The sequence below is a fragment of the Fodinicola feengrottensis genome (assembly GCF_010993775.1).
GTDB classification, from domain to species: domain Bacteria; phylum Actinomycetota; class Actinomycetes; order Mycobacteriales; family HKI-0501; genus Fodinicola; species Fodinicola feengrottensis.
Genome location: NZ_WOTO01000067.1, coordinates 1 through 51,672, shown reverse-complemented (window position 1 = coordinate 51,672; position 51,672 = coordinate 1). Strand labels below are relative to the sequence as shown.

Here is a 51,672-nt window from a genome sequence, read left to right as displayed (position 1 = left end):
TTCGCCTGGGCGGACCCGGAGTGCACCGAATTCTTGGTGTCGATCAACGGCATCGCGTACCCGGTGCCGGCCGACGCACCGGCCTGCCCGGTGGCCGATCCCGCTCAGTACGCGTCGGCGATGAGCCAAGCGTTGCGTGGCGTGACACGGCGCCACCAGGTGGATCGGCGGCACTGGATGGCCGAGCACGACGCCTTTGCCGTTCGCCTTGGAAATGAGCTACAGAAAGAAGTACAAAAGGCCACCAACCAGCACCTTGACGAAGTAGAGGAGCTGCAGGCGCTGCACGACCGACAGCTCGCCGACCTCCGCGACAAATATGAATCACGGCTGGACAAGGAAAACTGTCCACATCGGAGGCTCTCGAGCACGCTATTGGCCACCGTCGAGCTGCTTTCCGATGACCTACCGGCCAACGGGCAGGAGCTCCTGGACGCTCTGGTCCCGCTGCTGCAGGAGGACGGTCCGCTCACGCTCGACCTGGTGAGAGGACTGGATCGTTTCATTACTCTGGTCTGTCCTCCCGCAGACGCGTAGTTCCAATCCAAGTAGTCAGTCATGACAGTGCAAGGCGTCTAGGCGCAAGGAAATCATCGACTCGAAAGGCCCGTACCGCAACCCGCGGTACGGGCCTTTCTGTCGCTCAGTACCCGACCGATTCCGCGCAGATCGTACGGATCCACCAGTCCCCGAATCTCCCACTCTCGCCGCGTAGTGCCGCGAATGGCCCCAATCCCCAAGTGAAAGGAAGACAACCATGCCGAAGACCATCTTCGAGCCGTCCGTGCAGATCGAGTCTCTCCTCGCCGCAGTCGCCTCGAAACCGGCCGCCTCAGCCGGAATACGAGCGGTCATGGAGCGGGCCTCGGAGTTTCGAAACCCGGCAGAGGCGCAACTTACCGGCATCGCACTGGATCCAGCCGGTCGCGAGTACGCAGACCAGCTTATGGATGACTACTGGGCGGACGACGTGCGCCAGAACAACGTGCTGGCACGCTGGACCGGAGTCGAGCGCGAAGTGATCATCGGCAGCGGCTTCCACGCCGCCGCCTACGCCGCGACCCGAGAGTCCTCAGTGGACATCAAAAGCCATTGGTGCTGGAACGCAACGAACGGGCCGGCGGTTGTTTCGCGATGTCCAAGACACCGACTTTCTTCCTTAACTCCGCAACCGCTCGGGGGATGCAGGACTGGCCGGCGACGGGGGAGCGAGTCTGAACTACCTGCCGGGCGCACCGATTCAAGCGGCGAATGTCTCCATGGCCGAATACCAGACGAACACCGACATGGCTTTCGTCATCCGACTGGCGTTGGCTCAGTTCGCGGAAGTCCTCACCGACGCACAAGTACTGTCCGTCGCCCGTGATGGCGAAGGCATCGAAGTTGACGTCGAAGGCCGAGACCCCTTGTACGCCCAGAACGTCATCGACGCGCGAGGACTGGGCGACCCGTACGCCCAAGCGGTGGCCAACGGCGCGACGATCCTCACCTTCCCCCAGTTTATGCAGCGCATGGCGACGCCGTGGCCGCTAAGAGCGTTGCGTCGTGTGTCGGGATTGTCGGCGGTGGCGATTCCGGCAAATGCGTGGCCGAGTCCTTACTCGGCATCGCGCCACAACCGTCTATGGCTGCCGCTGCCCTAGACAGCGTCGACCGTATCGACTGGTATTCCAACGACCTCCCGCGAAACTGCGCCATCTGGAAGGATGAGATCCGCGGCAGATATCAGGCCATCGGCAGCTACCTGCGGCCGGATCGCTTCGGAGCCCAGAGGCTCAATGTTATCAACCGACGCGCAACTCCCGTCGCCCTACCTGGGGCCGGGCTCATCGATGGTCGTACCTACGATCTCATCGTTGTTTGCACAGGTAATACCGAATCGGATGTTCAGGGTCTGCGAAGCACGGATTTCTATGAATACACAACCTCTGACGGGCAAGCCGTCGCCCAGAGGCATTTCGAGATACCGGTGTTCCGTGTCGGCCCGCATGCGAAACTGCCTTTCACTCGACAGGAACGAGAGGATGGAATATCGAACATTGCCGCAAACGCGGCGTCGATGTTCCGTACAGCAACCAAGACGGCAACCTTAGCGGCAATACTTCCCGCAGTGCCGACAGTCGACTAAAACCCAGACTTAGTGCTCAAACCAGACTTACGCCAGCTGACCCGCTGCGGCCTTTTCGTGCCACAAACACAACAAGATCGGTCCCGCTTCCGATGCGCCCATCGCGCGGGAAATTCCACCACGGCTAAACGAGGTAAAGTATGCTTAGTCTACCGCGATTCCACTGCTTGAACACGACAATCGAAGCCTCGCGCGACACTACCCGACGCGGTCTCAGATGACCCAGTTCGCACGTTTGATCTCCGCCGCCCTTTCGGGTCGGCGGCCTCGCGCCCAGGCGGCGGTGGCTCCATGAGCTACCTGACCGAAAGCCAGATCGAATCAACTCCACCGTTCCCGCCGTTGCGGGTCCATCGCATTCAGCCTATTCCAACGAACCACGCGTTCACGGTGACGCGGCAATTCGGGGCCGTCCGCTTGGAATTCCTACCAGGCACTGACCGGTCAGTGATATTCGAAATGGATAACGGCAAAAACCAGGCCCTCATCGTAACCCTGCTGGTCGCGGATTTTCTGAGCCGCGGCATCGCCATCATCGGTTCGCTGCTGGACATTGCCGCTGCCATCATCAACGACCAGATCGACATCATTCGTGAAGAGGTAGAGCACGAAGTCCGGTGCCATGATGCCGACGACTTTTCTGAACGAGCCGCGATCCTGCAGGACATTGCCGGCGATATCACAGCCGCCCTTAACCGGCTTCAAGCGGTCGCAGAAGACGACCGCGCTCCTCTCGCCGAGTTCCCGATCAACACCAACAACCAAGGGTGCGCAGCTGCAGCGCCCGAACCCAAGAGTGAAGGAATCTGAGATGTCTCATTTTACTGTGCTCGTCGCTGTGACCGCAGACTCACCTGAGGAGGCCGAAACGGCTGTCAGTGAAGCATTGCGGCCATTCGACGCAAGCCTGGAGGTGGAGGAACTGACCGACGAAGACGGTGAGACCTACTGGCGCAATCCGCAGGCTCACTGGGATTGGTGGACCATCGGCGGCAGTTGGCGCGGAACATTCCAGGCGCGGATTGACGCAAAAAAAACACGACATCATGGTGCCGGAGCCTCGGTCAGCGAATGAGGACGCATACCTTCGGCCGTTCGCGGTGGACGGCGGTCGAGCGGGAATGCTTCGCCTCCAAGCGCAACGCGACCGCGCCTCAAACGCGGCACTCGAGGACTGGGACCGCTACGCCAAGGTGATCGACGGCACGCCACAACATGAACCCTGGTCAACCTTTGCCGGTCTCGTCAAGGACGGGGGCGGAACAAACCAGTACACGTGGGATGACGCGCGACGCGACTACCATAACCAGCCGCGAATCAAGGGTCTACGGGAATCCCAGGAATACAGGCGATGGCTGCTGGACGCGCCCGAGGACGAAATCGAAGGGCGTTCGCGAGACGAGTACGCGGCCCGGAAGCGCGAGCAGGCTATTCCCGGATGGGCCCTGCTCACCCTCGAGGGCGAGTGGTGGGAGATGGGAAAAATAGGCTGGTTCGCCACGAGTGACAGGACGGATGATTCCGAAGCTGTCTACCTCTCACGAAGGCCAACGCGTACATCGACGCCCTCGATCCAGATACCTGGCTCGTTCTCGTCGACTGTCACATCTGACGAGCCGAACCCATGGGATACGACTACATGTGGCGCAAGGCGCCCAAGGACACAAGCGAGTATCTCGACGCGCAGAAAGAGTACTTCGCGGCCTGCGACGAGTGCGACGAGTTCCTCGCGAAGGCTGCACTGCGGTACGACGCCCCAGAACTGGCGCCGTACCGAGCAAAAGTCGAGTTGGCATTGGAGGCCATGCGAGCCGAAGAAGTTTGGTGTCACCGGCTGAATGTTTGGGGCGGCGCCTCAATGTCCAGTATTATGGAGGCCCTTGGGATGGGGTTCTGGCAACCTAACGAGCCGGATCTCCCGGACCTGCCGGACGGCATGACGTGGGATGAACCTGACTTCGATGAAGAGGAAAATCCCCTTAGTGACCGAGCGAAGGCTTATATGGCGGCCAGTGACAAGGTGTTGGCCGCCCACTGCGGCGAGATTCCCGGGATCCCCCTGCACAAAATCGCTGGCACAAACGATGGCTGGGTAGTGACCTCGGTCGAGATCCGGGCAGCCCTGACAATTCTCGACTCCACAGCCGAGGCAAGGATCGCCGACGCGTTCGCCGAATACGCGTGGTCCGACGACCCCGTGCGGTCGCGTACATGGTTCGACAGTTGGGTTCGCTTCCTGCGCGACGCCGCCGAACTTGGAAACGGATTCGTCACGTACTAGACGTAGTGCCGATATCCGCGCTGGCGCGCAGCAGAGCTGCCAGGGACCTTCCCGACCGGAGGCTCAGAGAGCGACGCTGGCGGTGCAAATCACCTATTGCGTCGGTGCTGGGTCGTGAACCCCCGCTTCCTAATTTGGCTTGGAGGAAAAATCATGAGCAGCAAACAGAAGACGACAATCGCGGCACAACAGTCTTCATCACACGCGCATCCTGTTGAGGAGATTGTCCGGGCGCTCAACAGGGCGGCAGACGACATTCTCGATGCCGTCAACGCACCCGGCACAGGGTTGCGTGACGGCTTGAACCTTATGGTCAACGCCACCGCGGACTACCTTCGTAACCAATCCAGTGATCTGCGATCGGTGATTAAGGATAACTACGACGCTAGTTACAAGACGGTGCTCGGCTGGATTGCGGGTGACGACTTATGACAATGGACGCGCCTGTCCACAATCGCCGGGTTTATCGATGGTGATACTCGCATCTTGCCCCTGATCTGTACCAGTCGAGGCTCCATGACGTGATGTACGCCTGGAGAAGGAAGAGTTAGCTCCGCAAGGGGCGCGTTCTCGCGAGTGGGAGCGCGCCCCTTTTAGCGTGGGCCGCGGAATGCGGCAGAGACGCATTGAGAGGAATAGACCTTGACTGTAACCACGTGGTGCCGAGTGTCGACGACCTATGACCCGCTTGGCATACGGATGTCATTCCGGATGAATACTCGATCAGCTGGTCCTTGCGCCATGCCCGTAAGGAGACTGCAATGACTTCACTACCGGGCGGCGAGAATGCCGAGGAATACGTGGCATCACTGATCGCCTGCCAAATCTGTAACGTAGCCCTCAACAGGTCCGTCGACGACGCTACCGGCGAGATCATCTATCTGCATCCCATGGAGCTGGCCAACGATCCACCGGAGCATCTTCCGCGCCCTATCGTGGTCGAGCCGACCATCGCGCAGATCGTCTGCGACTTCTGTAGTGACCAGCATGTTGTCTATGGGATTCACACGAGCCCGATCGCTGCGGTGGTCGGGCCATTCCGGCAGAATTTCGGTGATGAATGGCATGCGTGCGCCGAGTGTGGGACTTCCGTATCGGTGGGCGATCTGAAAGGTCTGCGCGCCCGGCGTCGACGCGCAGCGCCGAAGCTGGGTCCAGAAGCGGACGCGTTCGCGACTCTCCTTAATCGGGAGGTTGTGGCCGGCTTTCGGCCACCGCTGGAAGTGTCGCCATTGGGACGGTGGCCGGCAGCGGCTCTAAGGTGTCGACCCTGCCGAAGGTTCGTGATGGTCTTTATACCCTGTTGACAGGACCGTTGGCGCTGCCGCTGGGCTTAGACGAGAGCGATGTTCGCGCGCAGGTGGCGGCCAGCCTCGAATCGGCGTGGCTGCTGTGGGTTGACGAAGAATCCACCGCGAACATTGACCATTTGTCCCAGTCCTTACCGCCGACCTGTATCGAGGAGCCTGACCTCCCGTCGTCCCACGGGCTGGTGTCCTGGGGCCGGCCGGTCGGCGTGCGCGGTGACCTCGTCGCGGCTACGTGGACGACGACTCCTGCCGGCATCCGTGTTGTCGGGTACGGCAGCATCGGAACCGGGGTGCCTCCAGCGGCCTTGCAGGATCTGCGTGGGCAGATCGGTTGGATCGTGCCTCGCAGCCACATCCATCTCGCGCCGGCCCAACGAGTAGACGCGCGAAGTGCGGTGAGCAGCCTGGTCACGACCTGGATCTTCCTGGCCCAACGCATCGCCGAGACAAGGTCGATTCCCGTCGACAAGGGCGTCCGCAAGAGCTATCAGCGTTCCGGCAGACCTCCCGCGGAGGTGCGCCTGATCAGACTCACCACCGCCCACCGCCCCGACCCACGTATGACCACACCGGTGCAACGAGCACCCGATCAAGACAACGCGGCGTTACCGGCAGCCGCAACCACAGATCCGCCCACGGATAAGAAACGCCGGTACGACCACCGGTGGTGGGTCGCCCAGCACACCCGAAAACAGCCGTATGGACCGGGCCGAACCCAGATCCGCGAGATAACCGTGAAAACACACCTTCGCGGCCCCGACGACAAACCAATCAAACTTAGTACCACCGTCCGTATTCTCGGCGGCATCCATCCCGAAGCATCACCGGAGAATTCCGGCACGTTGCCACCAGCGCCAGTCTAAACGGCCAAACTGCCATCTCCAACTCAACCAAGAAGAAGGCGAATAGTGCTATGACAACGAATACCACTGGCACCACCAACTCCTCGCAGGAACCGACCTACCCATTGTCCGAGCTTCCCACAGGAACAGCGTTTAGCTGTCTGGAGGTTCCCGCAGGCATCGCCCTGTCAAGAACCGGTGCGGATGACATCCGTGTCGCCACCAAAGCCGGGCTGCGCTCCATGCCAGCCGACACCAGGGTGCAATTGCTACAGCAGGAACCCAGCTTAAGAATGTCCATACGCGCCATCATCGACGACGCGGCGGACGAGCGGGTCACGCAAAGAGCGACCATCGACGAGACCCTCGATGCGATTCGGCGATACGCCATCGGCCAGTACGAGGACGACGATATCGAAAGGAGCGGTCTCGACAATTTCCTTGACCGGTTCTCGATGGCTGCATACGATCCGAGGCTCGACGTCGAGATCACAATCAAGGCGCGTGTCACCGTCAATGACTTGGACCGCGAGGAAACGAACGACGCACGGTACGACCCACTAACTGTGGCCCAGAACATCGCAGAGGACTTCACCGTCGACTGGGGGCGACCGTGCCGATGAAAGTTCTCGGGAAATCATCGTCGTCACCGCTGAACTCGCCGACGACTAGTCTCACGCAAGATCACACCAGGTGACGGCAAACGGTGCTTTGAAACGTAAACAACCCTTTGCGGCGACGGGGCTTGTTCGCGCGCCCAGCGAGATCGCATCAAACAAACATACGAATGGGAAACCATGAACGCACCAGAGAAGTGGCTACACACCGCAAACCCCCATCACTGTGACCACGTCAGCCGCGACAAGGACGAATATCTCGTCATCCTGACAGACCACCTGCACCCACGAGCATTCCCCGCAGAGATCAAAACCCATCCGACGAACCGCATCTGTCCCTTCATCGCACTGTTTAGACGTGAGGTCGCCGAGCGGATTGTCCACTGGATCAACTATCGCCACGAGGAATACGGTGAGCCCGAACGCGCAGAATGGGCCGACGACGCCATACTGGTGACATCCTCCCTCGACGTCCAATACGAACCTCACCGTGAACCAACGCGATACCTACCCGGCCCGGCGGGCAGATACGCGTTAGGGGACCGACACTGGGACTGGACAATGATCCCGGAAGACTCAACCAGCCTGCAATGCGGATGGTCAATGCCGGAACGGCGATCAACTGAACTGCCCGTAACGGCATTCATACATGCCGATGGCTCAGACCCAGCATTCCCGGCCATCATCGGTGACATCAGTCCAAGCGGCATGTTCTATCCCGGATTCCGCAGGGAAGTCGCCGAGGTCATCGTTGACTGGATCAACGCGGAACATCAGGCGCACCCGCATCAGGTGACCACCTCTTTGCGCTGGGATGGTCCCAGCATCGTCAGCATCGACCGCGCCGCAAACACCGTTGAACTCTTCGGCAGCCCAGAGGCTGACGACCCGCGGTGGATACGGACAGACAGCTGGCTCTGGGAACTGTGGGACCCACGACCCCCCCGATCCCGGCACACGTCGTCTACAAGAGCTGGCGCTTCGTCGTCGGTTCTCATCGATCTTTCGCCTAATTGTCGCCGAGCGACAGATTGGTGAGACCAGTCCGCCTCGTCAACAGACCCAGGATAGGTACGAACAACAAGGCGACGGCCTGCCGGCGCCGGGGCGTACCGATCTCGTTGGCCGGCTACTTCCACGACCCCGGCATCACGTGGCAGCGAACGCAATCGTCAAGCGCTCTAGATGACCTATTCCGAGGTCAGTGGTCGTAGGCGGTGAGGGATCGGTGGACGGGGGCGCCGATCTTGTCGTTGTGCCAGATCGCGGCGGTGAGGGCGAGTACGCGTTGGAGGACGCGCACGATGACGCCGTTGGGTGTGTGGGCTCCGTGTCGTTCCAGGTCGAGTTGGCTTTTGAAGGTCTGGTTGATCGATTCGATGACCTGCCGCAAGGGTTTGAACAGGTGCGCTCCGGGGCGTTCGGTTTCGCCTTTGCGGGCCGGGCGTAACAGCTTGAGGCCTGCGTCGGCCAGTGCGCGTTCGAACTCGGTCGTAGTAGTTCTTGTCGCCGATCAGGGTTTGACCTGGCCGGTGGCGGGTCAGGTGGGGGTCCGTATGGAAGATCTCCAGCAGGGTCTGGCGTTCGTCGGCTTTCGCGCCGGTCAGCGCGAATCCGACGGGCAGCCCGCCCAGGGTGGCGACCAGATGCAGCCGCAGGCCCCAGAAGTAGCGTGAGTGCGAGGCGCAGTACCCGTATTCGGCCCATCCGGCCAGATCCGAGCGCCGAGCCGTCTCGCGTGAGCGACCGCATTCGACCGGGGTGGAGTCCACGACCCACACGTCATCGGTCCACAAAGTGGTGTCGGCGCAGAGCACGCGGATCACCGTTTTGATCAACTCAGCTGCGGCTCGCAGCCGTTTGTTGTAGCCAGATTGTTGAGGAAGATAACCGAAAAGATGCCTCATGTGAGCCCGAGCGTGGCGCAGCCATTGTGACTCCGAAGTGAATCCGAGCAAGGCCTGCATCACCGCCAAGGTGACCAACTCAGCGTCGGTCAGCTTCGGGACGATGCCCACCTCTGGTCGCCACGGCGCCAGCCCGGGTGAGGCTTTGAGCAAGTCGTCAACCCTCACGTACAGTGCAGTAGCGAGGGTGTCCAGGTTGTTCGTCACAAAACGATCATGGACGCCCTCGCCTCGACTCTGACCAAGCCACGCCCTTGGAATAGGTCATCTAGCTGCTCGGCGACGTCGACACTGCCTGGCTATGTGCCTTGCGGGCTATTGATGACGATCCGCTCCACTTACCCGCCTACGTGGTCAGGGCGCTGATCGCGGTAGGTGCCAATGACAATGACCTCCTTGTCTTACACCCACGCCCTGACACTCGCTCAGACCAACACCGAGACTCTCTGACGACGTAGCCGACCCCGCGATGACTCTCTCGTCTCGATGCGCCGCTTCACTCGCGCAGAGAGGAGATATGACTATGACCAACAAGCCTGTACCCAGCGACGTCGACGACTCTATGAATCCGAGCGAGACATCAGCGACTGGTTCGCGGAGCTTTGAATGCCTCGCCTGCTATCTGAAAAGACAGAAGGCCGATAGGACGTGCAACGGCGATCTTGCGCAGGCTAGGAAGTGGGGGACAGCGCATCCTCATATTCCTTGTTGCCGGTGCCTACTGCAAAGTCTGCAACGTGTCGGTGCGCTGTGTGACTGCGAAGCCCTCTATGTGCTCCGAGAAATGGACACAAAAGTGAACATACGCAGCTGTCGGCATCGCTCCACGATCCTGTTCGTCGCTGCACCGCTTTCCGATGCGCGCCACCGTGATAGTGCCCCGGCCATTCGCCAGGAGTTGTTCGTCCGCTGCAGCGCGAATAGCCCTTGCAGTCGCACCGAGTTACCAACTCAATGAAAGGGATGTCGCGATGGATACTGTGGCCATTTGTGAATGTGTAGCAGGTGGAATCTGCCGATCGCGAGGTATCGATGTTTCGCATTCGGTCGCCCTTATCTGGACTGATCCGAACGACACACGTGAACCCCACACCATCGTCAACCCAGCCCAGCTAGATCAACTGATCGCGGCCACCGAGATCGTCGACGCAACCTGCCATACGTGCGGTGGCGAGACCGTCACCGCCTGCCCAGCCTTCGCCCCATACCTCCAAAACGCCAAGTGGGAGCCAACATTCTGCCGGCCACGGAGAACCGCGCTGCGCAGCACCGTGAAAGAAATCTTGCTCACCGCTGAGGACCGAATAACCTGCGCCGCCGAACTGGCGACGGCAATCGCCACGGCGCTCAACACACACGGAAGCCACACCATCAGGACTGACGACGAAGAGCGGCCCGGCTCCATGGTCAACCCGCTCGACTATCTCAACAACCCGATCGACATTCTCTGGGACAGCGGGGACATTGGACTTGAGGCATTGGCCTACTGGCGCCGCGTCCTGGAGCGCTACCAGAAGATAGCCACAACAAAGTAACCCGGGAAGTCCGCGGGCAGCATTGCCGAACTACTGCCTCGGTGCACCGAACCGTTGGCTGACGGACTCAGACCAAGCTCGTCCTCCAAATGCCAGTGATCTATTAAGCGCCGCGCGGCGCCTCGTCACGCAACGTGACTATGCGGCGCGGCGCTTTCTGCATTGCGAAGGGAAGCTCATGTTTGCAGCACCCGCTATAGCAGCTCTAATCGGTACTCTTCTCGGGTTCACCGTAGCTGCGGCCATTCTCGTGCCGAAACTGCGAGTGGCTCGCAGCGCCGCCGAGCACGACCCATTGACTGGTCTACCCAACCGCGTTCTCGCCGCGAAAACTGTCGCCGGTCAGGGCGCCCGATTTTGGATGTGCATGCTTGACCTCGACGACTTCGGCTTACTCAACAAGAAACACGGTCACGACGTCGGCGACTACGTGCTCATCACTGCTGCCAACCGAATGCGCGCCTACTGCGAGGAGAGCGGCGGGTTGGCATGCCGACTCGGAGGAGACGAATTCGCCCTCCTGGTCCCGAAAGATAGCCACGACGACGGCGACATACGCGCCTTCGCCAAGGAAGTACTGCACACGATCGCGGAACCGGTCGACGTCGGCGAACGAACGCTCCTGAGTGTGACCGGCAGCCTGGGGATCGGAACAGCACGTACATGGAGGGAAGGACTAGGCCGCGCTGAGGTGGCTATGTGGCCACACAAACGACGAGAAATCGACGAGCCCGCGATCTACGCCCTCGACGTGCACGGCCTCGTCGCCCGAGCACCCGGACGTACGGCGGTGCGTCGCCGAGACACGAACATGAAGACAACCACAGGACGGGGAAAACCGGCGCCGTTCCAGCAAACCGAGATAGAGCGCTGATTTCAGGCGGCGGCGAGCATTGTTGCCTTCGTCCCGTCGCCACGGAACCGTGCCGATCAAGACCGACACCATCGACACTGCACGTATGGAGATGGCAGGCGGCCGGCACGCTCTTGAGCGCTCGCTCTTGGCAGGCGCCGGGCTTAATTTGTCAAGCGTCTCAGACCGCGGAGCCAATTGGCCCTCGGCCCTTACGCACCTATTATCCGCGCCCTGGAAATTTTCGCGCGGAGTGTGGACGAATAGGAGTCGTCATGACGTTCGCGTTGTTGACGGTACTGCTGAACACCGCCACCGAATACGAAGCCCAAGTCGTACGCGAGGTCGCCATCCGGGCAGGGTTGATGTGGACCTGCTCTGGCTGCGGCCGGCATCATCCCGCCGACACACCGATCTGTCCAGAGTGCGCCACGACAGCTGGCCCCGCATTGTTTCGCCGTTTCCCGAGCGCTCCGGCGGCACCTGGCATTGTTGCCGCTGCCTGGATCGCGCTGTCGACGGCCCTCGACGCCCGACGTGCCTCGCCAAACACCACTACTCGGCCGGAAGACCTTATACAGGTCGGCGTTGGCCTGCGGCTTACGCCGGTTCTGCACCACGCTGTGACCGTCGCGACCAGTGCCGAGGCGGCCAGCGCTGATCACCTGTGGGCGCAGCTGACCGGCCAACTCCCGCCACACCTTAGCTGCTCCAGCGGCGATGTTGCGCGCGATCACCGCCTACCGACACAACGATCTCGCGCAAGCGAACGCGCACCTGCGACGTGCAATCGGCGACGACCCCAGTTTCGTCCCGGCCCACCTGACGTTGCGGCGCCTCCGACATGGTTGCCAACCCGCGGACCTCGCGCCATCGCTGCTGGCTGCCCTCGACGCTGAAGGAGGGGCCACGCATCGCCGATCTTAGACAACAGCGCAATCTCTGCATTGACGCCAAAATATCCCGAGAGTCCACCTAGCCGCGCGAAAAGCGCACGACATAGCGGGCTGTCCGTCACGGACAGCCCGCACTTTCTATTCCCGCGTGTTGCGCGGATCGAAACCGGAAAGGACGTCAACCTCATGACATTCACCGCTGACGATTCCCATGACGACACAACGATCGCGAGAGGAATCAACACAGCTGCGGAGCACGGACGCGTCATCGATGATCTGACCGCACGCGTCATCGCCGGACAGTTCCATGGTGGTGAGGGTAGCGCCCTGTATTCCTTGGCATCCTGCGGTGCGGTCGACGCTGCTGGCTTACATCGCGAACTCGACCTTCTGGTCGAGCCCAACGCCGCCGACCACGGAATTCCGGTTCGTTGGGTCTGTGCCCTCCGCGACTACATCAACAAGGCCACGGACCGATAGAGGTCCGGTGTCGGGCTGTGTCCACTCACCTGGTGACTACAGCACGACGTGCCGCGCTCCCGTACGACCTCACTCGGTCGAGACCGCAGCCAGAAAAGAGCGCTCGACTGTTCCTTTCCATTCATCACACCCTGAGGTTTTCATGAAACCCGCACCAATCCCTGCCGGGCACGTCTCCGGAATTGTCGAGGCCGTGACCCACGCCTGGAATCGACACCCCGGCGCCAGCGATACCGACATCCCACTATCGATCGTGGCCGCGTTGGCGGTCCTAACACCTGCACCAGACGAACGAAACGAGGCACGTCAGTGCATCCTCGTCGCGGAGACGACACATTCGCGGCCTGCATACGTCATCAATGGAAAGAATTCCTCCTACATCGGCCAGACCTTACACCGGCTCTGGCTCCCTTTCACCTGCGGTGGTTCGGCGGGGCATCGCCCACGGGGGAACAACTGGCTGCGGCCAAAGAAGTAGCCATCGCAGCGCTGGACAATGACTTGTTCGGTGTGATGGCCACGGCCCGCGACCACGTTGACCTGCTTGGTCAGATCTTGACAGAGATGCGGCCCGAATCAGCCAAACGCGACCGTGGTCAGATGTATACACCACCCGACGTGACCAATCTGATGGCCGGATTCATACCAATCGACGATCACGCCCGAATGCACGACCCGGCGGTCGGCACAGGTGGATTGTTCCGGGCGGCAGCCAACGTAATGCGCGACGGTGGCCGTAATCCGGAGACAGTGCTGTGGACAGGTGTCGATATCGATCAACTGGCAATCGCCTGCTGTGCCGTCAACGCGGTGCTCTGGCGGCTTGGCCCCACCGTCGTGCTCGCCGTAGGCGACTCTCTCAGTGATCCCGAATGCCTCGACCGCGCATGGGGGATGCGGCAAGAATGCCTCGACATCGCCCGCTACGGCAGCGCGGTCGCCGAAACACTTGCGTTCTTTCGTCAGTAGTCCAAGAGTGAAGGCCGATGTAAAAAATATGGGAGCTGGGTGCAAATAAAATCATAAACTCGGAACTGTAGGTGTTGCGGAGCTCGAGACGTGCTCGACCTCTATCTAGTTGAGGAAAAATGTCATCGCCGGTCGATGTGGAGCAGCGCCCGGCGAGATTCGCCAGCGCCGAAGGTTGGGCCTATTTCTGCCACGGTCCAGAGGGTAGTTAGCTACATCGTCGGCCTACCTCCAGGACATGGGACAAGACTCAGAAGTCTCGGATGGTGCCTGGGAGATGCGAATCCCCCGGGCACCATCCTCAGTGTCAGCTACTTCTGCAGGCGGCAGGGTGAACTTGAGGGCGAGAGGTTCTGACACAGGCGGGGAGTGGCTGCCACCTGGTTGACGGCTCGGGCGCAGTGACCCGTCAAGCACCCGCTTTGAACCCTGCACAATCGTATCCAGATTGACTAGCGTCCAATCCCAGCGGGCCGCATATCACTGTCTGTGACGAGGTGGGGTCATTACTGTATGTGAAATGGCATCAACGGGGAAAGAGGGATTGTTCGAGTCGGTTCGGCGTCGCGCGCTCGGCGGTCAGGTTTCGCGGAAATTGCTGTTACTTAAGGAATAACCATCCATCCGCTCGCCGGGTGACGTGTGTGGCCGTGCATGTGCATGTGCGGGCGCACGTGCAGTCGCACGCGCAGATTTCCGTTATGCGGTACGGCATGTCACGTTCGCGAGAGGAGAAGTTGGATCTGTGATTGTTTTCTCGCGCGTTCTGTCCCCAAACGGTCCTTAATGTGGTTACGCTGAGTGCCGCTCAGCACCGGCGTCTCCAATGTGGGGCGTCGGACAGTCCTGTCATCTCATACAGAGGAGGCGGGAATGTCGGCGATACCGGGGGTTCGTTATGCGTAGCCATTGTCATTGGAACAGGAGTGGAGGCGTCGTCTCGGCGCCTCGAGTGGTGCGTAGGCTGCGCCGCGTAGGCAGATTTAGGGGCATCATCAACCTGCCGTTTAAGAATAGCCGTTGGTCGACGGGAAGAATTGCTGCGAGTGGATTGACGAGGTCTCGTGGGGCCGTTGGACGCGGCTGTCGCGGCCTCCTGCGGGTTCTGAATATGCGGACGAACATCATTTCTTCCGCGCGGGGGCGGTGACGGCGGTTCTCAGCTGCGCATCGCAGTTGTGGGTGGCGCGTACGGGACCTTGGTGATTCTCTCTCCGGCCGGTCTGGCGACAGTGATCATGCGAGTTGGTCGTACGAGAACTCCTGCAGACCTGGTTCGAGTTCGCTCTGGCGATTGGCTGCCACGTCGGTGTGCGTTTCGAGGTCGCTGGGGAAGCAATCTTGCTACTCGTCGTTGGAGATTGCTCCTCAAACCAGCGACTGGTCGGTGATTGGGGACTCAGTATCCGTTCCGGCAGGACGGTCAGACCGCCACATTCTTCGCGGAAACCGATCGTGCACGGGGTTCTGGCTCGTTTCCCCGTCGCGTGCCGAGTAGCCGGTAGTGAATTGGGCACGTTGTCGAAGAAACGGGGCGGTTGAATGCATACGCTCGGGCAGGAAAGGAAGCCGGCGGTCCGCATCAGCATCTTGGGGCCGTTGAGGGTCTGGCATGTCCGCGATGGCGGCGACGTTCAGATTGAGGTCGTCGGCGCGAGGCGACGGACACTGCTCGCCGCATTGGCTCTTGCTACGCGGCACGGGCTTACTCGTGAAGATGTCATCGACCTCGTCTGGGGAAGCGATCCGCCGGTCAATGTTGCGGCGAGCATGAGAGTGCAGATCTCGGGCCTTCGACGCGCTCTGGAGCCGGAGCGCGCGCGCGCGATCAATGGTCGCTACGCGCAGCATCCAGGTAATCGAATCGTGTCCAGACGCGGTGGCGGCTACCTCCTGCACCCTGAGTACGTGGAGACAGACGTTGCCGCGTTCGGGCGCCTGACCGACAAGGCCGTACAACTTCGCAGGGCCGGTGAGATTTCCTCGGCGGCCGTGCTTCTGAGTCGCGCCGTGGCGCTGCGCGCTGGTCCAGTAGGCGCCGACCTGGATGAAGAGATGCGTCAGCATCCGATCGTTGTCCGACTAGAACAAGAGGTTGTCGGCGCTGCCCTAGAGTGCGTTGACGCGCTGCTTCAGACCGGCGCAGCGGGTGAGGCGCTGGGGTGGCTCCCCGCCTTTGCGGCAACTCAGCCGTTGGATGAGCGGCTACAGGTGCGGCTGATGACCGTACGCGCAGACCGGCCGAATAGCCCAGGCCTTGGACACATTCGACCGCACACGCCGCATTCTCGCCGAAGAGCTCGGCGTCGGTCCCGCCCCAGAACTTCGACAGGCGCACCTGGCGCTGCTGCGATCGGACCAAGACGTAGTTACCGCCGCGGAGCCCTTCGATGGTCAACCAGATGCCCCCGCGACGGTCCTACCGACGCCGGCCGACACAGCTTCTGTGGGCAGCGACCCTGTACGCCCTGACGCCGTGTCGAACGATGCTGGGACTACGGACTCCGGCGAAGGATCGACGGCGTCCGTACCGTGGTGGATCGGCCGTCATCCTGATCCACAGGCGATCGTTGGCCGGACGGCCGCAGTCGCACAGTTGGTCGCATTGGTCGCGGGGCAGCGCGTGGTGACGTTGGTCGGGCCCGGAGGCGCTGGTAAGACCGCGCTGGCGTTGGCGACCGCTCGTGCGATGGTCCAGCCGACTCTGCCTGAGCCTGTGACCGTCGGCGTGATAGTCGTGGAGTGCGGTCGCCTTCCGAGCGAGCGGGTCGCGGGTGATCGCGCAGATCTGATCGTTGAGGCGGTTCGTGCCACGATCAATGTCCGGCCTACGGGGGAGGGGTCGGTCCTCGAACTGGTGATACGGCAGCTGCGTGGTCGGCGGCCGTTGCTCATTCTCGACAACGCCGAGCACGTCCGAGTCAGCTGCATGCAAGTGGTTGACGACCTGGCGCGGGCGTGCCCGTCGCTGCGGATTCTGGTCACCTCGCGCCGGCAGCTGGGTCTGCCCAGCGAGACCGTCTGGGAGGTGGAACCGCTCGCACTGCCGCCGACGGGCGAGACCAGTCCCGAGGCGTTGCTGGACAGCCCAGCCGTTCAATTATTCGTTGATCTGGCCCGCCGGGCCCGCCGGACACTGGATCTGTCCGCGCAGTTAGAGACAGTTGCCTTGATCTGCCGGCAGCTGGAAGGGTTGCCACTGGCGATCGAGTTGGCTGCAACGCGCCTGCGCGCAATGTCGCTGCAGGACCTGGCGGATCGTTTGAGCATTGGCGCCGCAGAGGTCGGCGGCAGTCAGGACCACCGACTGCCGCACCAGCAGGCGCTGCAGGCGACCTTCGAGTGGAGTGCCCAGCTACTCTCGCCGGCTGAGCGATGTCTACTAGGTAGGTTATCGATCTTCCCGACCGCGTTCGATTTGGCTGCAGCCGAAGAAATCTGCTCGCACTCCGGCCTGGAACGGGCTGAGATCGCTCTGTTGATCGCAAACCTGGTCGATCAGTCCATGATCCAGATCATCGACGACGATCAGCGGACGAGGTACCGGCTGTTGAATCCGATCCGGGAATTCGCCGAGAATAGCTGCCGTGAGACCGAGTTGTCCGTGACACGACGACGTCACCTGCGCTGTTGCCAGAAACGCCTGGACCGCATCCTGCTCGCCGACGCCACTGACGAATCCGATCTTCTTATCGCCGATTTCATTGCCAATATCGAGAACCTGTACGTGGCGGTCGAATGGGCCTTGGAATCAGGCGGTGCCGGGGCGGTGACCGATGCCGCGGAGTTGCTGGCCAGGTCGCGTCTGGTCTTTGATCGAGATTTTGGCAACCTGCACACGGTCGTGGACTACACACACACAGGGACGCTCGCGTACAGCGACGTCCTTCCCGCCGCCACGCATGGCCGGCTCCGGCACTGGGCCCCCGTCTTGACTACACCCGCGGCCAGCCACTGCAGGCGAAATGGCACTTGGAAGTCGCACTCAGCCTTTTCGACGCCGATGACCAAGCCAACTGGTGCTCGCTGGCCGACATCCACACCGGCCTCGCGGCGTGTTCCGCCGCGCTTGCTGACCCTTCGTCGATCATGACGATGCAGACCGCTACACATATCGCGGCCAAGACGGGTGACGACCGATTGCTGATCGTACGACTAACGGAACTAGCCAACCTGCATGCCGAATGGGGACACTACGCTCAGGCGCGAGAGATCGTCGACCAAGCAAAGACACATTGCCTCAAAGTTCCGGCGCTGGAGCGGCTGGCCGACTATCGCCTCGCCAACATCTGTCTGTGGAGCGGCGACCCGGATGAGGCAATCCAACGATTCTCCACAGTCCTGGAATCCCAGGATCTGCCGCCGGCGCTGGAGATCGAGGCCCACACCTACCGGGGCTGGGCGTACGCACAAGTGGGAGAGTTCGCGGCGGGGCGGGCAGACCTGCGCCATAGTCTGCAACTAAGCCGCGGGCGTCAACTATTCACGACATTCACCATCCTCGCGCGCGCAGACCTGGAACGGCTCGCCGGCGACGACGTTCAAACCAGGCGGTCTCTGCGCGACAGCGTCAGAATGGCACTCGCCTCAACCGACCTGCTCAAACTAACCCGCGCGATCTGGCTCACCGCAGCCTATATGGACGACGCCCGCATCGCGGAGGCCGACCACGAGGCGGGACAGGTTCGACTCGAATCATTAGCGAAGATGTCGTGGATGTGTCGACAGGCGACCGGACTGCCAAGCTGGCCGCTTGACGATGACCGCTTCGACCGCTGGGCCGCAATCGAGCGCACTGTTGGCGAAGATCTGACTGACCGCGCTGGTCTGATTAAAGCGACCGCCGATCAAGCCGTAGCCTTGCTCATGAAATAAGCAATCGATTTCTCTGTACCTCCCGGCCATGCGGTTATGAGTGCGAGAACTGGCATCTCGCGACGTAAATACCTCGGGCGATGAATTCCGTATCGAATGGCTTCTCTGAACCATTCCGGCCTTAGGATAATCGCTTGCTGTCACGGGTAAATCACGGAATGTTGACGGCTGTGATTTTCGTTGGACGAAAGGTTGAATGTGAAAACTTTCCATCCATCCTTGCCGAACACTCATCCACCTGCGGATTAACGGAACTTTTACGCTCGTTATTCGATGCTGAAGGAGGTCGATATCCATATGGGGCCACCTTTGGTCAATGTCGAGATCCGATTCTGCCGTGAGCATTGCTCTCTCGGCGGCGAGGCGCTGTTGAGGAAAGGGTAGCCATGAATGACGGGGGAAAGAGACAATGAGGGACCGGCGCGGCAGGCGATGCCGAAACACGCTTGACCTGATCGTGAACGTGTACACAAGAAAGTTCCGGGACACGTTCCGACAAGAGACAGGGCGGATTACTCGTCGTTCAAGTCTCGACGTTCTCGCGGAGTGGTCTAGCGACGCGGAGACGCGATATCTGGCGCGGATCAGCCAGGAGGGCGGACGAGGCAGCTCGCATTGGACGTACGTGGCAGGCAAGAGTGCGCATCCGCAGTGACCTGCGGATGACAGTGAGCGGCGGTGCCAGAAACTTGGAGGCAACTGATGTCGGATGAGGAAATCATTCTCACAGGGCGGGTCGTCGTTCCACCTAGGGTGCATTCGGCGGCCAACGGGTCCACTGTCTGTCGCTTCATCTTGCGTGTTCTCGACGCGCGGCCGTTTGACCGAGAGTCCCATGAATGGCCTCCGGGCGCGCGTACGGACTTCACCATCACGACCTTCGGCGTTCTGGCCTCGCAGGCCGCGCGAGCAGTTCAGGTAGACAATCACGTGAGGGTCGCAGGCTCTCGCCTGATGGTTCGCGTCGATCGTGAGGACTCACAGCCGATTCTGGAAATGACGGCCGAGACGTTGGACCTGATGATGCCAGACGGCCGACGCGTTATGTCAGGGTCGACGTAGCGATAGCGCCATTCGACTAAGCAGCTTGCCACTGTCCGGCGGTGACCTGCCTCAAGTCGAGAGGCAGCGGAAAGGCCTGGCCAACGCGTTTATGACGTGACAGCGGGCAAACCACGTTCAGCGAGGAGGGACCCTCGTGCTGCGTGGATATCGCGAGTAGGAGAAACGAGTGGGCGTGGACAAGATGAGATGGACACCTGAGGAGACAGCCGATTTCGCGTGCCTAGCCTGGCCGATCGGAAATCAGGCAACAGCAGTAGCGTTCGAACAGGCCGGGTGCAGTGCCTCAGAGGCGACAATTTGGGCCACCAAAGGATTTCCGCCCGGGCAAGTGGCGATCGCCCGTAGGTACGGGTGGACAGCCGCGAGCGTCCCGCCGCCACCGGGGCACCTTGTGGCACCCGGTCATCGGGTGCCGGAGGGCAGCACCACGGCGTACGAGGCGACAACCGCCGAGTGGAAAGGCGCGATAGAGGGAGAGTACGAGCGCTACGCGATCGCGAAATCCATCATCGGGCCGGACGGTGGCCGGTACAGCAGGCTGCAATACGTTGTGGATCGTGATGGCACGATTCGAGAGCGCACGTCACAGGAAAAGGCTGCGTACTTTGCCAAATTTGCGAAGGCGAACCCGGCGCTCGCTGCCGGGATAATCACGGCTCGCGCTCGCGCCGCAGCCTGGCGTGCATACTGCCACGATCACCCAGACGCTGCGCGAGCCGCAGCACGCTTAGCGGCCTGTTCGGCTCCTAACGACCTGCTGCGCTATCGCGCTACCCATGAGTTCCACAATTATAAAGAATGCGCTAAAGCCTATGTCCTTGCCCATCCGACCGTCGACCCGAACCAGTGGCCGCAGGGATGGCAAAACAGCAGCGATACGAGAGCGCCGTCGACGATTGCCAGGCATGAATCCAAAAGCGTCGGACCTTGAACGGATCAGAGCCCGCATGACGACGGCAAGGTATATGCGGGACCGAATGAGATACCAAGGAACAGTGTAGAGCTTGTAAACGTTGCCGCGATCGAGCGCACATATCTAGGGCGAGGCATGTGAAGCCGTCAACGCGAACCGTGACACGAGTCAACGCGCGGTTGCCCTGACATAACGACATAAACGAAGACCGGATCCGGCTGTGCATATTCGACGCGAGGAGAAGACGCGATGACAGATAAAGCAGGGAGGCGAAACGTGCCACGACAGATGGGAAATCTCGTCGATAAGCGTAACCTCACACGTCGAGTTTACACACCGTTGCACCAGTATCGGACGAACGATTGTGTTCACGGGTACGAAGTATTCACCTCATTGACTACGCCATTCTGGGCCATCTCTAGGCGTGCGGAATCAACAGACGAGCAATGCGATTTCCGGGATTCAGGTACCGACATATTGCTGATGCGCTGGATAAGATCGCTCAAAAAAGCCATCGACGCTACTGGCCACGACACACCAGTCGGCCAGCTGCCAGAGACCTCGCCGGCCGCGGCTTGCTGGTGCGGGCAATCGCGGCATTGTCGGCAGGCAGCCTGGTGCTGCTGTCGGGCTGCGCCTTGTTGAGTGGGTTTCCCGATCGGCTGATCCTGTCAGGGCAATCGGTGACCAAAGACCGGGTGGCGGCGGTGCTGGCCCAAGCGGATCCGACGTTCCAACAAGCCGCACGACAGCAGTACGCCGCCACGAACGATGAGTCCCGCTGCTACATCGGCTTCATCGATCAGAAACACACTAACGGCGGAGAACAACTGTGGTGCGGCCCGGTCCGGCTCTACGGCATCCCTGCTAGCCAACGTTGGGCCAATCTGGCCGTGAGCGCCGATACCGCCGGCGGCCTACGCCTGGACTCCACCCACCCCTCCATTCAACCGCAGACGCTGCCAACGCAGCTGACATTTGCCCGACCAGACGGCCAACAACCCGCCACACGGCGACGACCTCGACCCGCCGACGCCACCAACCGAACAACCCGGCATCGTCACGGCCGTTGACAGCAACGAACTCGGTGCGGTGACCATCCATCCTCCGAAAGACAATGGGCTACTGCTCGGCCCGACCACTGCGCTCAAGATCGCCGGTATCGGTAGCTCCAGTGTTTATGGCCTCGGGTCACAGGCCCATTCTGCAGCCTCGGGCGAGCAATTCCTCGCGATCCAGTTCGCTCCCATGCCGGCGATCACCACCGCGCTCAGTACGACAACGGATCCGGGACGACTCGCATCGGTCTACCTCAGCGGTCCCACGCAGACAATTGTTGTGGGTGCCGCTCGCCACCCGGTCGGAAATATTCCAACAGATGGTACAAAAACGCTCATTGTCTCCGTACCGAAAGGCGTCCCTGTACGTTTTGAGGTGACCGACGAGGGTAGGCCCCTGAGCTACGACCTGCGGCAGGCAACGCGTGCGCCTTTGCCCGAGGAACAGCCGCTGATCGAGCGCAAAATACGACTCCGCTGAACCGCCGCATCACCGGAACGCTGACCCCCACTGCCGGAGACGACCGTACGCCCATCCAGTTCCACATCACCGCCGAGAACGCCGTACTCACGCCGTGGGACGAAGACAAGAAGTGGGCACCCGCAGGCAAAGTTTGGCTGGCAGTCAACGTTCCGAATTACAGCATCGACAATGCCACATTCGACATCCCACAATTCGGTGCGGACGCGTTCCAGTTCACCCTCGCCGGCGGCCAACCGGTGAACGCCATTCAGGTCGGGACCTCGGTCTGGCCTGACCGTCTTTTGGCCGCAGTCCCGCCCGACACCACCACGGCGACTCTGACGTGCCGGTGGACGGCGACGCTGACCTTCGGCGACGACCGGCCAGCACGGCCGTCACCACCACAGACACTGCCCATCTCCATCCCTGCCTCCTAGTATCGCCACATTCCAGTCATGCTTGACAAAACGTTCTCCCATCGGGACCGGTCACCCCTTGGCTGACGATGTGGGGCTCGCGTCTCGCGGTGGTGCCGTGGTCATCAAGGCGCTCACAGGTCGCGCGCCAGCTGCTCAGGGCAGGAGATAAGGCAGCGGGTTATACGCGCTGTGGACACAAACTTTGAGAAGTAGACAGAAATCACAGAGAGGAAACCAAGATGCGCATGGGACTACGCCTTCTCGTCGTGACATCAATTCTGATCGTCACCGCAGGTGCGGCGTCGCCGATGGCTCCTGCGTTCGGCGCAGCAGTCCAGTCGGTCAATTATGCCGCCCTCTATTCGTGGACAGGGAATGGCTTCGTCGGCCATCGCGTGTTCACGCCACCCGCGGGCCACGTCAATGGCGGATGCTTCGGCCTCGCCGATACCAACAGATTCGGTCCATACCATTCCTTCCACAACATCAGCAGCGGCGTCGCCGCCCAGTTGTTTGAATTCGCGAATTGCAAGGGCCGCGACATGGGATGGGCCTATCCATACGAGTACAAACAAACGTGCAGTACGTGCCACGTACGCAGTGTCTATTTCATTCCCTACTGCTATTGCGGTAGCAAGCGCCAGATCCGCAGCACTCCTCCCGCCCCATCGACGGGAACGAACCTCCGACGGTCATAAAGACCAGGCGAATCCGCACATGCGACCTAGGTCTGGCAGTTGGGTGCGGTAAACGCATTGCCGAAGATCGAACCCACCTCACCTGCAGGAGACCTATCCTCTGCCCGCAATCCCAGCGCTTCATGCAGCAACATTCCAGCGCTCTACCTTGCGAGAGCAACCTTCGATCGAATAGGTGATTCTGATGCCCAATCCGTACCTCGGCGGGAGCCAATGGGACATGAACCCCAACACCGAGCCCGACGCGACCCGCCCCCGGTTCAGGCCGCCGGTCCGGCCGCCGTTCGCATCACCAAATCCGCCGCAGAAGGAAACGGATCAGCACGGCCGCGCGCAGCCGCCCGCCCTCAGCCAAGAACCGCATGATGATGACTACCCAACCATTCCTGGGATCGCATATCCCACCTCACGGCCGCACCCGCTGACGCCGTCCTCGCCGTACGGACGCTGGTCGGCCACACCGTCGGCCGAGCAGGTTGAACAGCAACGACACCTCGAACACCCCGAGCCACTAATCGCCCCAGCCAACACGTCAGATCCGGTCTCTGGCTGGATACTTGGCCGGCCGCGCCGCCGGATATCCATCGGCGTGCTGGCCGCCGCGCTGGCGGCTGCCGCCGTGATCGGCGGATCATTCGCCTCGTTCGTGGCGTACCGCAGTGACCTGTCACCACTGCTCGCCGGGGCGCCGATGACAAACTTCCCGGACTCATTTTCAGCCTGGAGCAACGAAACATTCCTGTTCCCGCTCTCAGTGCTGCCGGTGGCGCTCGCTGCGCTCGTTCTCGCTTTGATCCTGGTTGGCCTTCACCCCGACAGCGGGCACCGCAGGACACTGCTGGGCTCGCGTCCGGCGATGGTTATCGCGGCCACCGGAGCAATGACCATCATGCTTGGGTACGCGGCATCGACCAAAACAGCCTACTTCGGCACCAGCGCACTTGGCGGCGGGGGAAACGCACTTGCCCTGCTCACCCTGAACTTCAGCACCGGCGGAATCGTCATGCTGGTTGCCTGCCTGGCCATGACCGCTGGCGCTGTTGCCCACCTCCTTGGTCTCGGCCCAGAACTCATTCACTTCGCTGGGTCGGTGCCCGTTTTCCCTAACCCCGGCGCGAGCTACAAACCGGGCCATGGCACGAATCCAGCACCGCCGGACTCAACCCAAGGTTTCGGATCGGGGACCTGGCCAGAGGGAACGCCGAGATCCAGATGGTAGGCCGCTGTGCCACGGGCAGCGCTGCTGACTCCACACCGCCATTCCCTTGCCTCGCAAGGGAATGGAGTACTTCAACGCTGGTTCTCGGCAACGACACCGTCCAATATCTAGGGACTGTCGCCGTCCACTCAAAGGCAGCCGTGACACGAATCGCTCGGGCAACGAGCCGATGCAGAACACGCCCCCATCCGTCGACGAGATCGCGTTCGACCATCGGTCGATTGCAGCCGAGACGAACAGATCAGCTTGCGATGCAGCCGGAGTAACCGCGCCGGCCGTACCACTGCCGCAGGCGGGGCGTCGGCGTCACTGGTGCGAGCGTACGACACGATCCAAGTTTTTCGCGGGAATCGAATTCGACGAGCGCAACACACTGCGGATCTGGCTGGAAATCATGCTCGTGTGGCTGCCCGTCAGCACCGTTCTGGTCGTGACACCCGTTGTTCTCTTTTACCACTGGGTTATTCGTTGACCACGCGGCAACGAACTCGTAGCGATCGTGCAAATAGACCTTCTTCGTCATTGTTCAAGGGCGCCTGTCGTCTCGATGTGACATCGACGGCATAACACCATGTAGCCGCAATGTACCGGTGCCAGCGCAGATACTTCGGGGAGAGGATTGATGGCAACCCTTGTGGCCCCACGGCCGCCCAAAGCCGAACCGATCCGGCCACGACCACCAAGAGCTACGCGGCGGCGATGGCCTCGGGCCCTGCTCGGTGCAGGACTCGTGGTCGTTTGCGCCCTTATAGCCACGGCCCTCATGCTGCGCGCGGACCCGCGGACCGACGTCCTGATTCTGGTCGCCGAACGGCCGGTCGGCTACATGCTCACCGCCGCTGACATGCGCAGTGTCGCCGTCGCTGCCGACCCTGTTCTTGGCGCCATCCCAGCCACTGAACGCAGCAGTCTCGTGGGGCATCCGCTGACTGCACCACTTCACGCGGATGCGTTGATCACGCGGTCCAGCGTCGGCGACCCGGCATGGCCACCCGCCGGACAAGGAGTCGCCGGAATCGCACTAGCCTCCGGCCGATATCCGCCCGCGCTCGCGGCGGGTGCTCAGATCACCGTCGTCACCGCCGCGCCGTCCGCGAACCCGTCATCGACCGCTGGGGCCGCCAGCGGAACGGGAACCGAATCCGCATCCGCAGCAACGGCGATGCGAGCCACTGTCGTCTCAGTGACGTCGACGGACCGAGCCGCCGGGGGAGCCGACATCGTCCTGCAACTGATCCTCGCCCATGCCGACGCGCTGAAACTCGCCTCGTTGCCCGACGACCAGTTGGCCGTCGTATTGGTCGCACCAGGGAGCCGATGATGCTGGTTGTCCTCGTATCGCTCAAAAATTCCCCAGGAACGACCACTACCACGGTCGCGTTGGCCGCGCTGTGGCCGCACCGTCATTGGACACCAGTTATCGAGGCTGACCCAGCAGGCGGTGACCTGGCCTGCCGCCTCGGCCTGTCTGAACACCCCGGGCTGACCAGCTTGGCCGCCAAGGCGGCACATGCCTTGGGAAAGCCACCGACGCCACCAGACGGCACACTAGCCGCCACCGCCAGAAGTGGTATTGCCTCGCCGCGACCGGTCGACCCGCAGCCATCCAATTCGGACTCCGGCGCAGAATCGACGTTGGCACGCGTACGCCATCACACCCATCAGGTGCGGTTCGCTGTTGGGCGACCGGTCGAGATGGTGGTCAGCCCGTCGCACTCCGGACCGACGCTAGTCAGTCTGGGACTCTTGCGAGATGCCAACTGGGCCGGACTGACCCAGCCCAATGCCAACGCCGTAGTCCTAGTCGACGCCGGCCGCGCACCTACAGTCGCGCCCACGGCAGAGCTGATACGTCAAAGCGACATGATCCTTGTCGTTACAAACGGCACGTTCGAGGCTTTGGCCCGGCTCAACGAATACACCCGAGTGTGGCAAGAGTTGCCCGTCGGGCTGGTCCTTGTCGGCGACCCAGCGTTTCCGCTTTCCCAAATCGAGCAGGCCGCCGGCGTACGAATTCTGGGAGCATTACCGCGCGATCCGAACGCCGCTGCAGCATTTGCCGGCCGACGAACAAACCCGATTACCAAGCATCGCCCAGGAAAGTCATACACCACTGCGGTCACCGAGCTCGCCACCCGACTTTTGCAATTCCACGACCACCACCGCACCACAAACCCAACCGGACCATCCGGCCATCCAACCCAGCCCATGCCACCCGCACTGATGCCAACAAGAATGCGGCCGCGGGAAGGTCCCGGCAACACGGCGGGATCAGTGGCGATCCGGTACGAAACAACAAGCCTTACATATTCAGAACCTCCTGCCTTCGCGCCCGGCGTTGTGCCCTGGATTTCTCCGGATGATGCGCAGGCAGCAAACCGCGACGCAGGCGAGGCGATGACCACGCCATGACAAGCCCGACATCCGTTCCTCATTCGTCCAACACGGCTGCCGCGCCTCCCACTGGCGCCCGAGCCGCTGACGCAGGGACATCTGCGGCCGGGATCTTCCAGCACTTAGCAGGGGCGGCGGATCAGCCGCTAACGGGTGCACGGCGACGACACGCCGAGGTACTTGCGAAGGTCGAGCGCGGCTATCGCGACCAGATGCGGGGCGATCCTGATAGATCCCGGTTGACCGAGTCCGACCGCAATTCAATAGTGGACACGCTGACAATCGACGTGCTCGCGGAATTCACCCAACAGGACGTGACCGAGGCGCGGGAACCTATGGACAGGTTCACCCGCGACGCGATCGCCGGATACGTACGTGACGTGCTGCTGGGATGGGGACTCCTGCAACCTCTGCTCGACGATCCACAGGTTGAAACGATCACCATCAACGGCGCCGACTCCGTCTGGGTCACGCTGGCCGACGGCACGACGCGCCCAACAGCACCGATTGCGGACTCCGACACCGACCTTATCGACCTCCTGCAGCAGCGGGGGCCGCTCGCGCTGGGGATCACCAGAATCCCGACGGGCACCAGGAACGTCGCTTCACTCGCAGCCATCCCTGGCTGTTCCTGGAACTACCGGACGGATCCCGGCTGACCGCGATCGCCTGGCTTACCCGCCGCCCTTTTGTGTCCATCCGGCGACATAGGTACCGGCACGTGAGCCTGAGCGATCTCGTCGAACTCGGTGTCATGTCCGAACTGCTGCGGCAGTTCTTCGCGGCGGCGGTCCTGGGCCACCGCAACATCCTGATCTGCGGCGCGCCAGGCATCGGGAAAACCACGTTTCTGCGCGGCCTCGCTTCGGTTATCCCTGCCCAGGAACGGATCTGGACCATCGAGGACATCTACGAACTGCGACTGGACCAGGATCCGGCGCACCTGGTCGTCACCGCCGCGCAGACCCGTGACGCCAACATCGAAGGCGAGGGTGCGATCACCCAGGAGGACTTGGTCGTACTGGCCACCCGCGGCTCACCGGAACGAATGATCGTCGGCGAGATCCGAGGTCCCGAAATCGTGGCCTTCTTCGCTGCGATGAACATGGGCGTGGGAGGTATGTCCACGATCCACGCCTCCAGCAGCGAACAAGCACCGCTGAAGGCAGCCTCATACGCTGGGCTCTCCAGCCAGCGGCTCAGCCTGGAAGCGTCCAACCTGCTGTTTGCATCCGCTGTTCAGTTAGTCGTCTACTTGACCACTGCGACCGACGGTCGCCGCGTTGTGTCCTCCGTCCGTACGTGAAATCGTCGGCGCAGACGAAAAAACCGTCATCAGCAACGAACTCTTCCGCCCTGGCACGGACCGGCGTGCCGAACCAGGCGCCGCTCCATCAGACCGGCTGCGCGCCATCCTGACCGCCCAGAACTTGCCCCCAGACGCATTCATCACCAGCGGGCGGTGGTGGAAATGATGTCTTCACTTGCCGCGATCGGGATGATCCTGGGAATCGGCATCGGCGCGGGCCTGTGGCTGCTCCTCGACCAGCTCCGGTCACCCACTGATCGGACACCGGGCAACGGCGCGCCCATGCCCTCACCGGCGACTCCGCTCGGGGATAGGGCACGACCCAGTCGAGTTCAGGTGAGGATCCCTGCCGACCGAGTTGGGCTGCGGCGCCTGGTCATCCGCGTGAGCCTCGCTGCGACCGCTGGTACGGCGATGGGTGTCGTGACCGGGTGGCCGGTCACGGTAGCGCTGGCTGCGGCGGAGTGTGGGCGCTGCCACCGATCTTGGGACCGGATCGGGTCGCGGTGCGCCGGCAGCAGCGCTGCGAGGCGGTCGCGACCTGGACCGAATCCTTGAGGGACTTGGTCTCAGCCGGTGCAGGCCTCCATCACGCCATCACTGTCAGCGCACGGAAAGCACCTGAGCCGATCGCGACCGAGATCAGCGAGCTGGCCGGCGCTATCCACCGCGGCGACCGCCTTCCGGCCGCGTTGCGCCGATGCGGTCACCACCTGGACGACCGTACGGCTGACCTCGTCATCGCCACCCTGGCCACAGCCACTGCAGGACACGCCGGAGCCGGCGTCGCCCGACAATTGGCGGCGTTGGCCGCGACCGCACGCGACCAGGTCGCAACGAGACGACGACTGGAACCCCAGCGGGCCCGGGTCCGTACCTCGGTCCGCATCATCACCGCCACCAGCGTGGGGACTGTCGCCTTCCTCGCCGTCACCAGCCACCAGTTCCTCGCCCCCTACGGACAGCTGGACCGGGCAACTGACCCTGCTGGTCGTCGGCGTCCTGTTCTCCGGCGCGTTCCTGCTCCTTGGCCGCATGGGACGCGAGCCCGACTCGGGCCGATTCCTCACCGCACTGGACCGGCTCGACCACCCAGCCCGACTGCAGGACCCGACATGACCGCCGGAGCGATCGCTATGGAGGCCCTGTCCGGCGTGGTCAGCCTGGTCGAGGCGCTGCCGGTTCGCGCGATTCTGCTCGGCGGCGTCGGCGGACTGGGACTATGGCTGGTCATTACTGGGCTCACGCCGATCCACTCGACGTTGAGCGCTAGCCTCGCCGAACTGCAGCAGCCGCCAGCCAGAACACCGCCCGCGCGCGGGAACAGTTTTCACGGCTGCTAGTGCGATCGACGACCACAATCCTCAGAGCAGCGGGGTTGCCGACCTCCGCGATGCACCGCGATCTGGCCGCCGCCGGCCGCAGCGTCGACCAGTACGCGCTCATCCAGGTTTCCCAGTGCGCTGGCTGGGCTGACCGCTCCAACCCTCGTATGCGCGTTCCTTGCTGCCTTCGGCGTTGGCATAGGGTTCGCCCTGCCGGTCTGGGCGACTTTGGCCACCGCAGTGCTGGGCATGGCAATACCAGTCCTGCGGCTCCGATCGGCAGCTGACGCCCAGCGCGCCGCGATGCGCCACACTCTGTCGGCAGTGCTCGACCTGACCGCGGTCAGCCTGGCTGGCGGCGCAGGCGTGCATCAAGCTCTCAATGCAGCCACGGCCGTCGGCGAAGGGCCACACGCGACGCTCCTACACCGCGCCGTCCGCGACGCCAACCTCCTGCCCGGACTCACCCTCTGGCAATCCCTGGACCAGCTCGGCGAACAACTGGACGTCATTGAGCTCCGCGACCTCGCCACCACTGCTGAGTTGGCCGGCGGTGAAGGCGCCCGCATCCGCGCGTCATTGATCGCCCGCGCCGACGCACTTCGTACCCAGCAACTGGCCGCCGACGAAGCTGACGCCACCACCAACACCGAACGCATGGCCATACCATTGGCCTTGCTGGCGCTGGCCTTTCTCGTCTTCCTCGTGTACCCCGCGCTGACCACGGTGATGCGCACACTCGGCTGAGCAACAACAGGAGCAATAACCCATGCCACCACCACACCGCGCAACGTGGATCCACGGAATTTACGGCTTTATCGCTGACTGTGTGCATGCCGCCGCTATCTGGTGGTCCACACACCTCACACGATTGCGGGAGCGCGGTTCCGAGAACGGCGAGGTAAAATGAATGGGTGCTGATTGTGGCGCTCACCGTCATCGCCACCACCGTCATCGTCGGGATCGTCATCGCCGGCGCCACCCAGAAAGCGCAAAACATATGGAAATAGCCCTAGCCACACAGACTGTCACCGCACTCGCACGTATGCTGCGACCTTTTTTGTGGCTGCGCCGCAAACTGTCTGGTGAAAAGGGTTCAAGCAGCGTCAGCTTCGCCGTCGCCGCGCCGGCGATCGTCGCGCTGATGATGCTAATCGTGCAAGCGGGATTGTGGGCCTATGCCACCCAGGTTGCGCACTACGCCGCTACCACTGCGCTGGACACCGCCCGCGCCGATGGCGGCAGCGTTGCCGTCGCGCGGACGCAAGCTAATGCCATTCTTCGTACGACCACACCGAACCTGCTCACCAAGCCACAGGTGCGCATCTACCGGGACGGCACACGCGTCACCGTCGCCATCAAGGCCGAGGTGCAACCACTTCTGCCCGGCATGGTGATCCCAGTTGCGGTGACGAGCAGCGCTGAGCTCGAGAGATTCACGACAGACCAAGACCGATGATCACCAACGAATCCGAGCGACACAGCGGATCGGAGACGCGTACGCAGCGTCAGGTTCTCAGGCGCCTACGCGCGGAGGACGGATCAACCGAGGTGGAGCTGCCGATTCTCGCCTCCGTTTTCCTCGCTTTGCTCATGATGGTGGTCTTCTGCGGCCGCGGAGTCGCCACGCGCAACTTCGGCTCACCGCCGCTGCAGGAAACGCCTCGCGCGCCGCGTCCTTGGCGCGTACGCCGGCAACCGCACGCATCCAAGCCGAGAGTCGTCGCCGAAACATCGTTGCGCGACCAGGGAATCCGATGCCAGAACAGTCACATCGACGTCGACCTGACGCAGTTCAACCCTGGAGGCACCGTCACGGTCATCTTTGAATGCGATGTTCCTTTCCAAGACCTGGCGATTCTCGGCGTCCCCGCGGCAATTCCCCTCACAGGTCGCGGCAGCTCCCCGGTCGACCAGTGGCGATCACGTGGAAATTAGGTGAAACCCATGAACGCTCGCAATATGGCAAAATGCCTACGCTCCGGGCCACGGAGCGGTGAGGACGGCAGCATCACTCCGGCCATGTGCATCCTCGCCCTCGCGGCACTCGTCGTCGCTGCGTTTGTTCTCGACGCGGGCCTTGCTCTGCGAACGAAGTACGACGCCGGCACCATCGCCCAAGCCGCGGCCCGCACAGGCGCCTGGCAGTTGAATCTCATCGTCTTCCGGCAAACCGGCGATGCTCGCCTTGACCCACCCGCCGCCGAATACGCCGCGCTTGACTACCTCCATCGCTTGCACGCCACCGGAACTGTGACAGCGACTACGACCGCCGTCACGGTCACCGTCACGTCCAACTACCGCACCCGACTGCTCAATTCCGTTGGGCTGACCGCCATCCCCGTCGCGGCCACCGCTACCGCCGTGGCCGAATCCGGCGTCACCGCACCGAACCGATAGGGGAGACACACGATGGCACCCCTACACCCCCGCGTCCTGAAAGCCCTGGCTGGCACGCTCGGCTTGGCCGCCGCGCTGATCGGTCTACCTGCTCTCCTTATCTGGGCTGCGCGCTGGCCGCTACCCATGTCACTTCCGAAGCTGGACGACCTTGGGCAGCTGCTCACCGACGCACACATTCCCGACCAGGTCATCATCAACACCCTCGCCATCGCCGGATGGATCATCATCTGGCGCTCTTCCTACTCGACGTCGTCACCGAGATCACCAACCTGATCCGCCGTACGCACAGTGCACGTGGCGGGCCGTTGCGGTTCCTGGCCCGTATCCTCGTCGGCGCCATTGCCGCCGCGATCGTCGCTGAATCCACCGCCGCCATCGCGGCGCCCACTCCTGCGACGCCCACGACACCGACCGGTACGCCTGCCCGGCCAGCTGTCACCCAATTTATCGAAAACGCATCGAGCCGGACATCGACGCTTCTCCAACCAGTAGGGAGCCCCACCGGCGGCTTGGGTTTCGTAGCAAGCACGACTGAGCGTGTACCGAGCCGAGAAATCTATGTCGTCCAGTCGGGTGACAACCTCTGGAACATCGCCAAACACCACCTCGGCCCACACTCAGGCAACGCTCGCATTCAAACCCTCGTGGACCAGATTTTCGCGCTCAACAAAGGAATCCACCAACGCGTCGGCGGCCGTCTCACCGATCCAGATGAGATAGAACCCGGCTGGAAACTCCGCCTTCCGGCGACACCCCGGCTGAACGCGCCTGGATCAAACGTGCCGCAGCCGAGACCGCGGCAGCCGCCCCAGACATCTTCAGGACGGAACGTGCCTCCACCAGCGCCGGCACGACAAGACACACCAGGCCCAATGACGTCGCAGCCGAATTCTCGGCATCCCAACCGACCTGGAACGGAAAAAAACCAGTGGCCACACAGCCCGCGCGTCAACCCTTGGTGGCGCCGCAAACGACCACGCCGTCGTCACCGACTCCGCCGTCAACGATGCCGGTCCCACCCGGTGACGACGGTGTGGTTCCCAACAACCCGACTCCGAGTCCTCAGGCACCTGCCGCCACAAATGCTCAGCACGAACCGGATTCGGGCGAACCACCGGCAAACTCGTCAAACAACGCAATTGCGCTATCGAGCGGTTCAGTCATCAGCACAGGACTTGCTGCGACCTTGTTGGCCGCCGCCGGCCTGATCATCCTTCGTTATCGACGGCGCTACCAACCCAGCTGGCCCAGCCCCGCCCGTCACGACATCCGATGGCCGTGGGAACGCTTGATCAACCGCATCAGTGCAACCACAGGGAAAAGCAGATTTGCGATGGACACGCAGACAGGGGAGGCCATCAGGGACCGCACCGACGACACCCCGCGGGTCGAGCTCGGCGACATCACGGTCGATTTTCCGCGATCGCCTGTGCCTGACCAATGGCTCGATCAGGAGACCGAGAAGTACGAGACCGATAACAGAGGAGCAGACGAGGACCAGACCACGCAAGACTCCCCACCATTGTCCGGTGCGTTCCAGCCATGCGCTATCGGGGAAACTATGGATGGCGAGGACATCAGGATTGAGGACCTGCCCACCACCGGACTTGTTCTCACCGGACCCGGTGCTGCGCGCGCCCTCCGCGCGACGCTACTGGCCGCGTTGTCCGTGCTGGAGTTGGAGGAGGTATCCGTGCTGACCACTCACCAGCTCTGGAACACCGCGACCATGAGCGCAATCGTGCCGCCTCAGGTGACGATTGCCAAGACCACCGCTGGGGCGCTCGACCTCTTGCACGACGAGGCGACCAGCCGAAAACACCTAGAGGCCCTAGGCGGAACGGACTGGATGCCCACTGTGGTCGCGATACTCCCCGCCGAAGGTGACTGGACCAAAGTCCACGCCGCCCTGCGCGACGGCGAGAACTGGATACGCATCGTCGCCCTAGCGACCGATCCCGCTGATGCAAACAAAACCAGCATCGAGACCTCAATAGCCGTCGATATCGACGGAACCGTCACCGGATCCCGATTGCTGCGCAAGTTCTACATGGTCACGGACGACGACACCCATCAGGCGGTCGATCTCCTCGGCGCCACCCATTTCACCCGCGACCCCTCGCAGACCAATGCGCCCCCCCCAATCAATCGAGAACACCGCACTTGCAACCAGAACGAGCAACGATGGCGACACCACAATCCCCGCCACACTAGGAAAATCCGGGCCTCACCCGTCTCGCTCCCAGACCATCGACGTGGAAACCGGCGACTGCGCCGAGCAGGCGTCTAGCGGCGCTGGCGGAGTCGGGGCCGGCGACATCGAGAGTGCTGACACGACAAGCGAACACTTGCACGAGGAGGACCTACCCGCAGCGGGAATCGTGAACACCAGGTCCGCCGACGCTTTGGTCCAGCTGACGACCTTTGGGCCGCCTCGAATATTGGTCGCCGGCGGCCCGATCACACACGGTCTTCGACACGCAGCACGGGAACTCGTGCTATGGCTGGCGATGCACGAACGCGGTGGAACACTCGACGAAATAGGCGCAGCGCTCTATCCCGACGCAACACTCCAACAAACCCAGCAACGATGCCGTACCGCCACCGGGAACGTGCGGTCCATTCTCCGAAAGGTCACCCAAACAACGGAGACCTTCATCATCTACAACAACGACACCGGCCGCTACCACCTTGACCGCGATGTCTTCGACGTTGACCTGTGGCGATTCGACCTCCTCATCGACGAAGCCAGCCGACAGCGTGAGCCTGGCGAAACAACCGCGTTGCTTCGACGAGCCGCCAGCCTGTACACGGACGGCTTCGCCGTCGGCGTGAACTCCGAATGGACCATTCCCATCCGCGAAACTGTCCGCCGACGCGCCCTCGACTGCCTCTCGCGACTCGCCGCCCTAACCTCTACCGACAACCTCACCGATGCGATGGCGACCGTTCAACGCGCCATCGACATTGACCCGTTCGCCGAAAGCCTCTACGAACAACTCGCCAATCTCCAAAACCAGGCAGGCATGCCTGACGCCGCCACACGCACACTGCTCGCCCTGCATCGCAAAATCTCCGAACTCGACTGATACGGACGTCCTGACCGAGGGCCGAGCGCGGTCAGCGGAGAGGTAGGTGTCGGCGCGGCGCGGCAGCCGCTACGGGGCGCCCGGAGCTTGCATCTGGCGCTGCCGCTCGCAGGGCTGCGGCTGTGGCAGAGCCGACCGCGATCGACATTGCCTGGCATGACTCGTTCGAGAATTTCTGGCTGGTCCTGACCGTCGCGGCGGTCTCGCAAGTCCCGGATCGGGTTGTACAACCACCGCTACTCGTCATTGTCAATGATGCGGACGGTGCGGGTGTACTGCCCTGGGCCGTGTTCAGTAATGAACATCGGCTCTGGTGCGTCCGGCCCCGGCCACGGCTGGTGCGGAGGTTCCGGGATTGGCGTACCGCCGTCGTCGCCGTCAAACATCCGGCCGTACGGGTCCGGGATGACACCCCAGCCCCAGTAGGGCAACGGCCTATCCGGCACCACACCCAGCACCTCGCCGGGATCGATCTCCTGTGGCCCGATCACGCAGCGGTGGCGCCAGTTGTCTCCCAAATCGAACGTGTATCTGAACTCCGCGCCCAGCTCCAGCACCTCACCCAGCGTCAGTACGTCGGCGTCCAACTCCCGTGCCGGGTCGATGTCGTCGATGAAGCGCAACTCCGCGACGGTCTTCCCAGAGGTGGCAATTCGAACTCGTGCAGATGACTGCGGTCCCACCGAGCGAACGCGTCATCAATCGCCTCGGCGAACATGTGGAACGTATGGACCGGGGCCACAGCGAAAATTCGGCCGGGGTGAGGCCAAAGCTCGCCGGCTTGGCCACCGCCCAGCAGATCCACCCGCACCGACCACCAGCTTCCGTGTCGCCGTCTAGTCACGGAGCAGATTGTGCTCCTTGCTACCCGGAACCACCCAAGTGCAACGCCGTGCAGATGGTGTTTCCTCGTAAATCTCGCCAGCCTCCCCACAAGCCTGCGCTGTCAGATGTCGGCCGGCGTCCGGTCGATGGGCGACGACTTCGGTGTTAGCAACCTCAGGCGTGCAGTCAGGTTTATCGGATTTACAAGGCAAACTGGCGTCCTAGGCACCTTTAGTCATTCGGATGTAAACAATCGGAGGTCTCGGAGGCCTTAGAGAGTGTCGACATCTCACCGCGCCGCGGCGCGCACAGCATGGCTGGTGAACCACCTACGGACGACCCGGCAGACAATATTCCGCCCGGGTCGCCGACATTCCGACGACGGGTATTGAGTCTCGCGATCCGAACTACGGTCGACGAGGTTACCGTTCGCGGAGACTTGATCGTCGATCTCAATCCAGTACCGGCCCGATTCGGGCTGTGGCTGGCGTCCGAACGGCGAGTGACGGCCTGCTTCGCGATCAGTGACAGCGACGCACGTACCGCGGACACCGACCAGAAGTCAGTCAGCCCAATCCAGCATGCGCGGGGCCGTGTCCGAACCGTCCGGTGCGGTCAGCTCAGTCGGCTGTTGCTGGGCAACCCAGGTGTCGCGGCGGCGATCGCTCTCGACGACCCGACAACGTGGCAGGAAGACGCAGAGGAACTGGCTCAAGCCTGCTACACCGTCCTGCGGCCAGGCGGTCACCTCGTAACCGCTGCGCCCATAACCGAAAGCAACCTCCCACCTGTTGGCCCCCACCGCTCTCGCGTCAGCGAGAGCGGCGTTCCATCCAAGCTGGTGTGGCAGGCGGCCGGCCTGCTCCACCGCGGTGATCGCGTCGCCAGCGGACCGCTCAGCCTTAACGACATCGACGTCTATGCCAAGCCTTCCATCGAGTCGACTTTGGCCGCGGGCGTGAGGTGAACCCATGCCGAAACGTCAGCGGCGCCCTCGGGCAGAAATCGATCGGGCTGGGCTGACCGACCTGCCACCAACCGTGGATTTGCCTACGGCGGCGGCCGTGTTGGGCCTCGGCCGCACCGCCGGCTACCGACTCGCTCAGAACGAGAAATTCCCGTGTTCGGTCATCCTCGTCGGCGCGAGCTACCGGATACCGACAGTCGGCCTGTTGGGCTCGGACCAAGGCGCTGCCGTCAGGGCCGCCATCACGGCTCGGCGGGTAGCCCCGCCGCAGATCTCTCTCGCCGATCTCGCTGAACTGCCGGCCATCGTGAGTCTGCGTACGTCAGCCGCGGTCTTGGGAATCGCGCGCACCGTGGCTTACGAACTCGCACGGATGGGAAAATTTCCCTGTCCACTCTTGCGGATCGGCACCGTCTACGAGGTAGCTACAACCGACCTCTTGTTCTTGCTCGGCATCACGCCCAGCAGCCAACCGCGGAGGGAGGCGATTATCAATGACGCGACCATCGTCGGCCGACCGACCGAATGAGGTTGCTTCCTTGTCTGCGGTTGAGCTCCGCCACGCCACAGCACGTCTCGCTAGACGAGACGCCGTTAGCGAGGCGGCGCTCGGACAGATGGTGGATGCACGAGAGCTGCGCGAGTGTGCGTGGGAGATCGGCGAGAGCCTCCCTGGTCATGCGAGACAGGCCGCCAGTGATCTCTCGGCGCGTCGATCGCTTGCGCGAGAACGGGGGCTGCGGCGGGATACGCCCGATGTGCAGTGCGTCCGCTGCTCTCTCGAGGCCGGTAATGGCGATGGCGCTCGGCGAGACCTGGCAAGCGCCATGGGTCTCGTCGACGGGGTACGACGGGGCTCGGGTGGCAGGACTCCGATGTCTCTGTCCGTGCAACCTGCGCTGTGGTAGCCGTGCCGCCTCGATGTCGGAGCGTTGTCGTACCGCATGAACCCCCGACCTGGCGGCTCGGCGGGTGTGCCGGTCATCTGCAGTCCTCGAACAGGTCCCGAAAGCGTGTGAAGGGGCCCGTTGGCGTCGTTCCCGGCCAGACCGTGGACGCTCTAGGCGCATTTGCTCAGATCCGTGATCCAGCCTCAGCCCCGCGCCTTCGCAGGGAGGGAAGACGTGTCTCGGCCGACATCGGACTTAGTGTTTCCGTTTCTCGCTGGGTGCCGAAGCGTGGGCCAACGGGGCCGAGGCTCTTTGCCGTGTCTCGCGCGGCTATTCCGCTCCGGCTCAGACTCGCGTCTCGTTCGTCTCGTCCCGAATTCGCTTTAAAATTAGATCTGAGAGTTTTCTCGGATTTCAAGCGAGACTTCTCGACTGCGGTTACGCGAGAGGCTTCGGTGGGCGGTGGTGCCACGTCATGCGTAAGACAGTCCGTAGGCGTGGACCACGCGAGGATGAAAGCTATACGGTGGAATTCTGCGTCCACACCGTGGACGGCGTCGAAGCATCGCATTTACGGCAGGTGCAGACGCGCGCCATCTTGGAGGTACTTACGTGGGTAGCCCGGAACAGATCCAAGGGTGGATCAAGCGAAACTCATTAGAACGACCCGCCGCGGAGCGGCCGTTGTATGTCGCGTTTCTCGGGCGTACGTCAGGAGACGAACAACAGGATCCGACGCTATCGTTGCCGCGCCAGCTGGACAATTGCCGAAGAGGCTTGCCGGATGGGGCCATCATCGTCGCCCACTTCTACGACGTGGAGTCGGGACGTATGGAACTGGCGAAGCGTGGCAAGGGGAAGTCGCTCAAGCGGTTCGACATTCCTATTCCGCGAGATGGAGGTCTCAACGATCTCCTTGATGAGGCGGAACGCGAGGATAGACGATTCGAGGCTGTCATATGCGAATCTATCGACCGCGTCGCCCGCCGCACGTACTACGGAACACGGATCGAGCACCAGCTTGAGGAATGCGGCATCCCGCTCCTCGCTGCTGATGAGCCAATTTCATTGCCAACGCCCGGCCGGAAGGCGAAGAAAGCGACCGTAGTGCTGACTCGCCGCGTTAAGCAAGGTGTCTCTGAATGGTACGTGCTCGAGATGCTCGAAAAAGCCTGGGACGGCTACGCGATCCATACTGAGAACGGCTTCAATATAGGAAAGCCATGCTACGGCTTCATGGCCCGCCTGGTTCCACATCCAGTTCCGAAGAAAAGAGACAAAGGCGCCAAGAAGACACTCCTCGCGCCGCATCCGGTGCAGGGGCTGGTAGTGAAGAAGATATTCGCATGGCGCGTCAACGAGCTGCTGAGCTACTCAGCCATCGCGCACCGGCTCAACGAAGACCTCGACACCAACCCGCCACCGACTCCCGTTGACCCAAGCAGAGCGGTAGGCCGCTGGACCGGGAGCAGCGTGCGAGAGGTTCTCACGAATCCGAAGCACACCGGCCACATGGTGTGGAATCGTCACGCCAGGAAAAGCGGGCATAACCGGCTGAATCCACCGTCGCATTGGGTATGGTCACCAGAGTACAAACATGAACCACTCATTGACCTTGAGACCTTCGTCCGCGCCCAGGAAGTTCCGTCAAGGTCAAAGGGATCACGACCAACGTCACTTCCCAACAAACATCCGCAGACAAAAAACGTGTCTACCGTTACCGCAGCTACGTCTTCTGTGGCTTTTGCGGACGTCGCCATCACGGCAAGACAATCAGGGGCTTCGCCTACTACGTCTGCGCTCCACGGAAGGAATATCGGCGCGACGACCATCCAGCAAGCCTGTGGATCCCTGAAGCGAAAATCACTGAAGCGCTGAACGATTTTCTCGCTACCCGGGTCTTCGGCCGTTATCGCCGCGACCTTCTGGGAGCGGGAGCAGGCAACATTCAAGCAGCCGAGGCTCGCGAGCGCGCCTCGAAGATGAACGCGCTGCGCCGGCGCATCCAGGACACCAAGGACCGTGCCAAGCGGCTTGTCCGGCAACTTGAGTTCGTCAATGACGACGAGGACCGCGACCTCATCCGAGACGTCCGGCAGCGGCGAGCTGAGCTAGCGGCAGAACGCGACGAGCTCGAGACGCGGCTGCGGAACCTCGAGCTGGAAGATGCCGATCAGCCCAATGGTGCACTTCTGGACGCTCTTCCGGTCGGGATCGCGGACCTCGACACCCTCGACGACACCGTGGCCAGGCGACTGTTCGAAGCGCTACGGCTACGTATCGTGTGTGACACACGGGATGAGCGTAAACGGATCAGGTGTGAAGTGACCCTCACCGGAGACACGATGGAAGGCGCTACCCAACTTGGGAAGGAACTGCTTAGCGGGCCGCAAGAGAGTCTCGGCGCAGTGACCAAGCAATCTGGTCTGCTACCCGGCCCACGAGACGGTAGTATGCCGTCAGTGAGCCAGGCAGGTAGTTATCCTAGCTGGCCGTGCCCCTGGCAGGATTCGAACCTGCGCACCCGCCTCCGGAGGGCGGTGCTCTATCCCCTGAGCTACAGGGGCCAGCGGGATGAAACTTTACAACAGGTGGGGCGTTGGTCGTACGGCGGGCCGGTTCCGGACCCGCCGCCGGCCTGGTGCGTACGGGTTCGTGCTGGTCATGGGTGCCACGGTGGGTGACGGCTGGCTGTGTCGTATCGTCGACAGTGCGGGGAAACACGGTCCAGATGCGCGGGGTTGTCGGGGCGCACGACTAGTCTCCCCTTACGGTGGACCGTTGGCTCGCGCCCTGTGCCGGTGCCCAGACCACCTGTCTGTGCTTGCCTTATGACCTGGGAGAAAGACCCTGTGACTGCCACCGCCGAGATCCTCTATGGGGCCGATGACCTGACCCATCTGGAAGGTCTGGAAGCGGTCCGCAAGCGACCCGGGATGTATATCGGCTCCACCGACAGCAGCCGGGGCATCAACCATCTGCTCACCGAGGTGGTGGACAACTCCACGGACGAGGGTGTGGGCGGTCACGCCAGCAAGGTGGTCGTCACGCTGCACGCCGACGGCAGCATCCAGGTCGACGACGACGGTCGCGGCATTCCGACCGGAGTGCACGCGAAGTCCGGTCTGTCCGGCGTCGAGCTGGTGCTCACTCGACTACACGCGGGCGGCAAGTTCGGTGGCTCGGCTTACAAGGCCTCCGGTGGTCTGCACGGGGTCGGCGCGTCCGCGGTCAACGCGCTGTCGCACCGGTTCGACGTGACGGTGCGCCAGGATGCCAAGGTCCACCAGATGTCGTTCAAGCACGGTGCGCCGGGTGTGTTCGACGGGCCTGGCAAGGACGCGAAGTTCACCCCCCCAAGTCCGGCCTGAACGTGCAGGGCCGGATGAAGCGCGGCGAGTCTTCCGGCACGTCCATCCGTTACTGGTACGACTCACGTTACTTCGAGGCCAATGCCGCACTCGACGTTGACGCGGTAAGGGCGAAACTGCGGAACACCGCGTTTTTGGTGCCCGGCGTCACGTATGTGTTGAAGCACGCCACCGACGGCACGATTGGTGAGGAGACCCTCCACTACCCGAGCGGTCTGTCCGACATGGTGGACTTTCTGGCCCCCGCTGACGAAAAGCCGGTTTCCGGCACGCTGCTGATCGTCGGCGACGGGACATACAAGGAGAATGCCGCCGACGCCGAAGGGGTCATGCGGTCCAATGTGGAGCGTCAGGCCGAGGTGGAGGTCGCGCGCGCTGCGCTGGGGCACCGGCTACGAGCGTACGGTCGAGTGCTTCACCAATACGATCCGCAACGTGCACGGCGGCACCCATCGGCGAGGTTTTGACCGGGCCGTGTGTGAAAGCGATCCAGGAAGCGATCTCCAAGACGCGTGGCCTGCTCAAGCCCAAAGAGGACATGCCGACCCCCTGGACGACGTGCTGGAGGGCATGACCGCCGTCATCCACGTCCGGATCCCCCGGAGCCGCAGTTCACTTCGCAGACCAAGGACGAGCTGTCCACCACCGGCATCACCAAGGTCATCTTGGGTGTCGTCGAGGGCCAGCTCAAAGCCTGGACCGAAGCCCGCAAAACCAAGACCGAAGCCAAAATCGTCCTCCAGAAGGTCGTCGACGCCTCCCGCGTGAGGCTGGTCCAGAAACAACAGAAGGACGCGGCCCGGCGGAAAAACGGCACTCGAAGGTGCCGCGATGCCACCGAAGCTGGTCGACTGCCGGACCACCGGCATTTCCCGCAGCGAGCTGTTCCTGGTGGAGGGCGACTCGGCGTTGGGCTCGGCCAGAATGGCCAGAGTTTCTGAATATCAGGCGCTTTTGCCGCTTCGGGGCAAGATATTGAACGTGCAGAAGGCAAGTCTGGGCGACACGCTGAAAAAAAAAAACGCGAAATAGCCTCGATTGTGCAGGTGCTCGGCTCCGGCAGTGGGCGGACCTTCGACCTGAGCACGATGCGTTACGGCCGGGTCATTCTGATGGCCGACGCGGATGTGGACGGCTCCCATATCCGTACGCTGCTGATCACGCTTTTCGCGAAGTACATGCGGCCGGTGATCGAGGACGGCCGACTGTTTGCGGCGATGCCGCCGCTGCACAAGGTCGTCACCAAGGGCCGGAACGCGGAAACCCATTTTACCTTCACTCAGCGGGAAATGGAGCAGAAGGTCGCCGAGTTGGAAAACGCCGGCAAACAGATCGTCCGGCCGGTGCCGCGATTCAAAGGACTCGGTGAGATGGACGCGGAGGAGCTGTGGGACACCACGATGAACCCGTCCACCCGGTCGGTCCGGCGGATCACCCTTGAGGACGTCGAGGCCGCCGACGCCGCTCTTGAGCTGCTGATGGGCGAAAAAGTCGAGCCACGCCGGGTCTGGCTGGTCGAGTCCTCGGCGCGGGGTGGACCGCGAAGCGATCGACATCTGAGCGTACGAAAGGTCAAGGGGAGCACTGAGCGATGGCACGCCGTAAAAAGCCGCTGGAACCAAGATCGATCCGTCGGCGTTCGACCAGGCTGGCGCGAACGTCTACGAAATCCCGGTCAAGACCGAGATGGAGGACTCGTATCTCGAGTACGCGTATTCGGTCATCCATTCGCGGGCGCTGCCTGACGCACGTGATGGACTGAAGCCAGTCCATCGCCGGATTTTGTTCTCCATGATCGAGAACGGCTACCGGCCGACGCATGCGTACGTGAAATCCTCCCGAGTCGTCGGCGACTGCATGGGCAAGTATCATCCACACGGCGACACGGCTATTTATGACGCGTTGGTACGGCTCGCGCAGGACTTTTCGCTGAATGTTCCGCTGATCGACGGACATGGGAACTTCGGCAGTCCCGACGATGGCCCGGCCGCCAGTCGGTATACCGAGGCGCGGCTGTCGGCCGAAGCGATGCTGTTGGTGGGCGAGCTCGGCGAAGACACCGTTGACGAATATCCGAACTACGACGGCTCGCTGATGCAGCCGACCGTGTTGCCGGCGGCTTTTCCCAACCTGTTGGTGAATGGCTCGTCCGGGATCGCGGTCGGGATGGCGACCAACATGATCCCGCACAACATGGGTGAGGTGATCGCGGCCGCGCGGTGGCTGATCACCCATCCGACCGCGACACTCGACAAGCTGATGGAATTCGTGCCAGGCCCCGATTTGCCGACCGGTGGCATGCTGCTCGGTCTCGACGAGGTGCGCAAGGCGTACGAGACCGGTCGCGGTGTGGTACGCATGCGGGCAAAAGTCGAGACCGGGCCACTGGAAGGCAGTCGTGGTCGGCAGGCGATCACGATCACCGAGCTGCCGTATGGCGTCGGCCCGGAAAAGATCATCGAGCGGATTACCGACGAGGTCACGAAATCCAAGCGGCTGGTCGGCATCGCGGACGTAAAAGACCTGACAGACCGTGAAAACGGCACGCGGTTGGTGATTGAGTGCAAGGTTGGTGTCAACCCGCAGGCACTGCTGGCGGACCTTTACCGGCTGACGCCGATGGAGCAGTCTTTTGGCATCAACAATCTGGTTTTGGTGGACGGTCAGCCGCAAACGCTCGGCCTGAAGCCACTGCTGGAAGTTTTTCTCAACCACCGCTACGAGGTGGTCACCCGGCGGACGGCTTACCGCAAGCGCAAACGGGAAGAGCGGCTGCACCTGGTCGAGGGCCTGCTGAAGGCACTGCTCGACATCGACAAGGTCATCCGGTTGATCCGGTCCAGCGACAACGCGCAGGCCGCCAAAGACGGTTTGATGAAACAGTTCAGGCTGTCCGAGGTGCAGGCCACGTACATTCTGGACACACCGCTGCGCAGGCTCACCAAATACGACAAGCTGGAGCTGGAAAACGAGCACGCCAAGTTGCGCGAGGAAATCGCCGAACTGGCAAAGATTCTCGACGACGAGGCCGTGCTCAAGAAGCTCGTGTCGAACGAGTTGGCGCAGGTCGCCAAGGACTTTCCGACCGAGCGGCGGACCTCGCTGATCGACGGTGACCTCAAGGAGGTGCTGGCCGCGTCCAAACCGGCTGGCCCGCTGGAAGTGGCCGACGATCCGTGCCAGGTGGTGCTGTCCGCGACCGGGCTGTTGGCTCGTACGGCGGCGGAGTCCGAAGAGGTCGCCGAGGCCCGCCGTCGCAGCGGGCGGACCAAGCACGATGCCGTCACCGCCGTCGTACATTCGACCGCACGCGGACAAATTCTCATCGTCACGAACCGCGGCCGGGCATTCAAGACCGATGTCCTGCCGTTGCCGGTGCTGCCGGAACAAGCCGGCGTGGTGTCGTTGCGTGGCGGCATGCCGGTGCGTGAGGTTGTGCCGCTGGAAAAAGACGAGACGGTGGTGGGCATCGCGCCGCTCAACGAGGACAACGGCAGCTCGCCGGGACTGGCGCTGGGCACCCGGTTTGGCGCGGTCAAGGTGTGCGCGCCGGACTGGCCGGTGCGATCGGACGAGTTCGAGGTTATCGGCCTGAAAGAGGGCGACGAGGTCGTTGGCGCGACCTGGCTGACCGATGCCGAGGAAACCCTGGCATTCGTGTCGTCCGACGCGTCACTCCTGCGTTTCTCCGCTTCGCTCGTACGTCCACAGGGCCTCAAAGGCGGCGGCATGGCCGGCATCAACCTCGCCGCTGGCCAGCGGGCAATGTTTTTCGCGGCTATTCGTACGGACGACACCGAGCACGGTGAACCGATGGTCATCACAGCCACCGGGACCAGTGTGAAAGTCACGCCTTTCGCGGAATATCCAGCGAAAGGCCGGGCCACCGGCGGCGTAAGATCACACCGCTTCCTGAAGGGCGAGAACGGCCTGGTGGTCGCCTGGATCGGCCCACGGCCAGCCGGCGCGAGCAGCAAGGGCGACCCGATCGAGCTCCCCGAGGCGAACCCGCGCCGGGACGGCTCCGGTGCCTGGCACCCCGGCCCCGAGGTCGTCGGCCACCTCATCGAACGCGGCTAACCACCGAGCGGAGGTGACGGAATCGCGCCGTTCCGTTACCTCCGCGAAAGGCGGGCCGCTCCGGCGCGAAAGTGTCGTCCCTGTCGAGTGCGGAACAAAACCCCACTCTCGACGTCGAGTGCGGGACGAAACCCTGCTCTCGACGAAAGCCAGGCGAAACAAGGCCGAACCCAGCTCCCTGCCGGGCGGCTGGGGCAGGCGCGGCGGGCTCGGCTACGTTGGGCGCGCGAAGGTGATGCTGTCCGCCCGAATCCATAGAGGGGTGTGTTCGCGATGAGCCCGGAAAACCTGGCAGGAACAGCACGTCGACCCAGGAGCGAGTGGCCGATTTTCGTGGTGGGCTGCCACCGGTCCGGCACCACGTTGATGCGGTTCATTCTCGACACCCACCCGGCCATCGCCTGTGCGCCGGAGACGAAGCTGATGGGCGGGCTTTACGAGTTCTCCAGATACCCGCAGCTGCGGTTCGCGCTGGCTACTCTGGGGGTCACCAGCGAGCAGGGTTCGGCGGAGCTCGCCCAGCTGGTCGAGTCGATCATGGGAAAATACGCGGCTCGCAGCGGAAAAAGGCGATGGGCCGACAAGACGCCCAACTACTATCGCATTCTGCCCTTCATTCGGGAGATCTTCGCCGGTGAGGTGCTTTTCCTTTTCGTCGAGCGGCATCCGTTCGACACGATGACCTCGCTGGTGGAGTTTTTCGACCAGCGGGTCGGGGTCGACGCCGACCCGGAAACCGACCGGATCAGCCGCAGTTTCGGTGCCGGGCCGTACAGTTGGGCTCGCTACTGGACCGAGGTCAACGAGTCGATCGAGCTTTTTCGGCACGAGCATCCGGAAATCTCGCACGTCGTACGATATGAGGACGTGGTCAGCCGGCCGGATTCGACCGTGGGGTCGATTTTCGACTTCCTTGGCGAAAATATGCCGGAGGACCTGCTCAGTCAGGTGTTCACCGCGCGCCGCATCACCTCGGGATGGAAGACCACAAGATCCGCGGCACCGGTGCCATTCACGACCGGTCCACCCTGCGCTGGGCGGACTGGAAGCCGGAGCGGATCGCGGCCACCTGGCGACTGGTCGGACCACTCGCGCAGACCCTCGGCTACACGCCGGATCCGGCGGCGCCGGTTGTGCCGGTGAGCTGACCGCCCAACGGGCAGCACAAAAGGCGCTGGCGTTTTCGACGTACAGGTGCCAAACTTCCTCTCATGTTCGCGACGGTCGTCATCGGTGTGCCCGCAGGCTGCTGCCTGCCGGGCTCGGTGGCCGCTGCGTCGGTCTTGCCGGACGCGTTGTTCGACGGCGCCCGAGGCTGACCCTCCTCCGCATCGGAGGACCACCGGGGGAGGGTTGGCTCCCAGGCTTTCGCAGTGAAATTCCGTACGCCTGACTGGTTCTGGCGCGGCTCGAGTGGCTTCGGGCACGCGTCTTCTTTGGCTGCCAAAAAAAACGGCAATTTCGAGGACATCATGAGCAAGGAGCAGTACGTGCGGACCAAACCGCACGTCAAACATCGGCACGATGGGACACGTCGACCACGGGAAGACGACGCTGACCGCGGCCATCACCAAGGTGCTGTCCGAGCAGGACGGCGGAGCCACCAAGTTCGTGGCTTTCGACGGGATCGACCGGGCGCCGGAGGAGGTGGCGCGGGGGATCACGATCACCATCGCGCACATCGAGTACGAGACGGCGACGCGTCACTACGCGCACGTCGACATGCCGGGCCACGCCGACTACGTGAAGAACATGATCACCGGGGCGGCGCAGCTGGACGGCGCGATTCTGGTGGTTTCGGCGCAGGAGGGCAGCATGCCGCAGACTCGGGAGCACGTGGTGCTGGCGCGGCGGATCGGCGTGCCGCACCTGGTGGTCGCGATCAACAAGGCCGATGTGGCGCAGGACCCGGAGCTGCTGGACCTGGTTGAGCTGGAGGTCCGGGAGCTGCTCACGCAGTACGGGTTCGACGGCGACGCGGTTCCGGTCGTACGCGTCTCGGCCCTGCGTGCGCTGGCCGGCGACCCGGTCTGGAGCAGGAGCATTGTCGACCTGCTGGAGGCCGTCGACCAGCACGTACCGGAGCCGCCGCGGCGTCTCGACGAGCCGTTCCTGATGCCGATCGAGAACGTCCTGACGATCACCGGTCGCGGCACGGTGGTGACCGGTGCGGTCGAGCGGGGCGTGCTGCGGGTCGGCTCGCCGGTCGACGTGGTCGGGTTCGCGCCGACGCTGACGGCGGTGTGCGCCGGGATGGAGACCTTCGGCAAGTCGCTGGAGGAGGTCCAGGCCGGTGACAACGCGGCGCTGCTGCTGCGCGGGGTGAAGCGGCACGAGGTGCAGCGCGGTCAGGTCGTGTGCCTGCCGGGCAGCGTCCGTCCGCATCGCCGGTTCCGTGCGCAGGTTTACGCACTGTCGGCGCAGGAGGGCGGGTCGCAACAAGCCGTTCTTCAGCAACTACCAGCCGCAGTTCCACTTCCGCACCGGCGATGTGCCGGGCGCGATCGAGGTGGACGAGTGGTCATGCCGGGCGACACCGCCGACGTGGTGGTGGAGCTGGGCCAGCCGGTGGCGATGGACGAGCGGCTCGGCTTCGCGATCCGGGAGGGTGGTCATACGGTCGGCGCCGGTACGGTCGTAGCGCTACTCGACTGACGCAGGCCGCTCCGGAATGCGGCGGCTGACGCCCTGGTTCTGCACAATCGGAATCCGATTGTGCAGAACCGGGCTGACAAACCGAGAGGACCGCAAGTGACCAGCGCAGACCTTCTTGTCGACGCTTTCGAGCGAGTACGGGACGCCGTGCATCGCGCGGTGGACGGGCTTAACCCGCAAGAGCTCCAGTATCGAGTGGACCCGGACGCGAACTCGATCGGCTGGCTGGTCTGGCACCTCAGCCGAGTGCAGGACGACCACTTGGCCGAGCTCATCGGCGGCGAACAGGTATGGACCGCGAAGGGCTGGATGGAGCGTTTCGGGTTGCCGTTCGCGCCCGAGGCGACCGGCTATGGGCATGGTGGTGACGATGTCGGTGCCGTACGAGTCAAGTCCGGCGACGTGCTCACCGGCTATTACGATGCCGTCCACGAGCAGACGATCCGGTACGTCAAGACCCTGACTGACGCTGACCTGCCACGGGTGGTCGACACCGCCTGGGAACCGCCGGTGACGCTCGCGGTCCGGCTGATCAGCGTGGTCAACGACAACACCGAACACGCAGGTCAGGCCGCGTTCGTACGAGGCGTGGTCACTCGGGTCGGCACCGACTGAGGCGCGCGACAAAGCCCGCTGGTCAGGCGGCGTCGTGAAAGACCAGGCCGAGGGTGTGCCGGACGCCGGAACGGACGGTGCTCACGCCGTGTCGTACGGGCGCGGTCGACCAGCCGCGGACGGACTGGACGGGGCGGTCGCGGGTGGTGAAGACCAGCGCGTGGCCCTGTTCCAGGACGGTCGCGGTGCCCCGGGACTGGGCCCGCGGCCGCTGTTCGAGCAGCAGGAACTCGCCGCCGGTGTGGTCCCAGGCCGGGCCGGTCCAGGCCGATCACCACCTGCAGCGGGAAAACCAGGTCACCGTAGAGATCGCGATGCAGCGCGTTCCAGTCGTTTTCGCGATAACGCAACAGGATCGGCGTGGACCGAGGTTGGCCGGCGGCATGGCACATCGCCAGCCACTCGTCCAGGTCGTCCGGCCAGGGCGCCGGCTTGTGGAGCTTTTCCGCCCAGTCGCGGGCAATCGGCAGTAAGTACGGGTAGAAAGCGTGCCGCAGCTCGGAAACCAGGTCGGGCAGCGGGTAGTCGAAATACCGGTACTGCCCGGAGCCGAAACGATATCGGGCCATGTCAATGGTCGACCGGAAATGGTCCGCGTGATCGTACATTCGGGAGATTTGCCGGCACTGCTGGGAAGTGAGGATCCGGCCGACCGGCCCGCAACCGTACGAGTTCAGCTCGGTTTCGATTGCGGGCCAGTCCGCCGCGTGCACGCGGTCGACCATCACAGTCCCAGCTGCGGCTGCAGCGCTCCCTCGAGGGTGAGCAGGAATTCCTTGCGTTCCAACCCAGCCGCATAGCCGGTCAACGAGCCGTCTGCCCCGATCACTCGGTGGCACGGGCGTACGACCAGCAGCGGGTTCGCGCCGATCGCGGCCGCCACCGCGCGCGAACCCGCTCGCGGGGTGCGCCGACCTGTGCGGTCACCCAGCCGTAGGTCACGGTTTGGCCGTACGGAATGGTTTCCAGCGCTGCCCAGACCCGGCGCTGGAATTCCGTGCCGGACTCGGCGCAGTCGAGTTCGAAGGCCTGCCGGTCGCCGGCGAAATACTCCGCGAGCTGCCGGGTCACCTTCTCGAAAGCCGCTGGGTCGTGTTCCCAGTCAGGCTGAATGTTCTTGCCAGCAAAAGAAACAGCGGTCAACCGCAGGCCGGTCGCGGACTGCTCGCCGACCAAACAGCAGGTCGCCGGCCGGGCTGCTCGCCGTGGTGTAGACCGTCATCGGTCCGTCCTTTCCGTGATACTTCTTGAACATCTCCTATTCTCGGTCGGGACGGCTGGCTTGGCTGGCGGAAATCGGACGTGGCGATAGGACCTGGTCAGGAGGTGACAGTTGGTCGTTCGTCGGCTTCGGCGAGGCTCACGCCGGACTCCGGGATGACACCGAAGTGCACCAGTTGCCGGCGCGCGAGCAGGTCGGTGAGCCAACTGGTGGCCACTCGCAGCCGGTTCGCCGGCAGTGCCAGCAGGTGATAGCCGCGAGCCACCACCTTGGCCGGGAAACCGCTGAGCGGGATGTGCAGCGGATCGGCGACCGCCTGAAGGCCGGCGAGGTCCACCACGAAACCCAGATCGCTGTGTTTTGTACGCCTTCGCGGTGCCGCGGCCGAAAGCGGCGGCGATGTTGTGGGCCAGCGCGACGCCTTGACGCTGGGCGTGCTGCGCGGTCATGGCGGTGGTTCAGCCTCGCCGAAGCCGACGAACGACCAGCTGTCACCTCGTGACCAAGGGGTCTATCGCCACGTCGGATTTCCGCCAGCCAAGCCAGCCGTCCCGACCGGTGACCTAGGAGATGTTCAAGAAAGTAGTATCACGGAAAGGACGGACCGATGACGGTCTACACCACGGCGAGCAGCCCGGCCGGCGACCTGCTGTTGGTCGGCGAGCAGTCCGCGACCGGCCATGCGGTTGACCGCTGTTTCTTTTGCTGGCAAAGAACAGCTCAGCCTGACTGGAACACGACCCAGCGGCTTTCGAGAAGGTGACCCGGCAGCTCGCGGAGTATTTCGCCGGCGACCGGCAGGCCTTCGAACTCGACTGCGCCGAGTCCGGCACGGAAATTCCAGCGCCGGGTCTGGGCAGCGCTGGAAACCATTCCGTACGGCCAAACCGTGACCTACGGCTGGGTGACCGCACAGGTCGGCGCACCCCGCGAGCGGGTTCGCGCGGTGGCGGCCGCGATCGGCGCGAACCCGCTGCTGGTCGTACGCCCGTGCCACCGAGTGATCGGGGCAGACGGCTCGTTGACCGGGCTATGCGGCTGGGTTGGAACGCAAGGAATTCCTGCTCACCCTCGAGGGAGCGCTGCAGCCGCCAGCTGGGACTGTGATGGTCGAACGCGTGCACGCGGCGGACTGGCCCGCAATCGAAACCGAGCTGAACTCGTACGGTTGCGGGCCGGTCGGCCGGATCCTCACTTCCCAGCAGTGCCGGCAAAATCTCCCGAATGTACGATCACGCGGACCATTTCCGGTCGACCCATGACATGGCCCGATATCGTTTCGGCTCCGGGCAGTACCGGTATTTTTCGACTACCGCTGCCCGACCTGGTTTCCGAGCTGCGGCACGCTTTCTACCCCGTACTTACTGCCGATTGCCCGCGACTGGGCGGAAAAAGCTCCACAAAGCCGGCGCCCTGGCCGGACGACCCTGGACGAGTGGCTGGCGATGTGCCATGCCGCCGGCCAACCTCGGTCCACGCCGATCCTGTTGCGTTTATCGCGAAAACGACTGGAACGCGCTGCATCGCGATCTCTACGGTGACCTGGTTTTCCCGCTGCAGGTGGTGATCGGCCTGGACCGGCCCGGCCTGGACCACACCGGCGGCGAGTTCCTGCTGCTCTCGAACAGCGGCCGCGGGCCCAGTCCCGGGGCACCGCGACCGTCCTGTGGAACAGGGCACACGCGCTGCAAAGTCTTCACCACCGCGACCGCCCCGTCCAGTCCGTCCGCGGCTGGTCGAACCGCGCCCGTACGACACGGCGTGAGCACCGTCCGTTCCTGGCGTCTCGGCACACCCTCGGCCTGGTCTTTCACGACGCCGCTCTGACCAGCGGGCTTTGTCGCGCGCCTCAGTCGGTGGCCGACCCGAGTGACCACGCCCTCGTACGGAACGCGGCCTGACCTGCGTGTTCGGTGTTGTCGTTGACCACGCTGATCAGCGGGACGCGACGTCACGGGGTTCCCAGGACGGTGTCGACACCAGTGGCAGGTCAGCGTCA

At 62.9% G+C, this 51,672-nt stretch carries 53 protein-coding genes, 1 tRNA gene and 10 pseudogenes; 54 read left to right on the top strand and 10 right to left on the bottom strand.

Annotation, left to right across the window (positions count from 1 at the left end; all coding sequences use genetic code 11):
* The 7 genes from GNX96_RS41215 to GNX96_RS41185 form a co-directional block, all read left to right on the top strand.
* The coding region (locus GNX96_RS41215; RefSeq protein ID WP_279582855.1) for a hypothetical protein at positions 1 to 537 on the top strand (537 nt) is incomplete at its 5' end.
* Positions 538 to 1,259: 722 nt separating this feature from the next.
* Complete coding sequence (locus tag GNX96_RS41210; protein WP_163573031.1) at positions 1,260 to 1,643, top strand: hypothetical protein; 384 nt, start codon at positions 1,260 to 1,262, stop codon at positions 1,641 to 1,643.
* Positions 1,625 to 2,128 (top strand): hypothetical protein, encoded by a 504-nt coding sequence (locus tag GNX96_RS41205; protein ID WP_163573030.1) that lies wholly within the window; start codon positions 1,625 to 1,627, stop codon positions 2,126 to 2,128. The genes GNX96_RS41210 and GNX96_RS41205 overlap by 19 nt, the downstream gene beginning before the upstream one ends.
* 291 nt (positions 2,129 to 2,419) lie before the next feature.
* Positions 2,420 to 2,938 carry a hypothetical protein gene (locus GNX96_RS41200; RefSeq protein ID WP_163573029.1) on the top strand — a complete coding sequence of 173 codons (519 nt, stop codon included), beginning with the start codon at positions 2,420 to 2,422 and terminating at the stop codon, positions 2,936 to 2,938.
* A complete protein-coding gene (locus tag GNX96_RS41195; protein WP_279582854.1) occupies positions 2,925 to 3,203 on the top strand; it encodes a hypothetical protein in 279 nt (92 codons plus the stop codon). Before GNX96_RS41200 ends, GNX96_RS41195 begins: the two co-directional genes overlap by 14 nt.
* 564 nt (positions 3,204 to 3,767) lie before the next feature.
* Complete coding sequence (locus GNX96_RS41190; protein ID WP_279582853.1) at positions 3,768 to 4,409, top strand: hypothetical protein; 642 nt, start codon at positions 3,768 to 3,770, stop codon at positions 4,407 to 4,409.
* 153 nt (positions 4,410 to 4,562) lie between these two features.
* A complete protein-coding gene (locus GNX96_RS41185) occupies positions 4,563 to 4,841 on the top strand; it encodes a hypothetical protein (protein WP_163573026.1) in 279 nt (92 codons plus the stop codon).
* Between the two features lie 374 nt (positions 4,842 to 5,215).
* On the opposite strand, the gene GNX96_RS59125 is transcribed toward GNX96_RS41185, so the two are convergent.
* A complete protein-coding gene (locus GNX96_RS59125; RefSeq protein WP_279582852.1) occupies positions 5,216 to 5,476 on the bottom strand; it encodes a hypothetical protein in 261 nt (86 codons plus the stop codon).
* A gap of 173 nt (positions 5,477 to 5,649) precedes the next feature.
* On the opposite strand from GNX96_RS59125, the gene GNX96_RS41175 reads away from it, so the two are divergent.
* The 3 genes from GNX96_RS41175 to GNX96_RS41165 all read left to right on the top strand — a co-directional run bounded on the left by GNX96_RS41175 (position 5,650) and on the right by GNX96_RS41165 (position 8,216).
* The gene (locus tag GNX96_RS41175; RefSeq protein ID WP_279582851.1) at positions 5,650 to 6,582 is read left to right on the top strand and encodes a hypothetical protein; all 933 of its coding nucleotides are present in this window, start codon (positions 5,650 to 5,652) and stop codon (positions 6,580 to 6,582) included.
* Positions 6,583 to 6,632: 50 nt separating this feature from the next.
* On the top strand, positions 6,633 to 7,184 hold the full coding sequence (locus GNX96_RS41170) for a hypothetical protein (RefSeq protein ID WP_163573023.1): 552 nt from the start codon (positions 6,633 to 6,635) through the stop codon (positions 7,182 to 7,184).
* A gap of 174 nt (positions 7,185 to 7,358) precedes the next feature.
* The gene (locus GNX96_RS41165) at positions 7,359 to 8,216 is read left to right on the top strand and encodes a hypothetical protein (protein WP_163573022.1); all 858 of its coding nucleotides are present in this window, start codon (positions 7,359 to 7,361) and stop codon (positions 8,214 to 8,216) included.
* Positions 8,217 to 8,379: 163 nt separating this feature from the next.
* On the opposite strand, the pseudogene GNX96_RS41160 reads toward GNX96_RS41165, so the two are convergent.
* A pseudogene (locus tag GNX96_RS41160) lies at positions 8,380 to 9,292 on the bottom strand (IS982 family transposase).
* Between the two features lie 262 nt (positions 9,293 to 9,554).
* On the opposite strand from GNX96_RS41160, the gene GNX96_RS66250 reads away from it, so the two are divergent.
* The 3 genes from GNX96_RS66250 to GNX96_RS41145 all read left to right on the top strand — a co-directional run bounded on the left by GNX96_RS66250 (position 9,555) and on the right by GNX96_RS41145 (position 11,494).
* The gene (locus GNX96_RS66250; protein ID WP_390624284.1) at positions 9,555 to 10,043 is read left to right on the top strand and encodes a DUF2695 domain-containing protein; all 489 of its coding nucleotides are present in this window, start codon (positions 9,555 to 9,557) and stop codon (positions 10,041 to 10,043) included.
* Between the two features lie 13 nt (positions 10,044 to 10,056).
* Positions 10,057 to 10,620 carry a hypothetical protein gene (locus GNX96_RS41150; RefSeq protein ID WP_163573019.1) on the top strand — a complete coding sequence of 188 codons (564 nt, stop codon included), beginning with the start codon at positions 10,057 to 10,059 and terminating at the stop codon, positions 10,618 to 10,620.
* A gap of 178 nt (positions 10,621 to 10,798) precedes the next feature.
* Positions 10,799 to 11,494 (top strand): GGDEF domain-containing protein, encoded by a 696-nt coding sequence (locus tag GNX96_RS41145; RefSeq protein WP_279582857.1) that lies wholly within the window; start codon positions 10,799 to 10,801, stop codon positions 11,492 to 11,494.
* A gap of 191 nt (positions 11,495 to 11,685) precedes the next feature.
* Here the strand turns inward: GNX96_RS41145 and GNX96_RS41140 are convergent, their stop codons facing one another.
* Entirely contained in the window at positions 11,686 to 12,210 is a 525-nt protein-coding gene (locus GNX96_RS41140) for a hypothetical protein (RefSeq protein WP_163573017.1), read from the bottom strand.
* A gap of 345 nt (positions 12,211 to 12,555) precedes the next feature.
* On the opposite strand from GNX96_RS41140, the gene GNX96_RS41135 reads away from it, so the two are divergent.
* From GNX96_RS41135 to GNX96_RS41025, 23 genes and pseudogenes are all read left to right on the top strand, one after another.
* Positions 12,556 to 12,849, top strand: a complete 294-nt coding sequence (locus GNX96_RS41135) for a hypothetical protein (protein ID WP_163573016.1) — start codon at positions 12,556 to 12,558, stop codon at positions 12,847 to 12,849.
* A gap of 510 nt (positions 12,850 to 13,359) precedes the next feature.
* Positions 13,360 to 13,818 carry an N-6 DNA methylase gene (locus GNX96_RS41130; protein ID WP_279582856.1) on the top strand — a complete coding sequence of 153 codons (459 nt, stop codon included), beginning with the start codon at positions 13,360 to 13,362 and terminating at the stop codon, positions 13,816 to 13,818.
* A gap of 1,542 nt (positions 13,819 to 15,360) precedes the next feature.
* Positions 15,361 to 16,798, top strand: a pseudogene (locus tag GNX96_RS66245) (BTAD domain-containing putative transcriptional regulator); the annotation flags it as partial.
* A 48-nt stretch (positions 16,799 to 16,846) separates the two neighbouring features.
* Complete coding sequence (locus GNX96_RS59115) at positions 16,847 to 17,911, top strand: ATP-binding protein (RefSeq protein ID WP_279582849.1); 1,065 nt, start codon at positions 16,847 to 16,849, stop codon at positions 17,909 to 17,911.
* Complete coding sequence (locus GNX96_RS41115; protein ID WP_163573012.1) at positions 17,908 to 18,693, top strand: tetratricopeptide repeat protein; 786 nt, start codon at positions 17,908 to 17,910, stop codon at positions 18,691 to 18,693. Before GNX96_RS59115 ends, GNX96_RS41115 begins: the two co-directional genes overlap by 4 nt.
* 702 nt (positions 18,694 to 19,395) lie before the next feature.
* Positions 19,396 to 19,755, top strand: a complete 360-nt coding sequence (locus GNX96_RS66240) for a single-stranded DNA-binding protein (RefSeq protein WP_163573011.1) — start codon at positions 19,396 to 19,398, stop codon at positions 19,753 to 19,755.
* A gap of 412 nt (positions 19,756 to 20,167) precedes the next feature.
* Positions 20,168 to 20,689, top strand: coding sequence for a hypothetical protein (locus GNX96_RS41105; protein ID WP_163573010.1), 522 nt, complete (start codon positions 20,168 to 20,170; stop codon positions 20,687 to 20,689).
* Between the two features lie 960 nt (positions 20,690 to 21,649).
* A complete protein-coding gene (locus tag GNX96_RS41100) occupies positions 21,650 to 22,210 on the top strand; it encodes a hypothetical protein (RefSeq protein ID WP_163573009.1) in 561 nt (186 codons plus the stop codon).
* A gap of 640 nt (positions 22,211 to 22,850) precedes the next feature.
* Entirely contained in the window at positions 22,851 to 23,309 is a 459-nt protein-coding gene (locus GNX96_RS41095) for a hypothetical protein (RefSeq protein ID WP_163573008.1), read from the top strand.
* Between the two features lie 184 nt (positions 23,310 to 23,493).
* A complete protein-coding gene (locus GNX96_RS41090; protein ID WP_163573007.1) occupies positions 23,494 to 24,528 on the top strand; it encodes a hypothetical protein in 1,035 nt (344 codons plus the stop codon).
* A gap of 169 nt (positions 24,529 to 24,697) precedes the next feature.
* Positions 24,698 to 25,000, top strand: coding sequence for a hypothetical protein (locus GNX96_RS41085; protein ID WP_163573006.1), 303 nt, complete (start codon positions 24,698 to 24,700; stop codon positions 24,998 to 25,000).
* A 291-nt stretch (positions 25,001 to 25,291) separates the two neighbouring features.
* The gene (locus GNX96_RS41080) at positions 25,292 to 25,849 is read left to right on the top strand and encodes a hypothetical protein (RefSeq protein ID WP_163573005.1); all 558 of its coding nucleotides are present in this window, start codon (positions 25,292 to 25,294) and stop codon (positions 25,847 to 25,849) included.
* A 374-nt stretch (positions 25,850 to 26,223) separates the two neighbouring features.
* Positions 26,224 to 26,940: a MinD/ParA family ATP-binding protein gene (locus tag GNX96_RS41075; RefSeq protein WP_163573004.1), complete on the top strand. Its 717-nt coding sequence runs from the start codon at positions 26,224 to 26,226 to the stop codon at positions 26,938 to 26,940.
* 221 nt (positions 26,941 to 27,161) lie between these two features.
* Entirely contained in the window at positions 27,162 to 27,581 is a 420-nt protein-coding gene (locus GNX96_RS59110) for a hypothetical protein (protein ID WP_279582848.1), read from the top strand.
* Between the two features lie 32 nt (positions 27,582 to 27,613).
* Positions 27,614 to 28,228 (top strand): CpaF/VirB11 family protein, encoded by a 615-nt coding sequence (locus GNX96_RS41070; RefSeq protein ID WP_279582847.1) that lies wholly within the window; start codon positions 27,614 to 27,616, stop codon positions 28,226 to 28,228.
* Between the two features lie 434 nt (positions 28,229 to 28,662).
* Positions 28,663 to 29,574, top strand: a complete 912-nt coding sequence (locus GNX96_RS41065; protein ID WP_163573003.1) for a type II secretion system F family protein — start codon at positions 28,663 to 28,665, stop codon at positions 29,572 to 29,574.
* Between the two features lie 306 nt (positions 29,575 to 29,880).
* Complete coding sequence (locus GNX96_RS41060) at positions 29,881 to 30,303, top strand: type II secretion system F family protein (protein ID WP_163573002.1); 423 nt, start codon at positions 29,881 to 29,883, stop codon at positions 30,301 to 30,303.
* A 298-nt stretch (positions 30,304 to 30,601) separates the two neighbouring features.
* A complete protein-coding gene (locus tag GNX96_RS41055) occupies positions 30,602 to 31,015 on the top strand; it encodes a TadE family protein (RefSeq protein ID WP_163573001.1) in 414 nt (137 codons plus the stop codon).
* Entirely contained in the window at positions 31,012 to 31,494 is a 483-nt protein-coding gene (locus GNX96_RS41050) for a pilus assembly protein (protein ID WP_163573000.1), read from the top strand. Before GNX96_RS41055 ends, GNX96_RS41050 begins: the two co-directional genes overlap by 4 nt.
* A gap of 9 nt (positions 31,495 to 31,503) precedes the next feature.
* On the top strand, positions 31,504 to 31,956 hold the full coding sequence (locus tag GNX96_RS41045) for a pilus assembly protein TadG-related protein (RefSeq protein ID WP_344309789.1): 453 nt from the start codon (positions 31,504 to 31,506) through the stop codon (positions 31,954 to 31,956).
* Between the two features lie 12 nt (positions 31,957 to 31,968).
* Positions 31,969 to 32,232 carry a hypothetical protein gene (locus GNX96_RS41040; RefSeq protein ID WP_163572999.1) on the top strand — a complete coding sequence of 88 codons (264 nt, stop codon included), beginning with the start codon at positions 31,969 to 31,971 and terminating at the stop codon, positions 32,230 to 32,232.
* Positions 32,233 to 33,148: 916 nt separating this feature from the next.
* Complete coding sequence (locus GNX96_RS41030) at positions 33,149 to 34,249, top strand: hypothetical protein (RefSeq protein WP_279582845.1); 1,101 nt, start codon at positions 33,149 to 33,151, stop codon at positions 34,247 to 34,249.
* Between the two features lie 151 nt (positions 34,250 to 34,400).
* Positions 34,401 to 35,048, top strand: coding sequence for an AfsR/SARP family transcriptional regulator (locus tag GNX96_RS41025; RefSeq protein WP_163572996.1), 648 nt, complete (start codon positions 34,401 to 34,403; stop codon positions 35,046 to 35,048).
* A 236-nt stretch (positions 35,049 to 35,284) separates the two neighbouring features.
* On the opposite strand, the gene GNX96_RS41020 is transcribed toward GNX96_RS41025, so the two are convergent.
* On the bottom strand, positions 35,285 to 35,671 hold the full coding sequence (locus tag GNX96_RS41020; RefSeq protein WP_163572995.1) for a plasmid pRiA4b ORF-3 family protein: 387 nt from the start codon (positions 35,669 to 35,671) through the stop codon (positions 35,285 to 35,287).
* A 764-nt stretch (positions 35,672 to 36,435) separates the two neighbouring features.
* Complete coding sequence (locus GNX96_RS41015; RefSeq protein ID WP_163572994.1) at positions 36,436 to 36,846, bottom strand: hypothetical protein; 411 nt, start codon at positions 36,844 to 36,846, stop codon at positions 36,436 to 36,438.
* Here GNX96_RS41015 and GNX96_RS59105 point away from each other — a divergent pair.
* From GNX96_RS59105 to GNX96_RS66230, 3 genes and pseudogenes are all read left to right on the top strand, one after another.
* On the top strand, positions 36,845 to 37,369 hold the full coding sequence (locus GNX96_RS59105) for a hypothetical protein (protein ID WP_279582844.1): 525 nt from the start codon (positions 36,845 to 36,847) through the stop codon (positions 37,367 to 37,369). The two genes, GNX96_RS41015 and GNX96_RS59105, sit on opposite strands and share 2 nt — an antisense overlap.
* A gap of 1,192 nt (positions 37,370 to 38,561) precedes the next feature.
* Positions 38,562 to 39,362 (top strand): annotated as a pseudogene (locus GNX96_RS41000) (recombinase family protein); the annotation flags it as partial.
* 29 nt (positions 39,363 to 39,391) lie between these two features.
* A pseudogene (locus GNX96_RS66230) lies at positions 39,392 to 39,550 on the top strand (hypothetical protein); the annotation flags it as partial.
* A 675-nt stretch (positions 39,551 to 40,225) separates the two neighbouring features.
* On the opposite strand, the gene GNX96_RS40995 reads toward GNX96_RS66230, so the two are convergent.
* Positions 40,226 to 40,297: transfer RNA gene (locus GNX96_RS40995), tRNA-Arg, on the bottom strand.
* Positions 40,298 to 40,561: 264 nt separating this feature from the next.
* Between GNX96_RS40995 and GNX96_RS59100 the strand changes: the two are divergent.
* The 10 genes and pseudogenes from GNX96_RS59100 to GNX96_RS40970 form a co-directional block, all read left to right on the top strand.
* A pseudogene (locus GNX96_RS59100) lies at positions 40,562 to 40,982 on the top strand (ATP-binding protein); the annotation flags it as partial.
* Positions 40,983 to 41,115: 133 nt separating this feature from the next.
* On the top strand, positions 41,116 to 41,568 hold the full coding sequence (locus GNX96_RS59095; protein WP_279582842.1) for a hypothetical protein: 453 nt from the start codon (positions 41,116 to 41,118) through the stop codon (positions 41,566 to 41,568).
* A pseudogene (locus tag GNX96_RS66225) lies at positions 41,528 to 41,644 on the top strand (hypothetical protein); the annotation flags it as partial. The gene GNX96_RS59095 and the pseudogene GNX96_RS66225, both read left to right, overlap by 41 nt.
* Positions 41,614 to 41,883 (top strand): annotated as a pseudogene (locus tag GNX96_RS66220) (hypothetical protein); the annotation flags it as partial. The pseudogenes GNX96_RS66225 and GNX96_RS66220, both read left to right, overlap by 31 nt.
* A 49-nt stretch (positions 41,884 to 41,932) precedes the next feature.
* Positions 41,933 to 42,133, top strand: a complete 201-nt coding sequence (locus GNX96_RS59090; protein WP_279582841.1) for a toprim domain-containing protein — start codon at positions 41,933 to 41,935, stop codon at positions 42,131 to 42,133.
* Positions 42,134 to 42,141: 8 nt separating this feature from the next.
* Complete coding sequence (locus tag GNX96_RS59085) at positions 42,142 to 42,846, top strand: toprim domain-containing protein (protein WP_279582840.1); 705 nt, start codon at positions 42,142 to 42,144, stop codon at positions 42,844 to 42,846.
* Positions 42,788 to 45,181: a DNA gyrase/topoisomerase IV subunit A gene (locus tag GNX96_RS40985; RefSeq protein WP_279582839.1), complete on the top strand. Its 2,394-nt coding sequence runs from the start codon at positions 42,788 to 42,790 to the stop codon at positions 45,179 to 45,181. The genes GNX96_RS59085 and GNX96_RS40985 overlap by 59 nt, the downstream gene beginning before the upstream one ends.
* A 273-nt stretch (positions 45,182 to 45,454) precedes the next feature.
* The gene (locus tag GNX96_RS40980) at positions 45,455 to 46,324 is read left to right on the top strand and encodes a sulfotransferase family protein (protein ID WP_279582838.1); all 870 of its coding nucleotides are present in this window, start codon (positions 45,455 to 45,457) and stop codon (positions 46,322 to 46,324) included.
* 381 nt (positions 46,325 to 46,705) lie between these two features.
* Positions 46,706 to 47,836 (top strand): elongation factor Tu, encoded by a 1,131-nt coding sequence (locus GNX96_RS40975; protein ID WP_279582837.1) that lies wholly within the window; start codon positions 46,706 to 46,708, stop codon positions 47,834 to 47,836.
* 96 nt (positions 47,837 to 47,932) lie between these two features.
* Positions 47,933 to 48,451, top strand: coding sequence for a mycothiol transferase (locus GNX96_RS40970; protein ID WP_163572992.1), 519 nt, complete (start codon positions 47,933 to 47,935; stop codon positions 48,449 to 48,451).
* A 22-nt stretch (positions 48,452 to 48,473) separates the two neighbouring features.
* On the opposite strand, the pseudogene GNX96_RS40965 reads toward GNX96_RS40970, so the two are convergent.
* The 4 genes and pseudogenes from GNX96_RS40965 to GNX96_RS59080 form a co-directional block, all read right to left on the bottom strand.
* Positions 48,474 to 49,176, bottom strand: a pseudogene (locus tag GNX96_RS40965) (2OG-Fe(II) oxygenase).
* Positions 49,176 to 49,334, bottom strand: a complete 159-nt coding sequence (locus tag GNX96_RS61810) for a methylated-DNA--[protein]-cysteine S-methyltransferase (protein ID WP_313885917.1) — start codon at positions 49,332 to 49,334, stop codon at positions 49,176 to 49,178. The pseudogene GNX96_RS40965 and the gene GNX96_RS61810 overlap by 1 nt, the downstream one beginning before the upstream one ends.
* Entirely contained in the window at positions 49,277 to 49,627 is a 351-nt protein-coding gene (locus GNX96_RS61805) for a methylated-DNA--[protein]-cysteine S-methyltransferase (RefSeq protein WP_313885916.1), read from the bottom strand. The genes GNX96_RS61810 and GNX96_RS61805 overlap by 58 nt, the downstream gene beginning before the upstream one ends.
* Positions 49,628 to 49,770: 143 nt before the next feature.
* Positions 49,771 to 50,013 carry a hypothetical protein gene (locus GNX96_RS59080; protein WP_279582836.1) on the bottom strand — a complete coding sequence of 81 codons (243 nt, stop codon included), beginning with the start codon at positions 50,011 to 50,013 and terminating at the stop codon, positions 49,771 to 49,773.
* 267 nt (positions 50,014 to 50,280) lie between these two features.
* On the opposite strand from GNX96_RS59080, the gene GNX96_RS40950 reads away from it, so the two are divergent.
* From GNX96_RS40950 to GNX96_RS66205, 5 genes and pseudogenes are all read left to right on the top strand, one after another.
* Positions 50,281 to 50,436: a hypothetical protein gene (locus GNX96_RS40950; RefSeq protein WP_163572991.1), complete on the top strand. Its 156-nt coding sequence runs from the start codon at positions 50,281 to 50,283 to the stop codon at positions 50,434 to 50,436.
* Between the two features lie 126 nt (positions 50,437 to 50,562).
* Positions 50,563 to 50,646: pseudogene (locus GNX96_RS66215) on the top strand (hypothetical protein); the annotation flags it as partial.
* Positions 50,647 to 50,944: 298 nt separating this feature from the next.
* Positions 50,945 to 51,214: a 2OG-Fe(II) oxygenase gene (locus tag GNX96_RS66210; RefSeq protein ID WP_163573034.1), complete on the top strand. Its 270-nt coding sequence runs from the start codon at positions 50,945 to 50,947 to the stop codon at positions 51,212 to 51,214.
* A pseudogene (locus GNX96_RS59070) lies at positions 51,126 to 51,392 on the top strand (2OG-Fe(II) oxygenase); the annotation flags it as partial. The gene GNX96_RS66210 and the pseudogene GNX96_RS59070, both read left to right, overlap by 89 nt.
* Positions 51,338 to 51,574 (top strand): 2OG-Fe(II) oxygenase, encoded by a 237-nt coding sequence (locus tag GNX96_RS66205; protein ID WP_163573033.1) that lies wholly within the window; start codon positions 51,338 to 51,340, stop codon positions 51,572 to 51,574. The pseudogene GNX96_RS59070 and the gene GNX96_RS66205, both read left to right, overlap by 55 nt.
* Positions 51,575 to 51,672 lie beyond the last annotated feature (98 nt).

Coding starts and splice junctions, on each gene's coding strand:
- GNX96_RS41210 (WP_163573031.1), top strand. CDS start 1,260: ATGGCCGAATACCAGACGAACACCGACATGGCTTTCGTCATCCGACTG.
- GNX96_RS41205 (WP_163573030.1), top strand. CDS start 1,625: ATGGCTGCCGCTGCCCTAGACAGCGTCGACCGTATCGACTGGTATTCC.
- GNX96_RS41200 (WP_163573029.1), top strand. CDS start 2,420: ATGAGCTACCTGACCGAAAGCCAGATCGAATCAACTCCACCGTTCCCG.
- GNX96_RS41190 (WP_279582853.1), top strand. CDS start 3,768: ATGTGGCGCAAGGCGCCCAAGGACACAAGCGAGTATCTCGACGCGCAG.
- GNX96_RS41185 (WP_163573026.1), top strand. CDS start 4,563: ATGAGCAGCAAACAGAAGACGACAATCGCGGCACAACAGTCTTCATCA.
- GNX96_RS59125 (WP_279582852.1), bottom strand. CDS start 5,476: ATGCCATTCATCACCGAAATTCTGCCGGAATGGCCCGACCACCGCAGC.
- GNX96_RS41170 (WP_163573023.1), top strand. CDS start 6,633: ATGACAACGAATACCACTGGCACCACCAACTCCTCGCAGGAACCGACC.
- GNX96_RS41165 (WP_163573022.1), top strand. CDS start 7,359: ATGAACGCACCAGAGAAGTGGCTACACACCGCAAACCCCCATCACTGT.
- GNX96_RS66250 (WP_390624284.1), top strand. CDS start 9,555: ATGACTCTCTCGTCTCGATGCGCCGCTTCACTCGCGCAGAGAGGAGAT.
- GNX96_RS41150 (WP_163573019.1), top strand. CDS start 10,057: ATGGATACTGTGGCCATTTGTGAATGTGTAGCAGGTGGAATCTGCCGA.
- GNX96_RS41145 (WP_279582857.1), top strand. CDS start 10,799: ATGTTTGCAGCACCCGCTATAGCAGCTCTAATCGGTACTCTTCTCGGG.
- GNX96_RS41135 (WP_163573016.1), top strand. CDS start 12,556: ATGACATTCACCGCTGACGATTCCCATGACGACACAACGATCGCGAGA.
- GNX96_RS41115 (WP_163573012.1), top strand. CDS start 17,908: ATGACGATGCAGACCGCTACACATATCGCGGCCAAGACGGGTGACGAC.
- GNX96_RS66240 (WP_163573011.1), top strand. CDS start 19,396: ATGTCGGATGAGGAAATCATTCTCACAGGGCGGGTCGTCGTTCCACCT.
- GNX96_RS41095 (WP_163573008.1), top strand. CDS start 22,851: ATGCGCATGGGACTACGCCTTCTCGTCGTGACATCAATTCTGATCGTC.
- GNX96_RS41090 (WP_163573007.1), top strand. CDS start 23,494: ATGCCCAATCCGTACCTCGGCGGGAGCCAATGGGACATGAACCCCAAC.
- GNX96_RS41085 (WP_163573006.1), top strand. CDS start 24,698: ATGCAGAACACGCCCCCATCCGTCGACGAGATCGCGTTCGACCATCGG.
- GNX96_RS41080 (WP_163573005.1), top strand. CDS start 25,292: ATGCTGCGCGCGGACCCGCGGACCGACGTCCTGATTCTGGTCGCCGAA.
- GNX96_RS41075 (WP_163573004.1), top strand. CDS start 26,224: ATGGTGGTCAGCCCGTCGCACTCCGGACCGACGCTAGTCAGTCTGGGA.
- GNX96_RS41055 (WP_163573001.1), top strand. CDS start 30,602: ATGCTGCGACCTTTTTTGTGGCTGCGCCGCAAACTGTCTGGTGAAAAG.
- GNX96_RS41050 (WP_163573000.1), top strand. CDS start 31,012: ATGATCACCAACGAATCCGAGCGACACAGCGGATCGGAGACGCGTACG.
- GNX96_RS41045 (WP_344309789.1), top strand. CDS start 31,504: ATGAACGCTCGCAATATGGCAAAATGCCTACGCTCCGGGCCACGGAGC.
- GNX96_RS41040 (WP_163572999.1), top strand. CDS start 31,969: ATGGCACCCCTACACCCCCGCGTCCTGAAAGCCCTGGCTGGCACGCTC.
- GNX96_RS59105 (WP_279582844.1), top strand. CDS start 36,845: ATGCCGAAACGTCAGCGGCGCCCTCGGGCAGAAATCGATCGGGCTGGG.
- GNX96_RS41015 (WP_163572994.1), bottom strand. CDS start 36,846: ATGGGTTCACCTCACGCCCGCGGCCAAAGTCGACTCGATGGAAGGCTT.
- GNX96_RS59095 (WP_279582842.1), top strand. CDS start 41,116: ATGAAGCGCGGCGAGTCTTCCGGCACGTCCATCCGTTACTGGTACGAC.
- GNX96_RS59090 (WP_279582841.1), top strand. CDS start 41,933: ATGCCACCGAAGCTGGTCGACTGCCGGACCACCGGCATTTCCCGCAGC.
- GNX96_RS40985 (WP_279582839.1), top strand. CDS start 42,788: ATGGAGGACTCGTATCTCGAGTACGCGTATTCGGTCATCCATTCGCGG.
- GNX96_RS40980 (WP_279582838.1), top strand. CDS start 45,455: ATGAGCCCGGAAAACCTGGCAGGAACAGCACGTCGACCCAGGAGCGAG.
- GNX96_RS40975 (WP_279582837.1), top strand. CDS start 46,706: ATGGGACACGTCGACCACGGGAAGACGACGCTGACCGCGGCCATCACC.
- GNX96_RS40950 (WP_163572991.1), top strand. CDS start 50,281: ATGACGGTCTACACCACGGCGAGCAGCCCGGCCGGCGACCTGCTGTTG.